The organism is Chromobacterium sp. LK1 (assembly GCF_001043555.1).
In the GTDB taxonomy this organism is placed as follows: Bacteria; Pseudomonadota; Gammaproteobacteria; order Burkholderiales; family Chromobacteriaceae; genus Chromobacterium; species Chromobacterium aquaticum.
The window spans coordinates 1-56,978 of sequence record NZ_LDUI01000040.1 but is presented as its reverse complement, the minus strand read 5'-3'; the positions used below and the strand labels follow the sequence as shown (position 1 = coordinate 56,978).

Sequence of the window (56,978 nt, the reverse complement as noted above, 5' to 3'; positions counted from 1 at the left end):
CGCAGCCGTTCCACCGCCAGTTGTTTTTGGCGCGCGTCCGGCAGCGGGCCGGAGCAGGCTGTGAAGTAGAGGCTGCTGCCGGCGGCAACGGTCGGAGCGGGAAGGGTTTGATCAACCATGGTGCGACATCCTTGCAAGAGGCCAAGGCCGGCGCTGAGCGCGCCCATCTGGAGTAATTGACGACGAGAATATTGAATGCGGGCAGTCATTGAATCCGGGGCCGGAAAGGCCGGTGCAAACGGGGTTCGACAGCGCGGGGCTGCGTGAGTTGCGCCAGTATACGGCAAACGCGGCGGCGACGCCGAGCGCCGCCGCCGCGGAGGGCTTGGAGCAGGTTCTTTAGGCGAGCAGATTGGCCAGGCTGGAAGTCGACTGCTGCATGGCGGACAACTCGCTGTTCAACGTGGTGTACTGGTTGAGCAGCGAACTCTTCTCATTGGCCAGCTGGTTGTTGAGCTGGGACTGGAGATTGGTTTCGTCGCTGATCTTGGTGTTGATGTCGCCTTGGTCGGTGGTGATCATGCCATTGGGTCCCAGCAGGTTGTTGATGGCGGTATTGAAGGTGTTGGCGTAGCCATTGTTCTGCGCGTTGCCGAACAGATTGGCGACGGCGCTGGGATTGGCGGTCAGCGCGGTGGTGAAGGCGGTGGAATCCAGTTTCAGCGTGCCGTCCGCCTGTTGGGTGATGCCGACCTGGGCCAGGTAGGCGTAAGAACTGGTGGCGTTGACGCCGGGCACCGGCGTGCTGAGCAGGCCGGCCAGCTGTTCTTGCAGGCCGATCACATCGCTATTGTTCTTCATGCTGCCGCCAAGCGCGGAGTTGCTGGAGCTGATCACTTGGTTGTAGGCGCTGACGAAGCTTTGCAGCGTCGAGGTGACGTTGGCGGTGTTCTGGCTCATGTTCAGCGTCGCCTGGCCCAGCTTGTTGAGATTGACGGTGGCGCCGTTGATCACATTGCTCAGGGTGTTGCTGCTGGAGGAGACGTTAACGCCATTGACGGTGAGGTGGGCATCTTGGGCCGCCGCCGACTCGCTGACGGCGGAGCTGCTCTGGCCCAGGCCGGCCAGGGTGTTGCCGGAGGTGGTGCCGCTATCGCTGCCGCCGGCGGTGATGCTGAAGGCGTTGGCGGGGCCGGATTGCGATGAGGCCAGCACCAGCGAGTAGTTGTTGTTGTACTGCACCACCGAGGCGTTGACGCCGATGCCGGCGCTATTGATGCTGTCGGCGATGGAGGACAGCGAGATGGTGGAGCCGTTCTGGCCCAGTTGCACGGTGCTGGTGGTGCCGTTGATGTTGAAACTCAGCGCGCTGGGCGCACCGGCCAGCGCCGCGTTCTGGTCGGTGATGGCCTGGCCGCCGGAGGTTTGGTCGAACACCAATTGCCGCGGCTGCGCCAACTGGGTGACGTTGAGCGCGTAATTGCCGGCCACGCCGCCGGAGGTGGTGCTGGCGGTGGCGATGGTGTTGTCGGTGGAGGTGACCTGGAACTGCTGCAGGAAACTGCCCGAGGCCATGGCGGTGACCGAGGTCTGCAGGCCGGACAGCGCCGAGCTGATCTGGCCGATGGAACTGAGCTGGGACTGGTAGTTGCTGACCCGGTTCTGGCTTTCCGTCAGCGGCTGAGATTCGACCGACATCAGCTGGCTGACGATGCTTTGAACGTCCAGCGGTCCAACGCTGGTGGTAATGGATGCCATGACGACTTCTCCCCGCGCGATCCGCTGCCATGGGCGCGCTGCAATGCTAGAGATTCAAGAATCTTGTTGTCGTAATGCGTCCATCACGTTGCTGCTTCCGGCTGCCAGGCCGGCGCGGGCTGACGCCGCAGCTTCCATTGTAGAAGGCGGCGCGCGGCGCGCGGATGAATACTTATCGACCATTCCAGTCAGGACTTTAGCGCGGCGCGCGAGATCACCGACGGTGTGGTTTCCGTCATAACGCGGGCCGCGGTCATGGGTTGACGCCGCCGCGGCCCAGGCTTTCCTTCGATGCTAGGAGCCGTGCTTGGCCTCGGCGGCATCGCCGGCTTCGCCGCCGTTCTCCGGCGGCGGGCTCTTGGGCGGCAGGAAGAAGGACAGCGGCGCGCCGAGGAAGCGTTTGAACAGCATAGGCACCAGCGGCCACAGCAGGCTGCCGGACAGCTTGCGCGAACGCAGCGCCACCCACAGCGCCAGCGAGAAGCTGACCGCCAGGTTGGTCAGGCCGATCAGCGCCACGCCGGCGCAGCCCAGCAGCACCGTGGCCAGAGGCAGCTGGAAGTCCTGCGCCACGGTGGCGAAGGCCAGGTTGGCGGCGGAGAAGGTGATGTGGCGGATGTCGATGGGCAGGCCGAGGATGAAGCCTATGGTGCCGGTCAGGCCCAGGAACATGCCGAAGTAGAAGTTGCCGGCCAGCGCGCCCAGATTGTGTTCGATATAGCTGCCCAGTTTCCAGGCGCGGTGCTCGCCCAGCAGGCGCTTGAGGCCGGGGTGGGAGGAAATGCGTTCCGGGATGCGGCGGTAGATCGCCTTATTGTCGTAATAGCCGGCGATCAGGCCGGACAGGAACAGGAACACCCCGGCGATGGCGGCGTGCGGCAGCGCCAGGCTGTGAATGGGATCGATATCGTGCATCAGGCGCTGCGCCTTGGCCACATCCACCACCGGCGCGCCGAAGGCTGCCTGCCAGGCGAAGGCGATCAGGCCGGCGGTGGGAATGGCCAGCAGCACATTGCCGAGGATGGCGACGAATTGGGTGCGCATCACCTTGACCACCAGATCGGCCAGGTCTTCCAGCTGTTTCTTGTGGCCGTGGTTCTCGTGCAGCACCGCGGCGATGCGCGCGGCGGTCATCGCCGGCTGCTTGGTGGCTATGGTCAGGTGCAGGATCTGCACGATGATGAAGCCCAGCGCGTAGTTGAGACCGAAGGAGATGCCTTCCCACAGCGGCGGCAGGTGGCCGCGGCTGAGCATCAGCTTGATCAATGCCATGAAGCCGACGATCAGGCCGGCGCCCATCGCCGCCTTGGCCATGCCGGTCCATTCCTGGCGGCTCTCGGCGATATAGTGTTCGCCGTGGCGGCCGGCGTGCTCGGTGACTTGCAGCGCCAGCAGTTCCACATTGGATTTGAACAGATCGCGCAGGCTGTATTTGCGGTTTTCCGCGCGCGCGAAGGTGACGATGAGCTGGAACAAATGGGGCTGGGTGGCCGGATCGTGTTCCGGGTCAAGTATCGCCAGCAGTGCGCGGATGCGGGCAATGCTTTGCGCCAGCCGCAGGCCGTGATAGGTGAGGTTGACCGAGATGCCGAAGCGGCGCGCGTTCTTGCGCACCTTGTTGAGTATGTTCTCGCACTGGTCCAGCAGCACCTGCACATGCTTGTCGTCTTCCGCGCGCTCCAGACCCTCGATCAGGTCGCGGCGGTAGCCGTCGACATAGCGCTGCACCTCGGCGTTCAGATTGAGAAACGGCGATTCGAAGCGCTCGATGTCCGGGTTGATGCGCACCAGCTCCGGCTCCAGGCCGATGGCGGTGATCTGGGCGGACAGCACTTGCACCGATTCCAGCAATTGCAGCCGAGTCTGCTGCCAGCCATCGGCATTGTCGTTCTCCTGCCAGGCCATCGCCCGCCACAAGGCGTGCCAGGTGGCGTCGGGTATCGTCGCCAGCCACACATAATCCTGTTTCCAGCTGAACAGCCGGCTGAAGCGGTCCTGCAGCGAGTCCGCCTTGTAGGGCATGGGCAGGATGCGTTCGCCGACGCGGCGCAGCAAGGTGGAGCCGAAGCCTTCGTTGGCCAGGATGCCGCATTCGGTGTACAGCGGGATCTGCCGGGTTTCGGTCAGCAGCTGCAGCAAGGCCTTGCGCAGGGCCGCGCGGTCGTCGGCGCTGTGCTCCAGCAGATAGGACAGCGCCTGCAGATTGACCACCGCCTGCTGCGGCTTGTCGGCGTCGTCGGGACGCAGGCATTGCAATAGCGCGGACAGCGCGTCCAGCGGGGAAGGGGATTGGCCGATCTGGCGCAGCGCCTGTTCCAGGCTGGGGGAATCAATGTTTTCGCTCATCTAGGTGTGGCTTAGGGTGCAGTGGGTGGTGGGGCGGGATTGGGGCCCATGACCTAATGGTAGGCGCAAGCGGGCGGATTTTCCGGGCGCGGCGCCGGCGGCGCTCGCCCAAGGGCGTCTTGGATAGGCATCGGGGTTTAGAGATGGGGACGATTGATTCAGTTTCCAGCTTTACTTGTAAAATCGTGCAATTGACACCTTACTGACCAGTAAGTAGAGTGCTTCGCATGACTCAAGGCTCCGATCCCAAGACCGACACCCGCAAGCGCATTCTGGACATCGCCGAGCAGTTGCTGCTCAGCCGTGGCTTCAATGCCTTCAGCTATCAGCACATCAGCAGTGAACTGGGAGTGCGCAACGCCGCCATCCATTATCACTTTCCCAAGAAGAGCGATCTGGGCGTGGCGCTGATCCAGCGCTATCGTCGCCGCTTCCGGCGTTTCATCGAGCAGCAGGCGGAATTGGATCCCGGCGCGCAGCTGGAGGCGTATTTCGGCCTCAGCGACAGCTATTACCGGCAGCATAGGCAGATCTGTCCCAGCGGCATCCTCAGCACCGAGTTCCTGACCCTGCCCGAGGATATGCAGCGGGAAGCGGCCGCCTTCATCGACGAAATGCGGCAATGGGCGGTGGACATCACCAGGCGCGGCGCGGCCAGCGGCCAGATGTGTTACGCCGGCACGCCGGAGGCCATCGGCATGATGCTGTTCTCTGCCTTGCAGGGCGCGCTGCAACTGGCGCGCATAGACGACTGCGCGCTGGACACCATCAAGCGGCAGGTGCGCGCGGTGCTGGGCTTGCTCGGACATTGAGTGCGGTAATCACGATAACAAGTAGAGGGGCGCTATATGGAATACAAGAAAAACAGCATGAGCCGCATTGCCGACAAGGTGGGCAAGCTGCCCGCCGGCCTGCGCAGCACGGTGCTCAGCATGATGTTCGGCAAGATCGTGCCGTTTCTGTCCACCGCCGGCCTGCGTTTCGAGGACGTTGGCCATCAGCGGCTGACGGTGTCCATCCGCAACCGCAAGAAGGTGCAGAACCATATCCGCGGCGTGCACGCCGCGGCGATGGCGCTGTTGGCGGAGACTTCGACCGGCTTCGTCGTCGGCATGAATATGCCGGACGACAAGCTGATGTTGCTCAAGTCGATGAAGGTCAACTATGTGCGCCGCTCGCAGGGCGATATGCGCGCGGTGGCCAGCCTGAGCCTGGAGCAGATCCAACTGATGCACGATACGGAAAAGGGCGAGGTGCTGGTGCCGGTGCAGGTCACCGACGAATCCGGCGAGGCGCCGATCGAGTGTGAAATGCTGTGGGCGTGGATTCCCAAGAAGCGCCCGGAACAAGGAGCGGCGGCATGATCAATCTGGAAACGGTGGGCATAGAGCTGAACGATCGGGTGGCGCTGATCCGCTTCAAACGCGCGGACAAGGCCAATGCGCTGAATCGTCAGATGTGGCAGGACTTGCGCGCGGCCTTCGAATGGCTGGATCAGACGCCGGAGGCGCGCGTGGGCGTGCTGGCCGGTGAGGGCCGGCATTTCTGTTCCGGCATCGACCTGGCCATGCTGATGGGCGTGCAGGCGGCGATAGCCGACGACTGCGAGGCGCGCAAGCGCGAGAAGCTGCGCCGGCTGATCCTGGATTTGCAGGATTGCGTCAACAGCCTGGAGCGCTGCGCCAAGCCGGTGATCGCCGCGGTGCACGGCGCCTGCGTCGGCGGCGGCCTGGATATCGCGCTGGCGGCGGATTTCCGTTTCGCCGCCGCGAACGCGGTGTTCTCGGTGCGCGAGATCGATGTCGGCATGGTGGCCGATGTGGGTTCGCTGCAGCGTCTGCCGCGGGTGGTGGGCGAAGGCCTGGCGCGCGAGTTGGCCTTGACCGGCCGCGACGTGGCGGCGGAAGAGGCGCTGGCCATGCGCCTGGTCAACCGGGTGCTGCCGGATGCCGACGCGGTGCTGGCGGCGGCGTTGGAATCGGCGCGACTGATCGCCGCCAAGTCGCCGCTGGCGATGCGCGGCTGCAAGGAAGTGCTCAATTACAGCCGCGACCATACCGTGGCGGACGGTCTCAACTACGTGGCGGCCTGGAACGCGGCGATGCTGATTTCCGAGGATATCCAGAAGGCCGGCATGGCGATGATGAGCGGCCAGGCGCCGCAGTTCCGCGACTGAGCGCGACGGGGGTGTTTGTCGATGGCGCCCGCGGGCGCCATTTTTGTTGGCGGCGCGCAAAGAAAAAGAGGCGCATGGCGCCTCTTCTGGGTTTTGCTGCGTGCGGAGCTTATTGGGCGGCGCTGGCGGCCGGCGCGGCGGCGGCTTCGCCGCCGACGGTGGACACCACTTCCCACTTGCCGCCCTTGACCTGATACACGGTGACCGCGCCATTCTTGATGTCGCCCTTGTCGTCAAAGGCGATCTTGCCGGTCACGCCGGTGTAGCTGGTCTTGCCCACTTCGGCCAGATAGGTTTTCGGGTCGGTGGACTTGGCGCGCTTCATCGCGTCCACCAGCACCATCACCGCGTCGTACTCGTACGGCGCGTAGATCTGCACCTCGGTGTTGAACTGCTTCTTGAACTTGTCGTTGAAGGCGGCAAAGCCCGGCATCTTGTCGCGCGGCACGCCGCAGCTGGACGCGTACTGACCGTCGGAAGCCTCGCCGGCCAGCTTGATGAACTCCGGCGTTTGCCAACCGTCGCCGCCCATCAGCTTGGCCTTGAGGCCCAGGCGCTGCATCTGCTTGGCCAGCGGGCCGGCTTGCGCGTCCATGCCGCCGTAGAAGATCAGGTCCGGCTTGGCGGACTTGATCGAGGTCAGGATGGCGTTGAAGTCGGTGGCGGTGTTGGTGGTGAACTCGCGCTTCACCACATCGGCGCCCTTGCCCTTGACCGCGGCTTCAAACTGATCGGCCAGGCCCTGGCCGTAGGCGGTGCGGTCGTCGATGATGGCGATCTTCTTGGCCTTCAGGCCGGTGGCGGCGAACTCGCCCAACGCGCGGCCTTGTTGCACGTCGTTGGCGATCACGCGGAAGGTGGTCTTGAAGCCTTGCTTGGTGTAATCCGGATTGGTGGCGGACGGGGAAATCTGCGGAATCCCGGCGTCGGAGTAGATCTTGGACGCGGGAATGGTGGTGCCCGAATTCAGGTGGCCGACCACGCCGGCGACGCCGGCGTCCACCAGGCGCTGCGCAACCTGGGTGCCGATTTTCGGATCGCCCTGGTCGTCTTCCGACACCAGTTCGAACTTGAGTTTCTTGCCGCCGATTTCGACGCCGGCGGCGTTCAGATCGGCGATCGCCAGCTTGGCGCCGTATTCATTGTCCTTGCCCAGATGGGAAATCGGACCGGACATCGGCGATACCTGGCCGATCTTGACGACGGCGCCGTCGCCCGCGGTTTGAGCCGGGGCCGACGCAGCCTGGTTGGCGGCCGGTTGCTCTTGCTTGCCGCAAGCGGCCAGGGTCATGGCGGCAGCGGCAATGACGCTGAGGCGGACATATTTGTTCATGTGATGTATCCCCTGATTCTCTATTCTGTAGACTCTAGTCATCTCTTTGTGGCCAGCGGAAATGTGAAAATGACCGCTGGTTGCGTTTGATTATGGGTAGCTGTTTACGCGAGTGTCAATGTCGAAACCGGGGAGTAGCACAACTATCGTTAAACTTTTCTGCTAATGGTGTGTCTAAAGCGCAAACGCCACCTGGAAAAATGACCAGGTGGCGTTGGTTTTTACTTAGTGCATTGTATTTAAATGCTAATTTGATTTGTTTTTGTCGGGCGCATGTTTAATTTTCGGCGCCAAGCGCCTTGGCGCGCTGCTGCCTCAGTGGGGCGTTTTCCGCCTGGGCTTCGCACCATCCGGCCAGATTCTGTTTGATCATAGTCGATATCGCGAGAATCCATTGCGGGTTTTCATTCAAACAAGAAATGTAGCGATATTCGCCACCGCCGTGGCTGAGGAAGGTTTCCTTGCCCTCCATCGCGATTTCTTCCAGTGTCTCCAGACAATCGGCGACAAAGCCCGGACAGAGAATGTCCAGCTTGCCGGTCTTATCCTTGCCCAGTTTGCTCAGCACTTCGCTGGTATAGGGTTGCAGCCATTCGGCGCGGCCGAAACGGCTCTGGAAGCATATCTGGTATTCCTGCTCGCTCAGGCCCAGCGCTTCCGCCAATAAGCGTCCCGTTTTCTGGCATTCGCAGTGATAGGGGTCGCCCTTGTCGCGGGTGAAGCGCGGCACGCCGTGAAAACTCATCACCAGCTTGTCGCCGCGGCCGTGGGCCAGCCAATGGGCGCGCACCTGCGCCGCCAGCGCGGCGATATAGCCGGGGTCATCGTGGAAATGGCGGATGGTGCGCAGTTCCGGCATATTGCGCAGCTTCATCAGCGCGCGGAACACCTGGTCCAGCGCGGTGGCGCTGGAGGAGGCCGCGTACTGCGGATACAAGGGCAGCACCAGCAGCCGTTCCACCCCCTGTTCGCGCATGCGCGCGATCACGCTTTCCACCGAGGGCTCACCGTAGCGCATGGCGAAATCCACCACCAGGTCGCGCAAGCCCATCTCGCCCAACTGGCCCTTGATCAGCGCCGCCTGTTTGCGGGTGTGGGTGTAGAGCGGCGAGCCGTCCTTGTCCCAGATCGCCGCGTATTTCTTGGCGGATTGGGCGGGGCGGGTGTTCAGGATCACGCCATTGAGAATCAGCCACCAGATGGCGCGCGGGATCTCGATCACGCGGCGGTCGGACAGGAATTCCTTCAGATAAGGGCGCAGCGCCTTGGCGGTGGGCGCTTGCGGGGTGCCCAGATTGAGCAGCAGCACGCCGGTCTTGGGCGTGTAGTCGTGGCGAAACGGGGGTTCGGGCTTGAAATCCGCCATGCGGGACCTCTTGGTTGAGGCCGGGCGGCATGACGCCCGGCCGGGTTTGGGGGCGAATGGCTTAGTCTTAGTCTTCGCGGGACGGCGCCAGCACCGCGCGGTTGCCGTTGCTTTCCATCGCCGACACCAGGCCGGCGGATTCCATCTGCTCGATCAGCCGCGCGGCGCGGTTATAGCCTATGCGCAGATGGCGCTGCACCGAGGAGATCGACGCCTTGCGGGTTTTCAGCACGATGGCCACCGCTTCGTCGTACAGAGGATCGGCTTCGCCGCCGGCCTCGCCATCGCCGCCGGCCGCGACGCCGTCATCGCCGTCGCTCTGGCCGCTGAGGATGCCTTCCACATAGTCCGGCCCGCCGGTGCTCTTCAGGAACTCCACCACGTGATGGACTTCCTCGTCGGCGACGAAGGCGCCGTGCACCCGCACCGGGTAGCCGGTGCCTGGCGGCAGATAGAGCATGTCGCCCTGGCCGAGCAGGGTTTCCGCGCCCATCTGGTCCAGAATGGTGCGGCTGTCTATCTTGCTGGACACCTGGAAGGCGATGCGAGTCGGGATATTGGCCTTGATCAGGCCGGTGATCACGTCCACCGACGGCCGCTGCGTGGCCAGGATCAAATGGATGCCGGCGGCGCGCGCCTTCTGCGCCAGCCGCGCGATCAGTTCTTCTATCTTCTTGCCGGCCACCATCATCAGGTCGGCCAGCTCATCTATCACCACCACGATCAGCGGCAGGGTGTCCAGCGGCTCGGGCATCTCCGGCGTCTGGCTGAACGGATTGGGTATCTTTTCGCCGCTCTTGTCGGCGTCCTTGATCTTCTGGTTGAAGCCGGCCAGATTGCGCACGCCCAGCTTGGACATCAGCTTGTAGCGCCGTTCCATCTCCGCCACGCACCAGTTCAGCGCGTTGGCGGCCTGCTTCATATCGGTGACCACCGGCGCCAGCAAATGGGGAATGCCTTCGTAGATCGACAGTTCCAGCATCTTGGGGTCGACCATGATCAGCCGCACTTCCTTGGGCGTGGACTTGTACAGCAGCGACAAGATCATCGCGTTGATCGCCACCGATTTGCCGGAGCCGGTGGTGCCTGCCACCAGCACATGCGGCATCTTGGCGAGGTCGGCCGACACCGGCTGGCCGGCGATATCCTTGCCCAGCGCCATGGTCAGCCGCGATCCCATATTCTGGTAGCCGTCGGAGCCGACGATTTCCGACAGCCGCACGATCTGGCGTTTGGGGTTGGGCAGCTCCAGGCCCATATAGGTCTTGCCCGGAATGGTTTCCACCACGCGGATGGACACCAGGGAGAGGGCGCGCGCCAGGTCCTTCATCAGGTTGACGATCTGCGCGCCCTTGACGCCCACCGCTGGCTCCACTTCGTAGCGGGTGATCACCGGGCCGGGATAGGCGGCCACCACCTTGACGTCGACGCCGAAGTCGGCCAGCTTGCGCTCGATCAGGCGCGAGGTGTATTCCACGGTGTCCTGCGACACCGGCTCCTGCTGTTCCTTGGGCGCTTCCAGCAGCGTCAGCCCGGGCAGCGCGCCATCCTTAGGATCGGCGAACAAGGATTGCTGCACCGGCTTCTGCGCCTTGGTGGACAGCGGCACGTCCAGCACCGGCGGCTCGATGCGCAGCGGCGTTTTTTCCTCGTTCTTCTTTTTCGCGGTGGTGATCTTTTCCTCGCGCTTCTGCGCGATTTCCTTGCCGATCTCGCGGTCGCGGCGCGCCTGCCATTGCTGCCACAGCTTGAGCGCGCCGTCTTCCAGCGCGCCACCCAGCCGTTCCATGATGTCCAGCCAGGACAGGCCGGTGAATAGCGAGAAACCGATGGCGGCGAGCACGCTGAGCAAGAGATAGGCGCCGGACAGGCCCAGGCCGCGGGCGATGCCGAGGCCGATGAAATGGCCGAACATGCCGCCGGCGGACAGCGGCAGGTTCAGCGCCTTCTCCGCCAGGATGATGGCTTCTATGCTGGCGCTGGAAAACAGCAGCAGCAGGAAGCCGCCGATGGCGGCGACGGTGATGGGATTGAGCTTGAAGCCCAGGGTTTCCATGCGCTGATAGCCCCAGGCGATGGCCACCAGGCAGAACACCACCAGCCACCAGGCGGACAGGCCGAACACATAGAGCAGCATGTCGGACAGCCAGGCGCCGAAAGCGCCACCGTAATTGCGCACCGTGGGATCGGACGAACTGTGCGACCAAGAGGGATCGAGCGAGGAGTAGCTGGCCAGCACCAAGACCAGGTAGACGGCCAATACGGCCATCAATAGCCACCACGCCTCGCGCAGCAGCGAGGCCAGCTGCGGCGGCAAGGGCGTTTGATTGTTCTTGACTACGGCTTTGCGCTTGAAAAGTCGCATTTTTCTCTTGTTCGGCTATGACTGTCGCTGATTATAGCCTGACACGCCTGCTTTAAGCGTGTCGGAATGTATTCAACTTTGCTGACAAGACTTGATGGCGTTCCCTGTTGAAACGCTTAGCGGGGATACAGCGCGCCGAGCACGCGTTCGCCGGCGGCGCCGGTCACCTCCGGCAGATTGCCGGGCTGGCGGCGCAGAAAGCGCCAGCCCAGCCAGGCGAAGGCGGCGGCCTCGACCTGATGTTCGGGCAGGCCCAGTTCCGCGGTGCCGGTGATGCGCTGTTGCGGCAGCAAGGCGGCCAGGCGGCGCATCAGCGCGCCGTTGCGCGCGCCGCCGCCGCAGACGTACACCGCCTGGTTGCTCGGGCAGTGCAGGGTGATGGCCTGGGCGATGCTGAGCGCGCTCAATTCCAGCAGCGTGGCCTGCACATCGACCGCCGGCACATGGCGGCCCAGCAGTTTCTGCTCCAGCCAGGGCAGGTCGAACAGATCGCGGCCGGTGCTCTTGGGCGGCGGCTGCAGGAAGAAGGACTCGGCCAGCAATGTCTGCAGCAGCGAGGCGTCCACCTGGCCCTGGGCGGCCCATTGACCGTCGGCGTCGTAGGGACTGCCCTGATGGCGCAGGCACCAGGCGTCCATCAGCATATTGCCCGGACCGCAGTCGAAGCCGATGATGGGCAGATCCGGGTGCAGCCGGGTCAGATTGCTGATGCCGCCGATGTTCAAGATCACGCGGCCTTGCCGCGGCGCGCCGAATACCGCCTGGTGAAAGGCCGGCACCAAGGGCGCGCCCTGGCCGCCGGCGGCCAGGTCGCGACTGCGGAAGTCGGCGATCACGTCGATGCCGGTCAATTCGGCGAGGCGGGCCATATTGCCGGCCTGCCAGGTGTAGCCGGCGTCCGGCGCGTGGCGTATGGTCTGGCCATGGCAGGCGACGGCGGCGATGTCCGCCGGCGCGAGCGCTTGCGCGGCCAGCAAGCCGTTGACCGCCTGGGCGTACAGCTCGGCCAGTTCATTGGCCAGCCTGGCGGCGCGGTCCAGCTCGTTGTCGCCGCGGGCTTGCAGCGCCAGCGCCTGTTCGCGCAGCCGCGGCGGATAGGCGAGGAAGTGGTCGGCCTCGACGCGGGGCGCGCCCTGTTCGTCGAAGCGCACCAGCACGGCGTCGACGCCGTCCAGGCTGGTGCCGGACATCAGTCCGATCAAGCGTTCATTCATCAGTCTAGCAGTGCGATATTGGTGGGCAGCTCGCGCAGCAATTGCAGGTGAGCGGTCAACTGCCGGTTGCCGGATTTGAATTCAGCCAGCTGAGTGCTGCTCAGTCCCGGCGTCGGCAGCGCGTTGGTGGCCGGGTCCACCGCCTGGCCGTTGATCCGCACTTCGAAGTGCAGGTGCGGGCCGGTGGAGCGGCCGGTGCTGCCGACATAACCTATCACTTCGCCGGCCTTGACGCTCTTGCCGGCGCGGGCGCCCTTGGCGAACTGGCTCATGTGCGCGTACAGCGTGGTCATTTTCTGATTGTGGCGGATTTCCACCATATTGCCATAGCCGTTCTGGCGCTCCACCTTGACCAGGGTGCCGTCGGCGGGGGCGATGATGGGGGTGCCGGAGGCGGCGGCGTAGTCCACGCCGGAATGCAGGCGCAGCGAGCGCAAGATCGGGTGCTTGCGGAAGCCGAAGCCGGAGCTGATGCGGGCATTGGCCACCGGCTGCTGGCTGAAGCCTTGCTTGATCGGCTTGCCCTGCGCGTCATAGTAGGCGCCGGATTCGCTGTCGTGGGCGAAGTAGAACGCCTGGTGCAGCTTGCCGGCGCGCTTGATTTCCACCGCCAGCAGATTGCCGGCCGCGATGGGCGCGCCGTTGTAGAGCAGGGTTTCGTACACCAGATTGATGCGGTCGCCCTTGCCCAGGGAGTTGATGTTGAACTGGTCGGCGAAGATTTCCGTCAGCTGGGCGCGGATGTCGCGCGGCACCTGGGCCTTGGCCAGCGCGGCGCTGACTGAGCGGGTGATGGGCAGCGAGCGCACCGTCTGCACCGCCTCGGTGGCGATGGGGTCGGCGCTGGCCTGCCATTCGCCGTTGACCTTCTCGATGGCCACCAGCACCTGTTCGCCGTTTTCATCGTCGTTGAGGAAGCGCAGGCCGAACAATTCGCCCAGATCGTTGGTTTGCACCGACACCGTGGCGCCGGTCTTCAGCTTGAGCAAATCCTTGGACAGCGGGCTGGAATGCAGGAAGCGGTTGGCCTCGCTGTCGCGGATGCCTAGGCGGTTCAGCACGCGGGCGATGGTGTCGCCGCGCTGGATCGCCTCGTCACGCCAGTAACGGGTGGCGCTTTCGCTGAAGGAAAAGGCCGGCAGGCTCAGCTGCTCGGTCACTTCTTTTTGCAAGACTTCCGGCTTGGCGGGCTGGGCGCCGTTCTGGGCCACGGCAAAAGCGGTGGCCATGCCGAACAGCGGCAGCGAAGCGGCTATGCCCAGCAGGCTCAGGTGATTGTTCACCAGCTTGTGGAAGCAGTTTTGCGGGATATGTAGCAGTTTGCGATAATCCATCGTTCACTTAAAAAAGCTGGCATCGCCAACCTTTGTCGTTCCGTATGTGCGCCAATCACAGGCCTTGCGGCCGCGTCTGGATGTTTGGAGCGCTGACGCGACATAAGTTCCTGTACAAACTGTAAATTATAGCCGCGATTCCGGATGCTATCGGCCTGATTGCGCCTGGCTGCGATGCCATGGCATTTTTGCAAGGCTTTGATATTACTTCGATCTCGCCATCCTTGTGTAGCGATAAATGAAATTGACATTGCAGTTGCCGGGTTTGCTCTGGCTGGACGGTCACGACGGCGCCGATGTGTGCAAGGGCTTGGAAATGCCGGCCCTGCAGCGTTTGCTGGGCCAGGGCGCGCGCCTTGAACGGCCGGCGGCCTTGAGCGAAATGCTGGCCGTACCGTGGCGCGGTTCGACCGAGGGCCTGGCGCGCTTGCTGGCGCGGCAGGCCGGTTTGCCGGCGGAGCAGGGGGATTGGCTGCTGGCCGATCCGGTGCATCTGCGCGTGGACCGCGACCGCGCCTTGCTGGCCGATATCGGCGTGATGAGCTTGAGCCAGGCGGAGGCGGACGAATTGGCCGCCGCGCTGAACCGCCATTTCGCCGAGGACGGCTGGCGCATCCATCCGCTGGAACCGGGGCGCTGGCTGCTGCAGTTGGAGGCCGCCGCAGCCGCCAGCTTCACGCCCTTGCCGGACGCGGTGGGCGAGGACGTCAACGCCCACCTGCCGCGGGGCGAGCGCGGCCTGGACTGGAGCCGGCTGCTGAATGAAGCGCAGATGCTGTTGTACACCCATCCGCTGAACGACGCGCGCGAGGCGCGCGGCGAACTCAGCGTCAACAGCCTGTGGCTGTGGGGCGGCGGAGCCGAGCCGGACTGGCGCGCGCCGGCCGAGCAGGTGTTCGCCGACGAGGACTGGCTGGGCCTGATCGCCGCCGAGGCCGGCGCGCCTTGTCTGCCGGCGCCTTACGACTTCGCCGGCTTCATCGACCAGGCCGGCGGCCGCGACAGCCTGCTAGTGCTGGACGCGTTGCAGGCGGCGGCGCAATACCGCGACGCCTGGGGCTGGCGCGACGCGCTGCTGCGGCTGGAGCGCGACTGGTTCGCGCCGCTGTTGCAGGCGCTGCGCCAAGGCCGCATCGACAGCCTGACGCTGCGCGCGCACGGCCCCAAGGGTCTGGAATTGAACATCCGCCGCAATGATCTATGGAAATTCTGGAAGCGGCCGCTGCCGTTGTCCGCCTTGTACTGAGAAAACATGTCCCGAATCGTCCCCCGCGCCATACCGGCCGACACCCAGGAACAATTGCTGCGCCAGGGCTTGAGCCCGCTGATGGCGCGGCTGTACGCCGCGCGCGGCATCTGCGACTGCGCCGAGCTGGATTACGGCCTCAAGGCCTTGCTGCCCTATCAGGATCTGAAAAATATCCAGCCGATGGCCAGCCGGCTGGCCGACGCCGTCGCCGCCGGTCAGCGCCTGCTGGTGGTGGCCGACTACGACGCCGACGGCGCCACCGCCTGCGCGGTGGCGGTCAAGGGCCTGTCCATGCTGGGCGCGCGCGTGGATTTCATCGTGCCCAATCGCTTTGAATACGGTTATGGCCTGACGCCGGAAATCGTTGAACTGGCCGCGCGTCAGAGCCCGGACATCATCGTCACCGTCGACAACGGCATCGCCAGCGTCGACGGCGTGCTTGCCGCCAAGGCGCGCGGCATCGAGGTGTTGGTCACCGATCACCACCTGCCCGGCGATGTGCTGCCGGAGGCGTTGATCGTCAACCCGAATCAGCCCGGCTGCGAATTCCCGTCCAAGAACCTGGCCGGCGTCGGCGTGATGTTCTACGTGCTGCTGGCCTTGCGCGCCGAAATGCGCCGGCGCGGCGTGTTCGACGAGCGCGGCCAGCCCAATCTGGGCGAGTTGCTGGACTATGTGGCGCTGGGCACGGTGGCCGACGTGGTGCGGCTGGATCAGAACAACCGCACCCTGGTGGAAAACGGCCTCAAGCGCATGCGCGCCGGCCGCATGACGCCGGGCATCGCCGCGCTGTTCCGCGTCGCCGGCCGCGCCCATTACAAGGCGAATACCTTCGACCTCGGCTTCACGCTGGGCCCGCGCCTGAACGCCGCCGGCCGCCTGGACGACATGAGCCTGGGCATCGCCTGCCTGCTGGCCGCCAACGAGGAGCAGGCGATGCGGCTGGCGCAGCAGCTGGACCAGCTCAACCGCGAGCGGCGCAGCATAGAGCACGGCATGCAGGACGAGGCGCTGGCGGCGCTGTCCGGCATCGACGCCGACAACCGCTATACGCTGAGCCTGTTCCGCGACGATTGGCATCAGGGCGTGGTCGGCATCGTCGCCTCGCGGCTGAAAGAGCGTTTCCACCGCCCGGCCATTGTGTTCGCGCCCGGTGACGACGGCGAAATCAAGGGCTCGGGCCGCTCGATTCCCGGTTTCCATCTGCGCGACGCGCTGGATCTGGTGTTCAAGCGCCATCCCGGCCTGATCCTCAAGTTCGGCGGCCACGCGATGGCGGCCGGCCTGAGCCTGCGGCAAGCGCGTTTCGACGAATTCCAGCGCGCCTTCGAGGCGGTTGCGCGCGAACTGCTGGAAGAGCGCCATCTGACCCGTACCATAGAAACCGATGGCAGCCTGGCGCCGCGCGAACTGAACCTGGTCTTCGCCGAACAATTGGCGGCCGAGGTCTGGGGCCAGGGCTTCCCGGTGCCGTATTTCCACGACCGCTTCGCGGTGATGAGCCAGCGCGTGGTCGGCGACAAGCATCTGAAGCTGCGGCTGGCGCGCGACGGCGAGGAGTACGACGCCATGCTGTTCAACCAGGTGGAGTGGCTGCCGGACAATGTCGACGCGGTCTACCAACTGATCGCCAATGAGTGGCAGGGCCGCAAGGAGCTGCAAGTGTATTTGCAGCATTGGACTGCGGTGTGAACTCGCGCTTCTTGGTGTTGACCGGCGGTCCGGGCGCCGGCAAGAGTGCCTTGCTGGAAGCCTTGCGCGCAGCCGGACATTCGGTGATGGACGAGGCCGGCCGCGCCATCATCCAGGATCAGGCGTTGATAGGCGGGCGCGCCTTGCCCTGGGTGGATCCTCGCGCTTTTGCCGAGGCGATGCTGGGCTGGGAACTGCGCAGCCTGCGGCTGGCGGCGGGCTTGCCCGGTCCGGTGTTCTTCGATCGCGGCCTGCCCGATGTGTTGGGCTATCTCGACTTGCTCGGCCTGCCGATTCCCGCTCATATGCAAGCCGCCGCCGAGCGTTTTCCCTATCATCGCCATGTGTTCTTGTTGCCGCCGTGGCGCGAGATATTCGTGCAGGACCCGGAGCGCAAGCAGAGTTTCGCCGAGGCTGAGCGCACTTGCGCCGTGATGGAGCGCACCTATCGGCGTCTGGGTTATCACATCATCGAAGTGCCGCCGGCACCCTTGGCGCAACGGCTTAGCTTCATCATCGAACAGTCGTTGCCGGACCGCGGGATGCGGGCCGGCCAATTAGAGGTCACGTAATGGAAATGTTGGTGATCGGCTTGTTGCTGGGGCTGCTGGCCGCCGGCGCGGCCGCGACCGTGCTGCGCGGTCGTCTCGCGCGGCAGGCGGCTGACCTGCAGGCGCAGCAGGAAATGACGCGCCTGCAATTGGATGAATGCCGGCAGCGGGAACGGGTCGCGCTGGCTCAGGCGCAGCAACAAGGGCAGCAGTTGGGCGACATCCAGACCCAGTTGGGTGCTTATGTGGCGCGCGCTCAGCGCGTGCCGGAACTGGAGCGGCAGGCGCAGGAGCGGGATAAGCAGTTGGACCAGTTGCAAGCGGAGCTGCGCCGTGTCGGCGCGCTGCTCGCCGCCAGCGAAGAGCAGGGCAAGATGTTGACCGCGCTGCAGGGGCGGGCGCAGACGCAGGGCGAGGAAATCACCCGGCTCACCGCGCGCGAGCAGGAATTGACGACCTTGCTGGAGCAGGAGCGCGGCCAGAATGCTGAAAAACTGGAGCTGCTGCGCGAGGCGCGCGAAAGCATGGCGGCGCAGTTCAAGGCGCTGGCCGGCGACATCCTGGAGGAGAAGGCCAAGCGCTTCACCGAGCAAAACCAGCAGAACCTGGATCATCTGCTCAGCCCCTTGCAGCAGCGCTTGCAGGATTTCGGCAAGCTGGTGCAGGACAGTTATGAAAAAGACAGCCAGGGGCGCTTGTCGCTGGAGGCGGAGCTCAAGCGCCTGCAGGAGCTCAATAGCCGGCTGGGCGACGACGCGGCGGCGCTGACCAATGCCTTGACCGGCGCCAGCAGCAAGGCGCAGGGCACCTGGGGCGAGATGGTGCTGGAACGGGTGCTGGAGACTTCCGGCCTGCACAAGGACCGCGAATACCGGGTGCAGGTGTCCGATGTGGTGGCCGGCGAGGACGGCGTCCGCCGCTATCAGCCCGACGTGGTGATAGACCTGCCGGAAGGCAAGCAGCTGGTGGTGGATTCCAAGGTGTCGCTGAACGCCTATGTGCGCTATACCGCCGCCGAGGACGAGGCCGAGCGCGCGGCGGAAATGAAAGCCCATGTCGCGGCCATTCGTGCCCATATCCGCACCTTGTCGGAAAAGCGTTACCAGGACCTGTACCGCTTGAACACCCTGGACTTCGTGTTCATGTTCATCCCGGTGGAACCGGCCTATCTGCTGGCGGTGCAGCAGGACATGAGCCTGTTCAGCGAGGCTTTCGAGCGCCGCATCATGATAGTCGGTCCCAGCACCCTGCTGGCGACGCTGCGCACGGTGGCCAGCATCTGGCGCTATGAATACCAGAACCAGAACGCGCAGGAGATCGCGCGCCAGGGCGGCGCCTTGTACGACAAATTCGTCGGCTTCGCCGCCAATCTGGAGAAACTGGGCAAGCAGCTGGACAGTGCGCGCGACAGCTTCGGCGACGCGATGAAACAGCTGTCCAGCGGCCGCGGCAACCTGGTGGCCAGCGCCGAGCGCCTGCGCAAACTGGGGGTGCGCAATAACAAGCAATTGCAGCAGCATCTTAAACTGGGCGCCGAGGAAGAGCCGGGCGAAGACGAGGTCGGCGAACCGCTTCCGGACTGACGGAAGTCAGTTGGAGATGACCGTTTCGTGATAGAATACAGGCTGTCATTACTTAATGCTGGCCGCCCTGCGGCGGGCGCGTGAATGCACCCGCAATCGCAGGGCGGCCTGTTCATCCTTACGAATCAAGAAACTATGACCGATAACCTGTTCGCCAAGGAAACCATCCCCATCAGCCTCGAAGAGGAGATGCGCCGCTCTTATCTGGATTACGCGATGAGCGTGATCGTGGGCCGCGCCTTGCCTGATGTGCGCGATGGCCTGAAGCCGGTGCACCGTCGGGTGCTGTACGCCATGCACGAGCTGTCCAACGACTGGAACCGCGCGTACAAGAAATCGGCGCGTATCGTTGGCGATGTGATCGGTAAATACCACCCGCACGGCGACACCGCGGTGTACGACACCATCGTGCGCATGGCGCAGGATTTCTCGCTGCGCTACCCCTTGGTGGACGGTCAGGGCAACTTCGGTTCGGTGGACGGCGACAACGCCGCCGCGATGCGTTACACCGAAATCCGCATGGCGCGCATCGCCCATGAACTGCTGGCCGACATCGAGAAGGAAACCGTGGACTTCGGTCCCAACTATGACGGCTCCGAACACGAACCGCTGATCCTGCCGGCCAAGATCCCCAATCTGCTGATCAACGGCTCCTCTGGCATCGCCGTGGGCATGGCCACCAATATTCCGCCGCACAATCTGAACGAGGTGGTGGACGCCTGCCTGGCCTTGCTGGCCAATAGCGATCTGACCATAGACGAGCTGATCGACATCATTCCGGCGCCTGATTTCCCCACCGCCGGCATCATCTACGGCACCGCCGGCGTCAAGGAAGGCTACCGCACCGGCCGCGGCCGCGTGATCATGCGCGCGCGCGTCCATTTCGAAGACATCGGCAAGGGCGACCGCCAGGCCATCATCGTCGACGAGATCCCGTACCAGGTGAACAAGGCGCGGCTGCTGGAACGCATCGGCGAGCTGGTGCGCGACAAGCAGATCGAGGGCATCTCCGACCTGCGCGACGAGTCCGACAAGTCCGGCATGCGCGTGGTGATCGAGCTCAAGCGCGGCGAAATGCCGGAAGTGGTGCTCAACCACCTGTACAAGCTGACCCAGCTGCAGGACAGCTTTGGCATCAATATGGTGGCGCTGGTCGACGGCCAGCCGCGCTTGTTGAACCTGAAGCAGATCCTGGTGGAATTCCTGCGTCACCGCCGCGAAGTGGTGACCCGCCGCACCATCTTCGAACTGCGCAAGGCGCGCGAGCGTGGCCACATCCTGGAAGGCCTGGCCGTCGCGCTGTCCAACGTCGACGAAATCATCGCGCTGATCAAGGCGTCGGAAACCCCGCCGCAGGCCAAGATCGCGCTGATGGAGCGCGAATGGCGTTCGCCGCTGGTCGAGGAAATGCTGTCGCGCGTGGATCAGGACAAGGCGCGTCCGGACGGCCTGGCCGAAGAATTCGGCCTCAAGGCCAATGGCTACCGCCTGTCCGACGCCCAGGCCCAGGCCATCCTGGAAATGCGCCTGCAGCGCCTGACCGGCCTGGAGCAGGACAAGATCGTCGCCGAATACCGCGACATCATGGCGGTGATTCTGGACTTGCTGGACATCCTGGCCAAGCCGGAACGCATCAACCAGATCATCAGCGACGAACTGTCCGCCATCCGCGCCCAGTTCGGCGACGCGCGCCGCTCCGAGATCGAGCCCTTCGGCGGCGACATCAATATCGAGGACTTGATCACCCCGCAAGACATGGTGGTGACCATCTCCCATACCGGCTACATCAAGGCCCAGCCGATCGACGACTACAGCGCCCAGCGCCGTGGCGGCCGCGGCAAGCAGGCGGCGGCCACCAAGGACGACGATTTCATCGACACCTTGTTCGTGGCCAATACCCACGATTTCGTGCTGTGCTTCTCCAGCCGCGGCCGCTGCTACTGGCGCAAGGTCTACGACCTGCCGCAGGGTGGTCGTCAGAGCCGCGGCAAGCCCATGGTCAACGTGCTGCCGCTGGAAGAGGGCGAGAAGATCAACGCGCTGCTGCCGGTCAAGGAATTCCGCGACGACCAGTACGTGTTCATGGCCACCGCTGACGGCACCGTGAAGAAGACGCCGTTGCGCGCCTTCTCCAAGCCGCGCGCGGCCGGCATCATCGCCATCAACCTGGACGAAGGCAATTACCTGATCGGCGTGGCGCTGACCTGCGGCAAGAGCGTGGCTGGCCAGGGCGACGAGGATGACGAGGCCATCGTGGAGGAAGACATCGCGGTTGAAGGCGAACTGATCGAGGACGGCCTGCCGGTCGAGGGCGATCAGGTGATGCTGTTCTCCGACGCCGGCAAATCGGTGCGCTTCAGCGAAAGCCAGGTGCGGCCGATGGGACGCACTTCCAGAGGCGTGCGCGGCATGAAGCTGGGCGAGGGCCAGAAGCTGATCTCCCTGCTGGTGACCAACTCCGAAGACCAGATGGTGCTGACCGCCAGCAACGGCGGCTACGGCAAGCGTACCCGCACCGGCGACTTCCGCCTGACCAGCCGCGGCACCCAGGGCGTGATCGCGATGGACCTGACCGACAAGACTGGCTTCAAGCTGGTGGCGGCCAGCCTGGTGGAAGAAACCGACGACGTGATGCTGATCACCACCGGCGGCGTGCTGATCCGCACCAAGGTGGCGGAAGTGCGCGAAACCGGCCGCTCCGCCCAGGGCGTGCGCCTGATCAATCTGGACGAAGGCGAGCAGCTGATCGGCCTGGAAAAAGTGGCGGAAGGCGATAGCGACGACGAGGCGGAAGCCTTGGACGGCGAAGGCGCGGATGCCGCGAACGAGGGCGGCGAGGCATGATTCCGACGCCGGCCAATCAGCAGGTGCTGGAGGCGATGAGCCAGCTCTTCGTCTCCTTCCCGCACTGCGTCACCCTCGGCATCGAGTATGTCGGCACCGAGGGCCGCAAGGTGACGCTGAAGGCGAACTGGCGCGAAGACCTGGTGGGCAATCCGGTCACCGGCATCCTGCACGGCGGCGTGATCACCTCCTTGGTGGACACCTGCAGCGCGGTGGCGGTGACCGCTCATCTGCCGGAGATGGAAACCATAGCCACGCTGGACTTGCGCATCGACTACCTGAAGGCGGCCACGCCGGGCAAGCCCATTTTCTGTCGGGCGGAATGCTATCGTCTGGCCAGCCAGATCGCCTTCACCCGCGCGGTGTGCTATCACGAGTCGCCCAGCGATCCGATCGCCCACGGCGTCGCCACCTTCATGCGCGAATCCAGCCGTACCCCGATGTTGCCGGAGACCGCCGCATGAGCCAGTTCATGGAGCGTTTCAACGCGCTGCGCGATCAGAAAGCCTATGCGCAAATCGTCGACGAGCTGCCCTATATCAAGCTGATGGGGGTGGAGTTGAGCGAGGACGAGGCCGGCGAACTGCTGTTCCAGCTGCCCTTTGCCGAGCGCAATGTCGGCAATACCGCCTTGCCGGCGCTGCATGGCGGGCTGATCGGCGGCTTTCTGGAAAGCGCGGCGATGCTGCACCTGATGTGGAGCCGGGAATCGCTGGAGACGCCGAAGATCGTCGATTTTTCGCTGGACTACCTGCGGCCGGGTCGACCGCAAACCCTGTACGCCAAGTGCGAGATCACCAAGCAGGGCAAGCGGGTGGCCAATGTGCTGATCGAAGCCTGGCAAGAAGACCGGCGAAAGCCGGTCGCGGTGGCGAGAGCCCACTTCCTGCTTAGTCAATAAGCTATAACAAAGGCCCGGCGCTTCGCGATCGGGCCTTGTCGCATCTCAAGGCCCGAATCTCCGCCGGCGCGGGTGCCGAGGGCCGTCAACGCAAATAGAGGATGAACATGGCCAAAGTGTACAACTTCTCCGCCGGCCCCGCCGTGCTGCCGCACCAGGTGCTGGCCGAAGCGCAAAGCGAAATGCTGGACTGGCACGGCTCCGGCATGTGCGTGATGGAAATGAGCCATCGCGGCAAGGAGTTCATGGAAATCATCCACGACGCCGAGCACGATCTGCGCGAGCTGATGCAAATCCCCGCCAACTACAAGGTGCTATTCCTGCAAGGCGGCGCCTCGCTGCAGTTTTCCCAGGTGCCGCTGAACCTGCTGGGCGAGCGCGACAGCATAGACATCGTCAACACCGGCCACTGGTCCAAGCTGGCGATCAAGGAAGCGCGCCGCTATGCCAAGGTGAACGTGGCGGCCAGCAGCGAGGACCGCAACTTCGCCTACGTGCCGGACGAAGCCGGCTGGCAGCGCGACCCCAAGGCGGCCTATCTGCACTACACCTCCAACGAGACCATAGGCGGCCTGCAATTCCCCTTCGTGCCGCAAAGCCTGCCGGAGGTGCCGCTGGTTTGCGACATGTCCTCGGACTTCCTGTCGCGTGAAGTGGACGTCAGCCAGTTCGGCCTGATCTACGCCGGCGCGCAGAAGAATATCGGCCCGTCCGGCCTGGTGGTGCTGATCGTGCGCGAAGACTTGCTGGGCAAGGCGCGCGCCGACCTGCCCACCATGCTCAACTACCAGGTCCACGCCGACGCCGACTCGATGTACAACACGCCGCCGACCTTCCCGATCTATATCTCCGGCCTGGTGTTCAAATGGCTGAAGGAGCAGGGCGGAGTCAAGGCCATCGCCACCCGCAACGAGGAAAAGGCCGGTCTGCTCAACCATGTGATCGAATCCAGCGGCGGTTTCTATCACACCCATATCGACGCGCCGTTCCGCTCGCGCATGAACGTGGTGTTCCGGCTCAAGGAAGAGGGGCTGGAAGAAACCTTCCTGCTGGAGGCGCGCAAGAACGGCCTGATCCAGCTGAAAGGACACCGCGCGGTCGGCGGCATCCGCGCGTCCATTTACAACGCGATGCCTATCGAGGGCGTCAAGTCCTTGGCCAACTTCATGCAGGACTTCGCGCGCATGCACGGTTGAGCCGTCGCCGCGCCGTTCCAGCCCGCCTGCCGGCGGGCTTTTTCATGGCGTTGGCGAACGAAGCCGCCGCGCCGGGGTCTACCCCCTTCGCCGCCGGCCGGATGCCGGCGGCGTTGAAAACGGGAGTTTGCACAATGAAATCGCTATTGTTCGCCGCGCTGGCCTTGAGCGGCGCGGCCGCCATCGCCAAACCGCTGAGCTTGCCGGAGATTCCGGCTGGCCAGCGCCAGGTCGTCAACTATGTCTGCGCCGACGGCGCCAAGCTTAAGGTCAAGTATTACAACGCCAAGAACGGTCAGAGCTTCGCGGTGTTGCCTATCGCCGGCAAGGCCCTGTTGTTGAGCAATGTGGTGTCCGGCTCCGGCGCCAAATACGCGGCCGAGCAATACAGCTGGTGGACCAAGGGGCCGGAAGGCACGCTGCGCGATGAGATCGCCGATAAGGTGTTGCTGGGCGATTGCAAGGAAAGCCGACGTTAAATGTCGGACGCCGCCGCGCGCACGGCGTCCAGCTCCGGCCGCTGCAGAAACTCCTGCAGCGGCATGGGCTTGGCAAACAGATAACCTTGCAACCAGCCCACGCCCAGCCGGCTCAAATAGGCGCGTTGCGCCTCGGTCTCCACGCCCTCCGCCACGATTTGCAATTCCAGCTTGTGCGCCAGTTCCGCCACGCTGTCCACGATGTGACTGGATGGCGCGTCCGCGCCTATGCTGGCGGTGAAGCTCTTGTCTATCTTGATGCCGTCCAGCGGCAGCTGCTGCAGATACACCAGGCTGGAATGCCCGGTGCCGAAATCGTCTATCGCTATCATCACGCCCAGCTCCCGCAAGCGCTGCAGCCGCGCGCAGGCTTCCGGCGTCGGCTCCACCATCTCTCTCTCGGTCAGCTCCAGCACCAGATTCAGGCCGCAAGGCGGGAAATGGGCGAGGAACTGCCGGCAGTCGTCCAATAGCGCGTCGTCGCGCAAATGGGCGGCGGTGATATTGATGCCCAAATGGAACCGCGGCGGCAAGCCGGCCCGGCCCAGGGCGCGCGCCAGCTGATGCATCATCCGCCGCGTCATCGGCACGATCATGCCGCAGTCCTCGGCGCGCGGAATGAACAGATCCGGCCGGATCAGCCCATCGCGCGGGTGGCGCCAGCGCATCAGCGCCTCGGCTCCATGCCAGGCCAGTCCGTCGGCGCGCACCACCGGCTGCAGAAAGGCCTCGAATTCGCCATTGTCCAGCGCGCGCTGCAGCTCAACGGTGGGGGAGGCCGGCCGGTTCAACTGCCATTGCAGCGCCGCGGCCAGCACCAGGCCCAGCGCCGCCATGCTGAAAAACACCAGCTCATAGCTGCTGCCGAGCTGGCGATACAGATCGCGGCGGCTAAAGCCGGTGATCACGCTATAGGGATAGTGGGCGGACTGCTGTTCTATCGTCACCAGGTCGAAACGGGGGCTGGGGCCGGCGTGGACCGCGTGATCGGGGCCGATCCAGTTCCGGCCCACCTGCATATAGACCGGGCCATGATCGCTGGCCATGTCCAGGCTGAACTGCAAATGAATGCCGTCGATGGCGATGAGCACGGCGATTTCTTTGGGGCGTTTGCGGTAGATGATCAGCGGCCGTCCCGGCGTCAGCGCGTTGCCGGGCAGCAGCAGCAGGTTCTGGCCCGGCCGCGCCGGCTCCGGCGGCGAGGTTTGCTGATGGTAGACGCCGAACAGCGAAGAACAATAGAGGACGCCATTGCGCTCCAGCGTCACGCTGCGGATGAAGGGCACCACAGTCACCTGGCGGCGCAGCTCTTGCTCGATCGCTCCGCAGGTCCGGCCGGTGAGCGGGAGCACCTTGTCAGCGGCCTGTTCGGCATAGGCCAGCATCATGTCCAGCATGTTTTCCGCCTGGTCCGCCTGGATGATGGCTTGCTGGCGCAAGCGCTGGCTTTCCTGCCAATAGACGATGGGGGTGATTACCAGCAGGGGCAGCACGGCGGTGGCGAAAACCAGCAGCCCGCGGCTGATGCGGGCGGGCAAGGGGCGGCGGCGGGCAATCATGGCGCGGGCGAGGGAGTCGGCATGGTTCATGATATACGAGGGGACGCCCGCTTGCCCGCGAGCTTAGTCCGCCGCCGCTTCCGGCTGCGACAGATAGACCAGGCTGAGCAGGATGAAGCCGATGAAGGCGTAGGCCTTCATTTGACCGTTCCATTGATTGGCCCACATCGCGAAATATTCACCGCCTATCACCGCGAAGCCGGTATACCAGACCAGCAGCGCCGGAATGCAGCCCAGCGTGAACCAGGTCTTGCCGCGCAGATAGGCGTCCTCGCGGCCGCATAGCGCGCCGCGCAGCATCTGGCCGCCGCCCCAGGCGCACAGCAGGCCGAACAGCAGCTCGCCGGCGATGATGGCCAGGTAGGCGGCTTGCTGCCAGCCGGGATCGGTGATGGCGCGGCTCTTCAGCGCCTGGCCGCCGAACCAGGCTTCCATGCTGTCCATCGCCAGCACGTGGCGGACGAACTGCCAATTGCTGTCGTAGTCCAGCATATTGCCGCTGGCCGCCAGCAGGCCGAACAGGGCGATGGAGAGCGCGAGCAGGCTTTTCAGGCCTTGCTGGGCGCGGCGCAAAGAGGGCAGATGCATGGGATTTCCTTATCGTGAGGGATGGGGCGATTGTGCCAGCGCGGCAAGACGCTGGGAATGGCCGGCGCCGGCGTAAAAAAACCCCGCGCAAGCGGGGTTGGGACGGTTTTGGAGCACTGGCTTAGAACCAGCGGCCGTAGCGTTTGATGTAAAGGGTTTTGACGATCTGGGTCAGCGTCATATAGCCCAGCATGGTCGCCAGCAGCCACCAGAAGTAGCTGGGGTCCAGCTTGACGAAGCCTATGCTGTCCGCCAGCGGCGAGAACGGCAGGTAGCAGCCGATGGCGATGGCCACCGAGGTGGACAGCAGGACCGGCAACGAGGCGGTGCTTTGCAGGAAGGGGATCTTGCGTGTGCGCAGCATGTGCACCACCAGGGTCTGCGACACCAGGCCTTCGATGAACCAGCCGGAGTGCATGATGCTGGCGCCGCCGTCGCTGACGCCGTGGGCCAGGCCGGCGTAGTAGGCGGCTCCGGCGCCGAACACCGTCCACATCAGCGTGTAGGTGGTGATGTCGAACACCGAGGAGGTGGGGCCCAGCCACAGCATGAAGCGCTTGATGTTGTTGGCTTCCCACTTGCGCGGCTTCTTCAGGAACTCCGGATCCATCTTGTCCCAGGGCAGCACCATCTGCGATACGTCGTAGACCAGGTTCTGGATCAAGAGGTGCATCGCCAGCATCGGCTCCCACGGCAGCCAGGCCGAGGCCACTAGCACCGAGAACACATTGCCGAAATTGGAGCTGGCGGTCATGTTCAGGTACTTGAGGATGTTGCCGAAGGTTTCCCGGCCCTTGATCACGCCTTCTTCCAGCACCATCAGGCTCTTTTCCAGCAGGATGATGTCGGCGGTTTCCTTGGCGATGTCCGCGCCGCTGTCCACCGAGATGCCGACGTCGGCGTCGCGCAGCGCCGGCGCGTCGTTGATGCCGTCGCCCAGGAAGCCGACGGTGTGGCCGTTGGTCTGCAGGGCCTTGACCACGCGCGATTTCTGCAGCGGAGTCAGCTTGGCGAAGATGGTGGTGTGCTTGACCGCGCTGCACAGCGCCACATCGTCCATCTGGTCGATGTCCTTGCCCACCAGCGGCACGCCGGGGCTGAGGCCCACTTCGCGGCATACCTTGGCGGTGATGATGGGGTTGTCGCCGGTCAGTACCTTGACCGCCACGCCGTATTCCTTCAGCGCGCGGATGGCCGGCGCCGCGGAGTCCTTGGGCGGGTCGAGGAAGGTCAGGAAGCCGCGCACCACCAGTTGGGCCTCGTCATTGGTCTTGTAGTTGCGCTTGGCTTCTTCGGCGGGGATGTCGCGGGTAGCGACCAGTAGCACGCGGTAGCCTTCGGCGTTGTAGTCCTGGCTGCGCTTGAGCAGGGCGGCCCGATCTTCCTCGCTCAGCGGCTTTACTTGCTCGCCGTCCTGCACATGGCTGGAGACGGCCAGCATTTCCTCCACCGCGCCTTTGGAGATCAGCAACTGGCGGCCGCGCTGGTTTTCCACGATCACCGACAGCCGGCGGCGCACGAAATCGAACGGCATTTCGTCCACCTTGCTGTAGCCGCTGGGCTTGACGCGGCTGCCCAGCTCATCGGCGTGCTCCACCACGGCAATATCCATCAGGTTCTTCATGCCGCTCTGGTGGAAGCTGTTCAGCCAAGCCAGTTGCAGCACGCCTTCGTCCTTGAGCCCATGGATATTGTAATGGTGTTCCAGGATGATCTTGTCCTGGGTCAGGGTGCCGGTCTTGTCGGTGCACAGCACGTCCATCGCGCCGAAGTTCTGCACCGAGTTCAGACGCTTGACCACCACCTTGCGCCGCGCCATCGCCACCGCGCCCTTGGCCAGGTTGGCGGACACGATCATCGGCAGCATTTCCGGGGTCAGGCCCACGGCCACCGCCAGCGCGAAGGTGAGGGCTGACATCCAGTCGCCCTTGGTCAGGCCGTTGATCATGAACACCACCGGCACCATCACCAGCATGAAGCGGATCAGCAGCCAGGATACGCTGTTGACGCCGCGGTCGAAGCTGGTTTCCACCCGCTTGTGGCTGACCACATTGCGCGCCAGCGAACCGAAATAGGTGTCGGTGCCGGTGGCCACCACGATGGCGGACGCCTTGCCGCTGACCACATTGGTGCCCATGAAGCAGACATTGGGCAGGTCCAGCAGATCGGCGTCGCCCTTGGCCTGGCCGTTGGCGGATTTCTCGGCCACCGCGCCCAGGGTGTCGTACTTCTCCACCGGCAAGGCCTCGCCGGTCAGCACCGCCTGGCTGATGAACAGATCGCGGGATTCGATCAGCTTGATGTCGGCCGGAATCATGTCGCCGGCCTGCAGGTGGACGATGTCGCCCACCACCAGCTCGCTCATCGCGATTTCCTGGCGGATCGGGCTGCTGCCGTTGGCCGGGCGCCGCTGCACGGTGGCGGTGTTGCGCACCAGCGATTTCAGCTTTTCCGCCGCCTTGGCGGAGCGGAATTCCTGCCAGAAACGCAGCAGGCCGCTGATGCCGACCATGGTCAGCAGAATGATGATGCCGGTCCATTCCTCGTCGCCGGGGCTGGCGAAATAGACATCGGTGAAATAGCTGATGGCGGCCAGCACCATCAGCACGATGACAAAGGGGTTGTTGAAGGCCTGCGCCAGCTGGATCAGCGGGTGCGGAGCCTTGTCGTGGGCCACCTCGTTGGGTCCGAACTGGGCGTAGCGCTGATGCGCTTCCGCCATGGTCAGGCCGTCGAGATGGCCGCGCACATGTTGCAGGGTTTCTTCCACGGAGCTTTCGGCTTCCTGTACCGCGCGGATGGCCGGTTTTTCCTGTTTTGCGCCAGGGGTGGCGACATAGCCTTTCAGCTTGTGCCGGCTGGTGGTGTGTTTCGTCATTTCATGTCTCCTGCGCGGGGCCCGGCGCAGCATCGGTCTTCGCCGGGTCAGGCGGGGCGGATGTCTGGCGGGCGCAGCGCAGCGGGTGTCGCGGATATTCTGGTTTGGAAGTGGGCGCCCGCCTGCCTTGTTGTCGGTGTGTGCAGGGCGGGCGGTAGCGGGTAACTGTCGTCGGTCATGTGGTGTTTCCTTTGCAAATGAGATGGTGAGAGGGGATTGAATCGGCGGCCGCCCGCAGCTCAGCCCAGGGCCAGCGGCCGCACGGTGTTGGACCACTCCGGGCGGCTGTGCCCGGGCAGGATGTCCAGCCGCACTCGGGTCAGCGGCAGATTGCCCAGCCGCTGCATGACGGCTTCCAGAAAGTGCATGGAAGCATCGCCGCGGGAGCGGAATTCGGTGGCCAGCATCCAGTTGGCCGGCGCGCCGGAGGCGTGGCATTCGCCGGCGAGCAGGGTTTCGTTCCAGCTGGACACTTTCAAGCCGTGTCCCTGCGCGGCGCTGCGGATTTCCCTGCGCACGGATTTGACCGCCTGCGTGGGGCAGATGACCGACAGCTGGTAGCGCTGCGGCCGGATGTTGTGGCGGATGATGTCGTTCATGGCGATCTCCTGGCGATGGCCGTCCGCGGCGTGCGGACGTGCCGCCCCCTGCCTTGCGGCATGCAATAACAGGGCTTGGTTTGACGGAGGCGAGGCGCGCGCGCCGCTCACGCCGCCGTCAGGCGGCGGAGATCAGGCGGGGCGGGCGGCCTCGGGTCTGCAAGATCGAGGTTCCGGTTCTTCAGACATGGCTGGCCTTTATTGGAGGATGGATTCGAATGCTTCAGGCGCTGATGGCCCAGCGTCGGGCCGGCGAGCGGGGTTCCGACTTGCGGCGCCCCCAACGCACGCGATGGATTTCCGGCATCTTGCTCAGGCGCAAGGCCATTTCATTGAAGGCTTTGCGCAGAGCGGGCGGGCATTCCAGCTTTACGCTCAGGCAGGCTTGCCCGGCACTGGCCGCGGGCGTGATGGTGACTTGGGTCGCCGCCAGGCCCAGCATGTGCATTTCCCAGAACAATTGCTTGCGCAGCGCGGTAATCACCGGGATGTCGCATGTTACGTTCAGGTGGCAGCTGGTTTCGTTTTGGCGTTTGGCTGGGGTGCGGACAAGGTAATTAAATAACCAAGCCAGTTTATTTGGGCGCATATTTCACTCCCTCATTTTCTATTTGAAAATGCGACAGGCAGCATTATTCTCTTCTGTGTTTTATAGACGCAGAAATGAAAATAAATCCAATGGTCGTTTGCGATGGTCGGCGGCGGCTAATTGGCCAGTCCCGCTGTCGCAATAAGGGAGAGGCTCAGATCAGCAATTCGCCATGGGCCGGCACGGTCGCGGTTCAGGGTCTTCAATCAACATCAGAACCTCCTGCTGGCGGGCAGCGTTTGCGATTTAAAGTGGCGCCGGGGCACCCCGGGCGGCGGTTATCAGGCGGCCGGTGGCCGCCAAGTGAGGGTTCAGTGCGCCAGATTGGCCCGCTGGGCCAATAGAAAGGCGCGGTTGGGCACGCGCGGGCGTTGCGCATGGCGCGCCCAGTGTACCCGATTGACCTGCGGCAGTTGACAGAAATGAGCCGCCAGCTGGTTCAGGCTGCGGCTGGCCGCGTCAGGGCAGGTGAACAGCACGCTCAGACAGGCCAGCTCATTGTCGCCGGCGGTCAAGGCGATGCGTTCCACCTCCAAGCCGTGTGCATGCAGCTGCTTGGCGGCTTGCACGCGCAGCATGGTCAGATCGGCGTGCACGCAGAAAATATTCAATTGGTAAACGGCGGCTGGCGCGGCGATTTTGCCTGGGCGCAGCAGGTTTGCCAGTTTGGTGATCAAGCGCATGGTATTCCCCCCGTTGCGATGCAAGGAGGACGCGACGAAATCCGAAGGCAAACGCCGTAAAGGGGCGGTCAAGCGCGATCAGGCGGATAAGGCGCCCGCGTGGCGCGAGTCTGGCGATGTCTGGGGTTGGCCCTTGGGCCTGGGGTCCGGATGCTGCCAGCGGCTTGATCAGGCGTGCCGCTGTTGAGTCTTACTCCGGATGTTTAGACACCACACCCTGTCATTGCAGGATGTGGCAGAGATGAGAGTCTGCTAAATCCTGCAAGACGGCGTTGCGATACAAGATCGACTACTTCCGTCGTTGTCCACGATGAACCTTTGCAGTATTTAAGATGCTCGGATTATAGGGGGCTTTTTGGCGCTAGGCAATCCTGAATCAAACTTTTTTGTGCTTTTGTGTGCGCCGCAACACTAAATAAGCGACGAGCATGAGGAATCAAAATGGGCGGGCCTTATTTCATGCTGGCGTGGCGCGATTTTATTGACGTGGTTTGATATAGGCGGCAATTGCCAGAGGTTCAATCCGCGCCATAAGCGTAAGGTCCGCCTTGTTCCAGCGCGGCCCGGTAGGCCGGGCGCGCGTGGATGCGGCAGAGGAAGTCCAGCGCGCGAGGGTGCTCGGCGTTCAAGACGCCGCGCGCGCGCGCCGCTTCCAGCGGAAAGCTCATCTGGATGTCGGCGGCGCTGAAGGCGGCGCCGGCGAACCAGCCGGTGCGCGCCAGCTGCCGGTCGGCATGAGCCAGCAGCTGTGTCAGCAGCGGTTGCAGATAAGCTCCGCGGACGCCGGCGGCCAGCTTGCGCGCCAGCGGGCGCAGCCACCAGGGCACCGGCGGCTGTTCCAGCCGTGACAGCACCAGGCTCATCACCAGCGGCGGCATCAGCGAGCCTTCCGCATGGTGCAGCCAGAAGCGGTAGTCGTGGCTTTCCGGCGTGCCGGCCGCGGGCTTGAGCCGGCCGGAGCCATAGCTGTCCACCAGGTATTCGATGATGGCGCCGGATTCCGCCAGCGTCAGCTCGCCGTCGCAGATTACCGGGGATTTGCCGAGTGGATGCACCGCCTTCAGTTCGGGCGGCGCGAGCAGGGTGACCGGGTCGCGCTGGTAGTGCTGCACCCGGTAATGCAGGTTCAGTTCTTCCAATAACCACAGCACGCGCTGCGAGCGCGAATTATTCAGATGATGGACGATGATCATGGGCGGGTTTCCAGGGCTAGATGGGCAAGCGGCTGCCGGCCTTGATCTCGCGCAGCGCCAGGCTGGAATGAATGGCGTGCAGGCCGGGCGTCTTGCGCAGCACGGTTTCGATGAAGTCGCTGTAGGCGTCCAGGCTGGGCGCGACCACTTGCAGCAGGTAGTCGGCGTCGCCGGTGATCTTGTGACAGGACAGCACCTCCGGACGTTCCTGCATCTGCAGCTCGAAGCGGTTGGGCGCATCGTCGGCGTGCTCACCGAAGCTGAGCCGCACGAAGGCCAGCACATCGTAGCCCAGCTTGCGGCGGTCCAGATTGGCTTGATAGTCCTTGATATAGCCGGCTTCCTCCAGGCGCTTCAGCCGCCGCCAGCACGGCGTGACGCTGAGGGATAGCCGCTCCGCCAGCTTGGGGTTGGAGAGGGTGCCATCTTGCTGCAGCAAGCGCAGCAGCGTTTTATCGGTATCATCCAGCGGGGTTTTGAGTCTATTCATGCTCAATCATCGCTTTTTAAGAGTCTATTTTTGCTCAAGATTAGCGCTATGGGAGGCGTAAAAGCAAAACTATTGCCATGGCCTGGGCGCATACTTTCGCTATCGCGATTAAAGGGAGGGTGGAGAATGCTGACGATTTACAGCGATGCGCATCATTTGCATCACGGTTGCGAACTGAAGGACGGCGTGTTGATGCCCTGTTTCGAGCAACCGGGGCGCGCGGACACCATTCTGGCGCGGGTGCGGGCGATGGGATTGGGGCCGGTGGCGGCGCCGGGAGAGTATGACAGCGCGCGCTATGCGCGGGTGCACAGCGCGCGCTATGTGCGTTTTCTTGAGCAAGCCTGGGACGAGTGGGCGGCCACCGGCCGCAGTCACGACGCCTTGCCGCTGATCTGGCCGGTGCGCGACCTGCGCAGCGATATCGAGCCGGAGTTCATTGACGGCAAGCTGGGTTTCTACGCGATGGACGCCGGCGTGGCGATCACCGCCGGCACTTGGCGCGCGGTCAGCGCCAGCGCCAACCTGGCATTGACCGGCATGGACGCCTTGCTGGCCGGAGAGAGCAGCGCTTTCGCGTTGTGCCGGCCGCCCGGCCATCATGCGGCGGCCGAGTATATGGGCGGCTATTGCTATCTGAACAATGCCGCGATCGCGGTGCAGTCCTGCCTGGACGGCGGCGCGCGCCGGGTGGCGCTGCTGGACGTGGATTACCACCATGGCAATGGCGGGCAGAGCATCTTTTACCAGCGCGACGATGTGATGTTCCTGTCCCTGCACGGCGATCCCAAATCTTCCTATCCATATTTTTCCGGCCATCGCGACGAGGTGGGCGCCGGCGCCGGTCTGGGCTTCAATCATAATTACCCGCTGCCGCATGGCACTGGCTGGCCGGCCTATGGCGAGGCCTTGCGCCACGCCTGCGGGAGAGTAGCCGCCTATGCGCCGGACGCGCTGGTGGTGTCATTGGGGGTGGACACCTTCAAGGAAGACCCGATCAGCCAGTTCCGCCTGGAGAGCGAGGACTTCCTGCGCCTGGGCGAAACCCTGGGTGGCCTGGGCTTGCCCACGCTATTCGTGATGGAGGGTGGTTATATGGTGGACGATATCGGCGTCAATGCCGTCAATGTGCTGATGGGTTTTGAAGGGAGAGCCGGCGGAATTTGATCTGGATCAGTCCGGGCGCGGAAAATCGCCGTGCCCAACGGTCAGCTCACCGCGCTTGTATAAAAAATGTAAAAAGCATAGAGTGGCGGGTGTAAAATTGCTTACACCCGACAACTTCAGAGTTATTTCTCATGAAAAGCGGCCATCCTGATTCCGCAGATCGAAGTCACAGCGCTGTTTACCAGCATTTTTCTCCTCAGTTGCCGCTGGCTGACGCCAAGCGCCACTTCAAATGGCGGCCCAGCGCGCGCCAGGAGGAGGCTTTGCTGCATGCGGCGCTGATTGCCTGTATCGCCTTGGTGGCCTTGTTCGCCTTTTTGCGCCACTGAGCGCCGCCGTGCGCCAATCGATATTCCTCATCCGCCGAGTTGAAAGCCCGAGCATAAGCAGGATGGCGCGCGCCGCTCTCGCGGCGGAGCGACGGATCTCAAACCTTTTCTAAGAGCCTGTTCAAAGTCTGCTGCGCTTCGTGAGACGTCGCAGGGTGAGTACGGCTTCGAAATGCTCATTTCTCAGCCGTTTTCGCCTTGTTTCGCTCTTGCTTGCTGGAACGTAAACAGGTTCTAAGCCGGCTGGGTCTGCTCCGCCAGATGGATCTCTCGGCGCAGCTGTTTCAGCGTCGGCGTCACGATGGCGATGAAGCTGGCCTCGCGCAAGCGGCGCTGCGCCGGGTGCGACAGCAAATAGCCAGCGGCGCCGGCGTGCAGCTGGGCCGACATCGCCGCGCGCAGGCACAGCTCGCTGACCTCGGCGCGCAGCCGCAGCACGCGCGGCGCAGCCAGCTGGCCGGCCTCGGCCAGCGGCGCCAGCGTCTTGGCCTCGCGCCACAGCACGGCCAGTTCCGCCGCCAACTCATCATAGGAATGGTCCAGCCAGCGGTTCTGCTCGCCGTCGCGGCGGTTGGCGGCGAGGATATCGTCCAGGCAGCCCTGCACAATGCCCAAGCCCACCGCCGCCTGCGCCAGCACGAAACCGGGGCGCACCCGCCGGATGAAGCCGGCGAAGGCGGCCGGTTCGGCCAATACCCGCTCCGGCGTGATCAGGACCTGATCCAGCTTCACACACAATGTGCGGGTGCCGCCCATGCCGGCGATGGGCGGGCCGGCGTTCAGTTGTACGCCCGGCGTGTCGCAGTCGACGAGGAAGGCCAGCTTGTCCCCGTCGGCGCAGGCCGCGGCGGCGGCGAACAGGTGGCCGGGACCAAGATTGGACACCCAGGGCAGCTCACCGCTGATCCGATAGCCCTGCGGGCAGGCTTCGGCGCGCAAGCGCATCGGCTCCAACCCGGCCAGATGCTTGATGGCATTGGACAAGCCGGGACCGCCCAGGCGGCGGCCGGCGGCCAGTTCGGCCAGGATGGTCTGCAACTCGGCGCGCGGCGCGGCGTGAAGCAGCAGGTAGACGCAGGCGCTTTGGCACCAGGCCAGGAAGGCGGTGCTGCCGCATGCCGCGCCCACTTCGGCGATGGCCGCCATCAGCGTGGCCAGGCCCAGGCCGCTGCCGCCGTGCTCGGCCGGCAGCAAGGCGGCGTAGGCGCCGTCGTCGCCCAGGCCGCGCAGCATGGCTTGCGGGTATAAGGCTTGTTGATCGATGGCGGTGGCTTGCGGCGCCAATTGCTGGCGCACGCGTTGATCGATGCGGCGCAACAGGGCTAGGGCTTCGGCTTGGTGCATGACGCTGGGCGAGGGTTGGTTGATTTCAGCGGCATTCTGGGCGCGATGGGCGGCGCTGTCCATGCGTGCAGCATGCCATCTGTTCATATCGGAGCGCCGGACAGCGGAACTTGGCCGTGCCATCCTGGCTCTATCCTGTTTTCATTGACACCGTTCCCTTCCCGCCGCGCCTAGGCGCGGGCAGTCCATACCGCGGAACGGAGAAAGGTTCCGATGAGCGCATCTCCCACTTTATCCCTTGGCCTGCTGTTGGCCGCGCTGGGCCTGGCAGGCCCCAGCCTGGCGCTGGACCTGGATCTCAAGCCGACGCCGCCCAAAACGGCGAGCCCCGCGGCCAAGCCGCCGCCGGGCTGGAGCCTGGGCTATGACAGCAAGCGCTTCAACTACCCGCCGTCCGAGCGCACCCGCCAGTTGGCGGACCAGGCGCTGCGCAGCAAGCAGGAGCCCAAGACGCCGGTGGACTGCCAAAGCCATCCCGGCTATGCCTATTGCCAGCCCAAGGGCGCCGAACGCGCCTACGCCCCCGCGCCGCCCCAGCCCATGGGTAGCGCCAAGCATTGCGATCAGGACCCGTATGCACCGCAATGCGCGGACAGCGCCTTGCAGTTGAGCACCCGCAACAGCAATTGCGCGCCGGACGACAGCAACTGCCAGGGACTGGGCCTCAGCCTGAAGTGGGGCGACTGAGCCGGCGTCCGGGGCTGGACGGGACGCGGCAAGCCGGTAAACTGCCGGGCATCGATTCCACAAAGCGGCCGGCATGCGCATTCTTCACACCTCGGACTGGCACCTGGGCCAGCATTTCATAAGCAAGACCCGGCAGGCGGAACACCAGGCCTTCATTCACTGGCTGTTGGAACAGGCGGAATGCCGGCAGGCCGACGTGGTGCTGGTGGCCGGCGACATTTTCGACACTGGCGCGCCGCCCAGCTACGCGCGCGAGCTCTACAACGGCCTGATCGCCGCCGCCCACCGCGCCGGCGTGCAGCTGGTGTTGCTGGGCGGCAATCACGACTCCGTGGCCACGCTGGCGGAAAGCCGCGCCTTGCTGTCCTATCTGTCCGCCAGCGTGGTGCCGGCGCTGAGTGCCGACCCGGCCGAGCAAGTGCTGATTCTCCGGCGCCGCGACGGCGAGCCGGGCGCCTTACTGTGCGCGTTGCCCTATATCCGCCCGCGCGACGTGCTGCGCAGCCAGGCCGGCCAAAGCGCCGAACACAAGCAGCAGTCGCTGCAGGATGCGATCCGCGAACGCTACCAACAGGTGTATCAGCAAGCGCAGCGCCGCCGCGATGAGCTGGGCCTGGCGCTGCCCATCATCGCCAGCGGCCATCTGACCACGGTGGGCGCCAGCGCCAGCGAGTCCGTGCGCGAAATCTACGTCGGCGCGCTGGAAGCCTTTCCCAGCAACGCCTTCCCGCCGGCCGACTATATCGCCCTCGGCCATATTCACCGGCCGCAGCAAGTGGGCGGCCATCAGCACATCCGTTACAGCGGCTCACCCATCCCGCTCAGCTTCGACGAAGCCGGACAGCGCAAGGAAGTGCTGCTGGTGGAACTGGACGAGAATGGCCTTCGCCAGGTCCAGCCGCTGCCGGTGCCTTGTTTCCAGCCCTTGTGCTCGGTGCGCGGCAGCCTGGCGCAACTGCCGGCGCTGCTGGCGCGGGCGGCCGAGGCCGGCAGCGCCGAGCGCCCGGTATGGCTGGAAGTGGTGGTCGGCGTCGACGATTATTTGAGCGATCTCGCCGCGCGCGTGCAGACCTTGTGCGACGGCCTGCCGCTGGAGCTGCTGCGCGTGCGGCGCGAGCGTGGCCAGGCCGCCGCCGGCATGGCCGCGGTTGCAGGCGAAACCCTGGCCGAACTGACGCCGCTGGACGTGTTCGAGCGCCGGCTGGCGCTGGAAACGCTGGACGCGCCGCTGCAGGAGCAATTGCGGCTGCGCTATCGCGAAACCCTGGCCGCGCTGCAGGAGGAGCGGACATGAAGATACTGACGCTGCGCCTGAAAAACCTTAATTCGCTGCAAGGCGAGTGGAAGCTGGACTTCAGCGCCGAACCCTTAGCCGGCAGCGGCCTGTTCGCCATCACCGGCCCCACCGGCGCCGGCAAATCCACCTTGCTGGACGCGATCTGCCTGGCGCTCTATCACAAAACCCCGCGGCTGGACGCCATCACCCAGGGCAGCAATGAAATCATGAGCCGCCACGCGGCCGACTGCCTGGCGGAAGTGGAGTTCGAGGTCAAGGGCCGGCGCTACCGGGCGTTCTGGAGCCAGCGCCGCGCCCGCGACAAGGCCGACGGCGCGCTGCAAGCGCCCAAGGTGGAACTGGCCGACGCCGATGGCGAAATCCTCAGCAGCCAGGTGGCGGACAAGCTCAAACGCATCGAAGACATCACCGGCCTGGATTACGCGCGTTTCACCAAATCCATGCTGCTGGCGCAAGGCGGTTTCGCCGCCTTTCTCAACGCCGATGCCAACGCGCGCGCCGAACTGCTGGAAGAACTGACCGGCAGCGAAATCTACGGCCTGATCTCGCAGCGGGTGTTCGAGCGCGCGCGCGACGCGCGCTTGGAGCTGGAGCAATGGCAGGCGCGCGCAGACGGGGTGGAGTTGCTGGACGCCGCGCAACGCGAGGAGATGACGGCGCGGCTGACGGAGCGGGGCGCGGCCGCGACGCGGGCGCAGCAGGCCTGGGAACAGGCGCGGCAACGCTGGCAGCTTGGCGAGGAAGCGGAACAGGCGCGGCGGCACAGCGCCAGCGCCGAGGAGGCCTGGCGGCAGGCCTGCGAGCGCGAAGCGCAGGCGGAGCCGGAGCTGGAACGCTTGCGCCGCGACGAACCGGCGCAGCGGCTGCAACCGCCGTGGCGTGAAGCCGGCCTGGCGCGCGAGGAACAACAGCGGCTGGCGCAAGCAATACTGGCGCAGCAACAACGGCGGCGGGAACTGGAGCGGGAATGGCAGGCTGGTCACTGGCTGGCGCTGAGCCATGCGCGCCGGCTGGAGCAGACCCTGCGCCAGCGCTTGGACGCGCAACAGGCCGAACTGGACGCGCAGGAGGCTGCCGCCGAACGGCTGCGCCACCATGCGCGGCTGGGCGAATTGCTGGAGCGCTGGAGCGCCGGCTTCGCGCAAGCGCGCGGCCTGGAGCAGCAACGCGAGGGCTGCGCCGCGCAGCTGGCGGCGGCGGACGAACAGATCCGGCGCGACGCGCAAGCGCTGGCCGAGCATACCGCGGACAGCGAGCGCGCGGAGCGGCTGCAGGCTGAAGCCGACGCTGCCTTGCAGCAGGCGCAAGCGGCGGCGCAAGCGGCGCTGGATGGCCGCGGCCTGGCCGATTGGCGCGAACAATGGCGGCAGGCGGTGCAACAGCGCGAAACCCTGCACCGGCTGACGACGCTGGCGGTGGGTCTGCAAGCGCTGGAACAAGAACAGACGGCGCGGCAGACGCAAGGCGCGGCGCTGGAGACGGAGCGCGGGCAGGCGGACGCCGCGCTGCGGGGCTTGCGCGCCGATTACCGGCTGGCGCAGGAACAAGTGATGGACAAGCGCCGGCTGTTGGAGCAGGAACAGCGCATCCGCAGCCTGGAACAGCACCGCGCCGCTCTGCGGCCGGGCGAGGCCTGCCCATTGTGCGGCGCGCTCGAACACCCGGCGCTGGCGGCCTACCAGGCGCTGGATGTCGACGCCAGCGCGGCGGCGTTGCGGCTCAAGGAAGCCGCGCTGGAAACGCTGCGCGAGCAGGGACAGCAGGCGGCGGCGACACTGGCGGGCCTGGAAGCGCGGCTGCGCCAGCTGGATGAACAGCGGCAACGGCAGCAGGCGCGTGGCGCCGAGCTGAGCGGACAATGGCAGGACCTGGCCGCGTCGTGGGGCTTGGCCGCCGGGGATTGGAAGGGCGGGAAGCTGGAAGCCGTGTGCCAGGACGCGGCGCGGCAGCAACAAGGGCTGGAAGGCGGCTTGCGCGCCGCCGAACTGGCCGAAGCCGCGCGAGAGCAGGCGCGCCAGCTGGCGCAGCGCCAGGGCGAGGCGGCCCAGGCCGCGCGCCAGCGCCTGGCCTTGCAGCGGCAAAGCCTGGACGCGGCGGAGCAGACACGGCAGACGCTGCGGGAAGCGCTGCGGCGCCGCGAGGCGGAACAGCAAGAACAGGCCGGCCGCCTCGCCGCGGATATCGTCGCCGCCGGGTTTTCCGCGCCGCCTCCGGCGCAAGGGGAGGAGTGGCTGCGTCAACGCGGCGCGGACTGGCAAGCCTGGCAGGCATTGGAACAGCAGCGGCGTTCAGGCGCGGCCGCGGCGCAGACCCAGGCGGAAGCATGGCGTCAGGCCGGCCTCGCCGTCGCGGACTGGGACGCGCGCTGGCGGCTGCTGGGCCTGCCGGACGACGCGCCGCCACCCCTTGCCGACGATGACGCCGCGGCCTGGCGCGCGGCCGTCGCCGTCTGCGAGGAGCTGGCCGGCGCGCGGGCGCAAAACCAGGGCGGCTTGGAACACTTGAGCCAGCTCGCGGAGCGCCAAGGCCTGCAAGCGGAGTCGGCGGCGCAAGCCTGGCAACAAGCCTTGGCCGCCAGTCCCTTCGCGGACGAAGCCGCCTTCCTGGCGGCGGCGTTGCCGGAGGCGGAGCGCGAGCGTCTGCGCGCGCTGGCGCGGGAGCTGGAGCAGGAACGGCTGCGCGCCGCCGCGTTGCGGCAGCAGGCGACGGCGCGCCTGGAGACCTTGCCGAGCCAGGCAGAAACGCCGCAGGAAACCTTGCGCGAGCAAATGCAGGCACTGGACGCGGAGCGGCAGCGGCTGGCCGAAGAGCAGGGCGCTTTGCGCGCCTTGCTGGACGACGACGCCCAGCGCCGCGAGGGCCAGCGCGCGCTGTTCGCCCGCATTGACGGCCTGCGCGCCGACGCCGATGTCTGGCAGCGGCTCAGCGGCCTGATCGGCTCCGCCGGCGGCGACAAATACCGTCGCTTCGCCCAGGGCCTGACGCTGGACCACCTGGTGGCGCTGGCCAACCGCCATCTGCAGCGCTTGCATGGCCGCTACTGGCTGCGCCGCCGCGCCGGCGGCGAACTGGAGCTGGAAATCGTCGATGGCTGGCAGGGCGACGCCGCGCGCGACACCCGCACCCTGTCCGGCGGCGAAAGCTTCCTGGTCAGCCTGGCGCTGGCGCTGGCCTTGTCCGACCTGGCCAGTCACAAAACCTCGATCGATTCGCTGTTCCTGGACGAAGGCTTCGGCACCCTGGACGGCGAAACGCTGGAACTGGCGCTGGACGCGCTGGACGCGCTCAACGCCGGCGGCAAGACCATAGGCGTGATCAGTCATGTGGAGGCGTTGAAGGAACGCATCCCGGTGCAGATCCGCGTGAGCAAGACCGGCGGCGTGGGCTGGTCCACGCTGACGGTCGGCGCTTGAGCAAGGGCCTGTTCAAGGCGGCGCTAGATCGCGACAGCGTGAACAGGCCCTTCAAGTCAGGGATGAACGCCTTCTCAGAACCTGTTTACGATCTCGCGAGCTAAGGCGAGACAAGGCGAAAACGAGCGAAAAAGCGGAATGTACAGGTGGTGCATGAGCATTTTGAGCTCGGTTTCAACGCCCATTTCTATCCATCCCGCCGACGCGCAGCAGATCGTAAACAGGTTCTCAGCCGGCGGCGAAGTCGCTGAGCGCGGCGCCTTCCATGCGGTAGCGCACCCATTCCGCCTGCGGTTTGGCGCCTATGGACAGGTAGAAGTCGATGGCGGGCTGGTTCCAGTCCAGCACGCTCCATTCAAAGCGGCCGCAGCCCTGTTCCACCGCCAGCCGCGCCAGGTGGCGCAGCAGCTGCTTGCCGGCGCCGCAGCCGCGCTGCCGCGGCGAGATGTACAGATCCTCCAGATACAGGCCCTTCTTGGCCAGCCAGGTGGAGTAACTGTAGAAGTACACGGCGTAGCCGGCCGGCTCGCCGTCCACCTCGCAGATCAGCGCCTGCCCCGAGCTGTCCGCGCCAAACAGGCTGGCGACGATGTCATCCTCGGTGGCGGCGACTTGATCGCCGGCGCGTTCGTAAACGGCCAGCTCCTTGATGAAATGCAGGATCAGCGCGGCGTCTTGCGCCTGGGCGGGGCGGATATGGATGGACATGGTGATGACTCGTCGGTTTGAAATGGAATAAAACCGTATACTACGGTCAACACAAACTGCACGCGCTGCATTGTTTTCAAGTCATGATGAATATTCTGCATTCAGATCTGCGCCGGCTGGATCTCAACCTGCTGCTGGTTTTCGACGCGCTGCTGCGGCGGCGCTCGGTCAGCGCCGCCGCCGACGAACTGGCGATGAGCCCGTCCGCGCTCAGCCATGCGCTGGCGCGGCTGCGCGCCGCGCTGGGCGACGACCTGTTCGTGCGCATCGGCCACGCGATGCAGCCCACCGCCTATGCCGAGCGCCTGGCCAGCGCGGTGAGCGCCGCGCTGGAGACGCTGTCGCAAGGCCTGGCCGAGGCCGGCGGCTTTCAGCCGGAGCGCAGCGAGCGAGCCTTCGTGATCGCGGTCACCGACTACACCGCCTTCGCGGTGATGCCGCGCTTGCTGGCGCGCCTGCAACTGGCCGCGCCGTCTGTGCGTTTCAAGCTGGTGCATTCGCGCGGGCGCGAATCCGCCGAGGACCTGGCCGCCGGCCGCATCGACTTCGCGCTGGGCTATGTGGAGGATATCGCCGAGCCGGCGGCCGGCATTGAAAGCTTCGACTGGCTGGAAGACCGCTATGTGGCCATCGCCAGCCGCGGCCATCCCGGCATTCGCGACCGCCTCAGCCTGGCGCAATATCTGGCGGCGCGCCACGTGGTGGTGACGCCATGGGACGAAACCCGCGGCGGCATAGACCGCGCGCTGGAGCGGCAGGGCCTGCGCCGCGACGTGGCGCTGCAATTGCCGTCGGTGCTGGCCGCGCCCTTCATCATCGCGGAAACCGAATGGATCATGACGCTGCCGCGCCTGGCGGCGCGGACCTTGAGCCAGGCCGCGGCCATCGTCCTCCACGACGCGCCGTTCGACATCCCGTGCTACACCCTCAAGGTGTACAGCCATGCGCGCCATGGCCGCAGCGCCGCCCACGATTGGCTGCGCGCGCAATTGCGCGCCTGCGCCCCCTTGCTCCAGGCTTAGCCAGCCGATCTGCGCGGTCTTGATGTCCGTCATGGTCTTCCCCATGAGCGAAGCGCCCCTGGGCGCAAGGACGGGCTGGGCGGCAGCGGAACTGGAAATGCGCTTATCATGTGGCTTCAATCATGCGCGGCCAAGCCGGGCCATCGTCCGGGGCGGTTGCGCCAAGAGAAGCCGATGCAAGCAGAATGGAGCGACCTGGACCGCTATTACACCACCGCGCTGCAAGTGGAGGACCGCGCCTTGAATGGCGCATTGGCCGCGAATGCCGCCGCCGGCCTGCCGGCGCAAGACGTATCGCCTTTGCAAGGGCGCTTTCTGCATATTCTGGCGCGGCTGATGCGGGCGCGGCGGGTGCTGGAGATCGGCACCCTGGGCGGCTACAGCACCATCTGGTTGGCGCGGGCGCTGCCGGCAGACGGCCGGGTGGTGACCTTGGAAGCCAACCCTGCGCACGCGGACACGGCGCGGGCCAATCTGGCCGCCGCCGGCGTGGCGGACAAGGTGGAACTGCGGGAAGGGCCGGCGCTGGACAGCTTGCCGCTGCTGGCCGGGGGCGAGCCCTTCGACCTGATCTTCATCGACGCCGACAAACCCAACAACCCGGCCTATCTGGAATGGGCGCTGCAACTGGCGCGCCCCGGCGCCGCCATCGTCGGCGACAATGTGGCGCGCGGCGGCGCGGTGGCCAATGTGGTCAGCCAGGACCCCAGCGTGCACGGGGTGCGCCGCTTCCTGGAGGACATGGGCGCCGAGCCGAGGCTGACCGCCACCGCGCTGCAAACCGTGGGCGTCAAGGGCTGGGATGGTTTTTCCATCGCCATCGTCAACGCCACGGATTGAGGCCGCGCCTGTAGTCGTGAACCGGTGCTCAGCCGCCGCTGGATTCCAGCGCCGGGTCCGCCGCCGCCGTCTCCTCCGCGTGTTCTTGTCCAACGCCGCGCAGGAACAGCGCCACCACCAGCGCGCTGGCCACGGTCAGGCCGGATAGCACCGTCAGCAGGCGTTGGAAGGCGGAAGCATAAGCCTGGCTCAGCGCCTCCGGCGCGAGGCCGGACAGCAGCTCGCCAACGGCGGCCAGCTTGCCCAGCGCGCCCTGACTGGCGGCCGTGGCCAGCGCCTGGGGCGCCGCGGCGGAGATCAGGGCCAGACGCTGTTGCAGCAGCGCCGCCAGCAACGCGCCCACCAAGGCCAGCGCAATGCCTTCGCCGGCTACCCGCGTGGTGCTGAAAATGCCGGCGGCCATGCCGGCGCGCTCCTTGGGCACCACGCTGACCGCCAGGCCGTCCATCAGGCCCCAGGGCAGGCTGATGCCCACGCCTATCAACAGCAGCGGCCACAAGGTCTGCTGCAGAGCGGACACTTGCGGATAGCGGCTGAGCCACCACAGGCCGGCCGCGCACAGCAGCAGGCCGCCGGCGGACAACGTCGCGGCGGACAGCCAGCGCGTCAGCCAGGCCGCGCACAGCGGCAGCGCCAGCATGGGCGCGGACAAGGCCAGCATCACCCGGCCCGCCTCCGCCTCGCTGACGCCTTCCGCGCCCACCAGGCGCAGCGGCAGCAGCACCAGCAGCACCACGAAGGCGTAAGCCGGCGCGGCGGCCAGGCATTGCACGCCGACGAAGCGCGGATAGCGGAACAGGCTCAGGTCCAGCATCGGCCGCGCCGCGCGCCGCTCCAGCGCCACGAACAGCCAGAACGCGGCTACGGAGCCCAAGAGCAGGGCAATCACCCGCGGGCTGCTCCAGCCCAGCTCCGGCGCCGCCAGCGCGCCGTAAGTCAGCAGGCTCAGCGCCAGCGTGAAGCTGAGCGCGCCCGGCCAATCCAGGCCGGCGGCCTGCGGGTCGCGCGATTCGCGCATGCAATAGGCGGCCAGGCCCAAGGCGAGCAGGCCTACCGCGCCGGCCAGCACGAAGATGGAGCGCCAGCCCAGCGCCTGGATCAGATAGCCGCATAGCAAGGGGCCAAAAGCCAGGCCGATGCCGAAGGTGGTGCCGATCAGGCTGAAGGCGCGCGTGCGTGCCGCGCCGGCGAAGCTTTGCGCCAGCGCCGCCAGGCCGCTGGCGAAGGACAGCGCCGCGCCCAGACCCTGGGCCGCGCGCAGCAAATCCAGCCACAGCAGGCTGCCGGCCAGGCTCAAGCCCAGCGAGGACAGGAAGAACAGGCCGACGCCGAGCAGAAACACCCGCTTGCGGCCGTATTGATCGGCCAACGCGCCGGCGGCCATCAGGCTGCCACCGAAGGTGAGCATGAAAGCATTGGTGACCCAGGTCAGCGCCAGCGCGTCGCCGCCCAGCTCGCGGCCTATCGCGGTCAGCGCCAGCGCCGGGCCGGTGAAGCTGAGCGGCATGGCCAGGGCGGCCAGGCATACCGCGGCCAGGGTCAGCAGATTGGGGCCCTGGGAGGGCGCCGGTTTGGAAAGATGCATGAGTTCGCCTTTTCAAAGAGTGGGGCAAGCGCCCGCGCGGCGCGGAGCCGGCGGGCTGATGCGGATGGTCGTTGGGCGAACACATGATAATTTGGCGGCAATTGACGAAAAACAGGCGATGTGTCCAAATTAAGCGGACAAAAACTCCTCAATAAGGATGTGGGCATGGATAGTTTGAGTAGCCTAGCCGCCTTCGTGCGCGCCGCGGAGGCGCAAAGCTTCGTCGGCGCCGGCCGCGCGCTGGGGGTGTCCTCGTCCGCCGTGGGCAAGAGCGTGGCGCGGCTGGAAGAAAAACTGGGGGTGCGGCTGTTCCAGCGCAGCACCCGCCATGTGCGGCTGACGGCGGAGGGCGAGCTGTTCTACGAACGCTGCCGCCGCATCCTGGACGATATCGACGACGCCGAGGCCGAACTGGCGCAGAGCCGCGCCGCGCCGCGCGGCAAACTGCGGGTCAGCCTGCCGGTGGTGGGTTATCGTATGCTGCTGCCCATCTTGCCGGACTTCATGCAGCGCTACCCGGAAGTGGAACTGGACCTGGATTTCTCCGACCGCATGGTGGACGTGATAGAAGAGGGGCTGGACGCGGTGGTGCGCAGCGGGCCATTGGCGGATTCCCGGCTGATGGCGCGGCCCTTGGGGCCGTTCCGGCTGCTGGTGGTGGGTTCGCCGGGCTATCTGCGCGAGCGCGGCACGCCGCAAAGCCCGGAGGACCTGACCCATCACGCCTGCCTGCGCTACCGCTTCCCCAGCACCGGCAAGCTGCAGACCTGGGCATTGAACGGCGTGCCGGCGGGCCAGGACTGGCCGCCCAGCAGCGCCATGAGCTGCAACAATATCGAGGCGTTGATCTGCGCCGCCAGCCAGAACCAGGGCCTGGCGTACTTGCCGGACTTCATCGTGCGCGACGCGCTGGCCGCCGGCCGGCTGCAAATCGTGCTGGAGCCCTACCTGGGCCAGACCGGCATGTTCCATGTGCTGTGGCCGTCCAGCCGCCAGTTGTCGCCCAAGCTGCGCGTCTTCGTCGATTTTCTATGCCAGCGCTTGTTCGCGCCGGCGGGCGAGGCTGTGTGAGCGCCGCCTACACGCCGCGCTGACGGCGGAAAGCCCACCAGCCAGCCAACAGGCTGAAGCTGGCCACCAGCAGCACCAGCACCCAGAAGCCGTGCGGATGATTGGCCAGCGGCACGCCGCCCACATTCATGCCGAAGAAGCCGGCGACGATATTGATGGGCAGCGCCAGCACCGTCACCAGCGTCAGCGTGAACAGGGTGCGGTTGCTCTGCTCGTTCAGGCGCGCCGCCAGCTCCTCCTGCAAGAGCTTGATCCGTTCCACCAGCGCGGCCAAATCGTTCAGCGTCAGCGCAAACTCCTCGGACGATTGGCGCAGCGCTTGCGCGTCGGCCGCGTCCAGCCAGGCGGGCGGCCGGTTCAGCAGGCGGAACAGCGCGCTGGGCTCGGGCGCCAGCAGGCGTTGCAAGCGCACCAGGGAACGCCGCATCGCCGCCAACTGAGCGCGCTGATCGTCCAGCCTTTGCGCCAGCAGCCTGTCCTCCAGCACATCCACCTGCGCGCCGCTGGCGCGCACAATGCCGGCCAGTGCGTCCGCCTGGTTCTGCAGCAAATGCACCAGCAAGGCCGCCGGCGAGCGGAAGGCCGCGCCGCCGCGCACCGCCGCGCGCAGCCGGTCTACCGAATGCAGCGGCTTGACGCGGGCGGTGATCAGCACCCGTGGACGCGCATGCGCCCACAAGGTGGCGATATCCGACGAGGCCAGGCCAAAGCTGAAAGCCACATCGTTGATCACCGCCAGCAAGGCCTGATCCAGCAACTCGATGCGGGTTGAGTTGGAGCCGCCGCGCAAGGCCTCGAAAAAATCCTCCTGCAAGGGCAGGGCCGCGCGCAGCCAGCGCTCGCTGGCGGCATTGGCCAGATTGAAATGCAGCCATAGAAAGGCGTCGCCGTCCGGCGGCGCGCACAGCCAGGCTTGCGCCTGGGCGGAATCGATTTCCTCGCCGGCGCCACCCGGATGAAAACAAAAGCCGCAGATCAAGCCGGCCTGGTCCGAGCCGTATTGCTGCTGGGTAATGGGGTGGTTCATGGCGCGCGGCCGGGATGATGGCATACCGCTCAGCTTAGGCGCGGCGGATGACGGGCGGGTGACAATAAGATGACGGGCGGCCTTGGCGCCCGTTCAAGACCTCGTCTTGAAGTGAGCCAACGCCGCGTTTTTGAGTAGCTGTTTTTCTTGTTTGGGGGAATGAAAAAGTGGGGGTATGCGGCAGGTGAGCTTATGCTGAGCGGAGATGAAAACGCCGCAGTAAAACAAGGCGGCGAATAAGCCTTCCGTGATCAGGGCGGAGACAAATGACATTCCTAATGCAACAAGATGGGAGGAAGCGGCAGGGTGATAGTTCCTTAATAAAAACCCGGACAATATCGAGACAAAAAATATAAGTTGCAGCGCGATGCTTTGCCCGCTCTGGCCTAGCTTATTGATAAAAAAGGCTTTGCGATCCGTAATGGTGTTGACAATGAGAAAAATGGAAACGCCACCCTTTTTCGAAAACTCGCATATGGTCAGTGCGACGGCTTCGTCAAATCCTTTAATATGGATTTTAAGGCTATTAATGGGAATGAGAAAAAACAAAAACCAGCAAGCCATTGCGGGCATGGCGGGCTTGCCAATGTAGTAGGCGGCGGTAATGAAAATGCTGGGAAAAAGCAGCGCCGACAGTGCGAGTGTGGCGAAGGAAATGGCTCTGGCGACAATGGTTTTTTTCTGAACCGCCATGACCCAGAGATTGATTCCGGTGAGAAGAATGGCGATGGCGAGATAGACTGAGGCCATGGCCAATGAGGTTTTTACATTTGAATGGCTCGCCTTATACGTCATGGCAAGAGCAGAGGGAACCATCAGCCATGAAAAAAATATGGTCGCCACGGACGGCGCGTTTGGCGATGGCGTTATGTTTTTGGGTTTAGCCATGGGGGTTTAAAAATTGTATGGGCTCATGGGTTCATTGAGGCATCGCGATAATAGGGATCTCCAGGGGCGACTGGGCATTGCTTTTCCACATTCTCGGGCCAGACAGGGATGCTACTTGTCCGCATGGCAAGCCATCTGCCAGGATAGGTGGCTATATAGATCAATAAAAACGCCAGCCTCACCGACAAGGGCGTGGAGTTTACATAAAAATCATTGCGCTGCACTCCAAAGCAAAAGGCTTCTCTTTGGTTGGCAATCGGCAGGCAAGCCTTGACTTCCTGGATGACGCTGGCCGGGCCTTCTTCCATATAGCGGCGGATGAACTCCCAATGCTGTTTCAGCAGCTCCCGGTCTTTCGCCCCCACCGCCAACTCTGAGAAGGCGAAAGTGGCGGACACCTTGCCTTCCACATCCAGCTTGTGGCCTTGAATCTCCCAGGTGTTGCTTTTGCCCAGGCCCAGGCAAAAAAAGCTGTGGTCCCAGTCAAACTCCACGATCTTTCCACCAGGCTGAAACGCGAATATTTTCCTGGATTTCCTGTTCAGCCGAATCGGGTAGTGGGTCAGCGCGAAGGCCTCTTTTCTTAACAGCCAGATCAAGGCGCTGCCTATCAAGCCGGGGCCGAACAGCAGCAGCAACACGGCCTGGGTCCAGGCCTGCTGCGGGGAATAGTAGGGGCTGGGACTGGCGCCGCTGGCAATCAGGATGAAATCCAGCGCGATAGAAGCGCAGCCGATGGGAATGATGTAGAAGCAGGCCAGCAGCACGCTGCTCATCACGCCCTTCCAGCGGAAATACTTGTCCACCAGCTCTAGATAAGTGTTGTTGATCCTGATCACGGCCAACTGATAAGCCAGCGGCAAATCCAGTTTCTGGTGGATGTTCAGGGCGTGCTCAAGCTCCAATCGGGTCAAGGGGCGATTGATGGCGTATTTTTGATATAAGCCGGTATATTCCATGGTGGTGAGGGCGTAATGGACGGCATGCCGTCCAGATTGGGTTCAGTAGTTGAAGTACATCACGCCGAACGCACCGGGGTCGCCGGGTTTGCGCTTGGTTTTTTTGGGAAGGTCGATGTTGTCAGGGCCAGGCAATCCCATGGTTTTGAATACTTGTGTGGCCGCATTGACAAACATCATGAATCTTTTTCCGGTTACGAAAGAATATAGTCCAAATAAGGTGTAGAAAAATATGCAGGTGTATATGTGGTCAAAGCCAAAGAATAGTTTAATCAAATCGTAACTGGTGAAAGTATTTACGATAAAGATAAATGCGGGAAATAATAAAAACAACATGAAAGATACGGAAAGTGCCCACCATTTTATAATGTTTTTTATATGCGCATTTTTTCCTCTGGAGCAATGGGGGTAGAGCGCAATGATTCTATCTTTAGGTCGTAGTATTGCCACAATTTCAAAATAATCATCTCGTTGTGTTCCAATGACTTCTACTTCATCGCCTGCTTGAAAGGGGCTAAACCAGACCCAGCCTTTCGCTAGCTGGCCATTGACCTTCATCTCCACATAGTCGGCCTCTTCGCGTAGGTTTGCCGCATCTCTTGCCGTACTTGCGGCGATGCCGGCTGCACCTGCTAGTGCACCGGCTATAGCGGCTAAGCCCATGATGCAGCGATCATGGTCGGTAAAAAAGAAATTGGCCATCTTCCGCGATTTTTTGTAGTGCGATATTTTTCCGCTGATTTTGCTTAGCTCCATCGTTGATGGAGTCGGTGCTAAGCTGCTAGGTGGTGACATCGCCATGTCGGGAAGCTCAATAGTTGAAATACATCACGCCAAATGCACCTGGATCGCCAGGCTTGCGTTTTGTGCGTTTGGGTAGATCGATATTGTCGGGGTCTGGCAACCCTAATGCTTTAAAAACCTGTGTGGTCGCGTGCACATACATCATGAATTTTCTTCCAGTGACGAGCGAGTAGGCTCCAAATAGTAAGTACGAAAATATGGATGCGTAAAAATATTCTACACCTAAAAAACCAAGCATTTTTTCTTTCCCACGGATAACTTCAAATATAGTTAGTAATGCGGGAGTAAATATGGCCACCAAAAAAGTTGTTGCTATGAGCCACCATTTTATGACAGTGGTGATGTGGGCATTTTTGCCTCGGGAACAGTGAGGGTATAGGGCGATGGTGCGATCTTGAGGTCTCGCAATGGCAATGATTTCAAAATGGTCTCTTTGAAATGTGCCGATTAGTTCTACGTCGTCATCATTTTTAAATGGGCTGAACCAAACCCAGCCTTTGGCGGGTTGCCCGTTAACTTCCATTTCAATATAGTCGGCTTGCTCGCGCAAATTGCTTGCATCCCTAGCGGTGCTGGCTGCCATGCCGGCTGCGCCGGCTAGTGCTCCTGCTATGGCGGCCAAGCCCATGATGTTGCGGTCGCGGTCGGTAAAGAAGAAGTTGGCCATCTCCCGCGATTTTTTGTAGTGCGATATTTTTCCGCTGATTTTGCTTAGTGTGATGCTGGGTGTGATAGGAGCTAAGCTGCTTGAGCGAGATATGGCCATGATAGAGTAGGATCTAGTAATTGAAGTACATCACACCGAATGCTCCAGGGTCGCCTGGCTTACGCTTAGTTTGTTTTGGAAGGTCTATTTTGTCAGGCTCGCTTAGGTTTAGAGCTGTAAAAATTTGTGTGGCTGCATGGGCATACATCATGAATTTCCTGCCATAAATAAATGCATATGCTCCTAATAGAATGTACATCGTTAGTGCCACATATAGATAGCTGCTATCGGCGAGCGTGGAGAAAACATGTTTTCCATTGATCAAATCCACTACCGCAAAGACAAATGGAACAAGTATGCCAACTAAAAAGGATATTGATATCAATGACCATTTAACAACGGCATTGACGTGAGCCTTTTTTCCCCTAGAACAATGCGGGTAAAGTGCAATGATTCTATCTTTTGGGCGGGCAATGGCAACAATTTCAAAATGATTTTTACGCGGTGTGCCAATTACATCGACGATGTCTCCATCTTGGAATGGGCTATACCAAACCCAGCCTTTGGCGGGTAGCCCATTAATTTCCATCTCAATATAGTCGGCTTGCTCGCGTAAATTGCTTGCATCCCTAGCGGTGCTAGCGGCTATGCCGGCAGCTCCAGCCAGGGCTCCTGCAATAGCTGACAGGCCCATGATGTTGCGGTCGCGGTCAGTAAAAAAGAAGTTGGCCATTTCTCGTGTTTTTTTATAACGAGAAATTTTGCCACTGATTTTGCTTGGCTGCATTGTTGGCGTAAGAGCAACTAAGTCGTTTGTTACAGACATGGTTATGCTTGGGCCAGGGTCAGTAGTTGAAATACATCACACCGAACACCCCTGGGTCGCCTGGTTTGCGTTTTGTTAATTTAGGTAGATTGACTTCGTCGGGATTTTGCAAGTCTAATGTTATAAAAACTTGAGTTGCCGCATGAACGAACATCATAAACTTCTTTCCGTTTATAAATGAAAAGGCCCCAGAGAGTATGTACATGCCCGCACAAATATAAAGGTAGTTGATGTCCAGGAAAAAATACGAATCCTTTTCGCCTGAAATTAAATAAAATAGCATAATTAACAATGGGAAGATAAGAAACATATAAATGGTCATGGAGCCAAGCCACCATTTTATAATATTCTTGATATGAGCTTTTTTACCTCGGGAGCAATGTGGATAAAGTGCAACAACCCTATCTTTGGGGCGAGCTATTGCAATAATTTCAAAATAACCATCTTGTTGGGTTCCAATTAGCTCAACTTCATCTCCATCTTGAAATGGACTAAACCAGACCCAGCCCTTGGCGGGTTGCCCATTAATCATCATTTCGACATAGTCGGCCTGCTCGCGTAGGTTGGTTGCATCTCTGGCAGTGCTAGCCGCCATGCCTGCTGCACCAGCCAGAGCCCCCGCGATGGCTGACAAGCCCATGATGTTACGGTCGCGATCTGTAAAGAAAAAGTTGGCCATCTCCCGTGTTCTCTTATAGTGAGATATTTTGCCACTTAATTTGCTTAACCCCGTCTTTGGGTTTAGGCTAACAGTACTATCTATGCGCATGGAACTATTCCTAGATTTGTTCGCTTGCTTTAGGTTTTGTGAATATTTTTTCTAGTGATTGGGTTAGGTCTTTTATGTTATTTGGGGCTTTGGGGTTTTCGCTATCTTTGCCAAATGGAGTTTGACTAATCCAGATTTGCAAATCGTCATCCTCCAAGGCCCAAATTACGCCCTGTAAAACAAAAATAGTTAATGTTACCCAACTGCCAATGGTCATAAAAACAAGACGCGTCGCTAGTATTGCTGCTGAGCGAGCCCCCAGCGCAGCAGCGGTTTCTGCAATAGCTACATTGCTGCTAACTCTTAATATGACAGGTGCGGCATAAGTGAATGTGGATAATCCTGCCATTCCCAAACCAATTCCTCCCGCCATCGCTTTTGCCGCATATAATCCAAAGATCAGTGTTTGGCCTTTCTTTGATGCTTGAAGCCCGCTGATGGTATCTTGGTAAACCCCAATCCCATTCGATGCCGCCATCAACAAACCGCCCATCAGTTTTAGCCGCTGTATGCTGCGGGCTTGCTCTCCAGCTTGCATGATCTTGCTTAAAGGCAGGCTTATCACGTCAATGGCTTGTGCGGTTAGTGCCATACCGGACGCGGCCAGGCTGGCGTATAGCGCGCCGTCCTTCTCGTTTTGCAGCAACAAACGTCCCAGGTAGACGCCTTCTATCATCATGACCAGCAAGGTCAGGCGGGCGTCCTTGACCACGGCCAGATGGTCTTTGGGTTTGTCCACCCGCAGCTTATCGTAGGCCTTTTGCAGTTTGGCCCCCTGAGTCCGGCGGTATTCCGCCTCTTTGCGCAGTGCCTTCTGCAAGCGCTTGTATTTGGCTTGCGGGGTGGGTTCTTTTTTAAATTTTTTGCGTTGGACATTGTCCGCACACTCTGCCGCCACCAGCGCCTTGATGTCGGCGGTGCTGACCAGGGAGCGGCAAGCCAATACCATTTGCAGCAGCTTTTCGCCCAGATAGATTTCCGCCTTGTCCAGTTTTAGGGCGGCGCCGGCGCGGCCGGCGGCCGGCGCGAAGGCCTTGATGATGGCGTTGCCGGCGGTAACGATCACATGGTCTATCTGCCCGGTGCGCGCGGTTTTGAGGCTGACGCCGAAAACGGTGTCCCCCTGAGGGCTGGCCGCGGCGATGTTGGCCTGGTACAAGGCGGAGTTTTCCTTGTACATGTCCAGCAGCTTCTGGAAATAGTTCTTGGTGGTTTCTATGGTGCGCACCGCCGCGTCGCTATACGGCGTGTTCTGGTTCTGCTTGGCGTCCTTCAATGCGGCCTTGAGTTCGGCTTCTATTTTCTTCTGATTGAGCGCCAGCGCACGGTAAAGCATATTGCTGCGCGCTATCGACACATCGTTGGCCCAGGCCTCCAGCTTGGTCTGGCCGATGATGGTGACGTTGATGCCGCTGATGGCGTGGCCGACGACGGCTTCGAACTCGATGCCGTCCTTGGGGTCTGCGTCGTGGTAGTCCTCCAAGGTGTCCAGGAACAAGGGCGCTTGCAGCCAGCGTAGCAGGGAGGCCACGGTTTTGTTCTGGCGCTCGCGGATGGCGGTGTCCAGCTCGTTTTGGAATTTCTGGAAGTTGGACAGGCGGTCCGGGTCGATTTTCTTGCGGTATTTGGGCCAACTGCGGTCGCCGGCCTGTTCGATATTGCTGTCGTAGTATTCGCCGCGCTTGTTTCGGAAGGCGGCCACCTTGGCCTTGAGCGCGGCGATCTGCTGGCTGCGTTGCGGCTCCGGGACGCGGCGCAGGTCGATGGCGTCCAGTTCATTGGGCGCGATAGAGGCCGGGATTTGCCAGCCAGCCCATTGGTCCAGTAGGTCGCATACCTCCAGGCGCTGCCGTTTCAACACCGGGTCTTGCAGCTTGGCGATGGCGGCGCGGCGCTGGGCCATGATGGCAGGGTTGTACCAACTGGCGGTATCGCGCCGCATCATATCGTCCTGGAACTTCTCCTGTCCTTCCTGGGCCTGGGCGCTCAGTGATTTCCGGATGTTTTCCAATGCCTGGATCGCGTGCAGCTGGAAGCTACGCTCCTCGGCGAACAGCAATGCCAGGCCGGCGCTGTCGTTGACATAGCCATTCAGCTCCTGGGCTGTGCCGATGGCGTCCCACAGCGCCAGGATGTGCGGGGTATTGCTGCCGCTGCTTTTCTTGGCGCGCGCCTGCATGAATTGCAGGCTTTCCTCCGCCTTGCCGCGACGCGCGTGGATGGGGTAGCGCGTATAGTTTTTGTCCACCCGGGCCTTGTCGTAGCTGCCGTCTTCCTTGCTGAAGGTATCGGTCTTGGGGTCGTAGGCCAGTTGGGCGGGCTGGTAGCCGGGGTGGTATTCCATCACCGCTTCGATCGCGGCCTTGCTGGCGGTGGTGCCGTGGGCGTTGGAACTGCCGGCGGCCATGGCCTTGGGGTCTATGGCCTGCATGCGGGCGGCGCGCAGCTTGGCGTCCTGAGCATAGCGCTGCAGTGTCAGGTCGCCCCATTTGTATTCGCTGAAGGCGATCCAGGCCGGGCCGCATTTTTCCGGCTGTTCGATGATCAGGTGGTGCAGCCGGCTATTGCTGTGGCCGGCGGTGTTGCAAACCACGCTTTCCCCGGCCACTTTCGCCGCCTTGGGCGAGGGCTGCTTCAGCAGGATGCCGTCTTCGGTGACGCTATAGCATTCCCATAGATTGGAGCCGCGCGCGTGCTTGGAATAAAACAGGTAAACGAAGCCGGCGCGCAGGGTGCGCAGCGCGTAATGGAAGTCCGCGTCCAGCACGATGTCTTTGACTTTATCGGCACAGGCCCAGGCGGGCAGGGTGGCTTTCACCGTTTTGGGCACCGGCGCGTAGCGTACCGGCATGATGGGCAGGCCGCTGGCCTGACAGGCTTTACACAGTTGGCTCATGATTGGCTGTGGTCCGAGATATGGGGTGCGTGAAGTCGGCTGCGCTCAGGCGCTGGCGGCGATGGCCGCCCAGTCGGCTTCGCTGAGCGAATCCGTCAGCCCGCTGTAGAAGTCGTCCGCTTCGCGTTCCGCCAGCAGCGCTTGCACGCGGGGGTGCAGATAGAAACGGGGGTGCACGGTGATGGCGTGCAGGGCGAAGCGGGACAAGTCCTCCTCGTCGTCAAAGCCCAGCGCGCCGGCATGGCGCAAGGCGGAGAACGCGTGCAGGCGCGCGGTTTCCAGCTTGCCGCCGTCACACTCCGGCGCTAGCTCACGCCAGGCCAGCAGCGCGCGGTTGAGCGGGCCGATGCGGGCGAGGTCTTCCCACAAGGCTGGCTCCCAGCGCGAGAGCGGGCGCGGCGCGCCCGCGACGGTTTGCGCCGGCTGCAGGCAGATGAGTTCGCCGGCCGGGTCCAACAGCCACCAGCGCTTGATCGAGCCCAAGAGGCCGTGCTGCTGCGCGGTGTTCAGCAGCGGCCACAGCGCCCAGCTCACCGCCGGGTCGTGCAGGCGCAGCAGGTGGGTCTCGCCATTGGAGTTGCGGCGTATCATCTGGCGGCCGATATGGGCGGCGGCCAGTTTGGCGGAGCCGGCGATTTCCAGCCAGCCGGCCACGCGCCGGCCTTGCCCCAGCGCCAGCGCGTCCGGCTCGGCTTCCGCCAGCGCCTGGGCGATGCTGTCGGCCAGCGCTGGCGCGCCGGCGTTCAGTGGCAGCCAGGCCGGCTGGCGCGCCGGGTCCAGTTGCGGATGTTTCAGCGGCAGCAGCAGGCCTTGCTGCCGGGCTTGCTCGTTCAGTTCGGCTTCGGCGCCCGCCAGCGGGCGGCTGGGCGCGTCCAGGGCCAGCAGCAGTTGTGCGCCGGTGTGCAGGCGGTCTTGCAGCTGCTGCAGAATGGCGGCGTGTTTGGCGGATGCTTGCATGGCTCAGCCCAGGCGCACGGTGGCGGATTGGGTTGCGGCGGCGCTGTCCAGCGCTTGCTCGCAGCCTTTGTTGAATTTGGGCAAGGGCGCATTCAGGCTGGTGGGGCCGCTGAGGTTATGGCTGGCGCCTTTCACCGTCACGGTGCCGGGGCAATGCACTTCGATGTCGCCGCCCTTGAGCCGGATATAGCCGCCGCCGGCGGTGACCAGGATTTCCTCCTTGGCGGTGACGACGATGCGTTCCTTGCAGGAGGTGATGGTGACGTCCTTGTCCGCGGTGACTTCTATGCTGTCGCTCTGCGCCTGCAGCTGCACCTTGCCCTTGGCGGCGATCAGCTTCAGCGCGATCTTGTCTTGCAGGCCGGTGACGAACAGGCTGATCTTGTCGCCGACATTGTGAATCCAGCGCCGGCCGCTGGTTTGATTGGTGTCGCGCTGCGCCACCAGGTCCAGATTGGTTTCCGCTGCCAGGGTATGGCTCTGTTGGCTTAGGCTGGCGATGCAGGCCGGCGCGGACAGAACCAGCAAGGGCTGGCGGCCGGAGATGTCCTGGCCGGTTTTGCCTGCCTTGTCGGTATTGGTTTCCGCCTCCCAGGCTTTCAGCGCCGCTTGCTGGTGCTGCAGGTGGCCGATCAACTGCTTGCCTTCCCGCTTATTGTCGTCGCCTATGCCTTCCGGCCCGGTTTCCATGGTGTCGGCCTGCTGGCCGCTGGCGGTGTCGCCCAGGCTTTGGCTCAGGGCCAGGGCCGCATCGAACTGGCTTTGCGCCTGTTCGCG

The 56,978-nt window shown here is 63.5% G+C and carries 49 protein-coding genes (1 of these 49 running past the window's edge); 20 read left to right on the top strand and 29 right to left on the bottom strand.

From position 1 onward, the window contains the following. From VI26_RS17355 to VI26_RS17345, 3 genes are all read right to left on the bottom strand, one after another. A protein-coding gene (locus VI26_RS17355) for an LD-carboxypeptidase (protein ID WP_231581043.1) crosses the window boundary here: on the bottom strand, nt 1-119 show its 5' end (the start). The gene continues 880 nt to the left of window position 1, outside the view; the window shows 119 of its 999 coding nt (coding positions 1-119); its start codon is at nt 117-119; the stop codon falls past the left edge of the window. Between the two features lie 220 nt (nt 120-339). Beyond that, nucleotides 340-1,698, bottom strand: a complete 1,359-nt coding sequence (gene fliD / locus VI26_RS17350) for a flagellar filament capping protein FliD (protein ID WP_048411014.1) — start codon at nt 1,696-1,698, stop codon at nt 340-342. 294 nt (nt 1,699-1,992) lie between these two features. Next, a complete protein-coding gene (locus VI26_RS17345) occupies nt 1,993-4,044 on the bottom strand; it encodes a site-specific recombinase (protein ID WP_231464225.1) in 2,052 nt (683 codons plus the stop codon). A gap of 227 nt (nt 4,045-4,271) precedes the next feature. On the opposite strand from VI26_RS17345, the gene VI26_RS17340 reads away from it, so the two are divergent. Genes VI26_RS17340 through VI26_RS17330 form a run of 3 tightly spaced genes read left to right on the top strand, consistent with a single transcriptional unit; the run spans nt 4,272 to nt 6,220 of the window. Then, nucleotides 4,272-4,856 carry a TetR/AcrR family transcriptional regulator gene (locus VI26_RS17340; protein ID WP_048411013.1) on the top strand — a complete coding sequence of 195 codons (585 nt, stop codon included), beginning with the start codon at nt 4,272-4,274 and terminating at the stop codon, nt 4,854-4,856. Nucleotides 4,857-4,892: 36 nt separating this feature from the next. Next, entirely contained in the window at nt 4,893-5,408 is a 516-nt protein-coding gene (locus VI26_RS17335) for a DUF4442 domain-containing protein (RefSeq protein WP_048411012.1), read from the top strand. Continuing rightward, nucleotides 5,405-6,220 carry a crotonase/enoyl-CoA hydratase family protein gene (locus VI26_RS17330; RefSeq protein WP_048411011.1) on the top strand — a complete coding sequence of 272 codons (816 nt, stop codon included), beginning with the start codon at nt 5,405-5,407 and terminating at the stop codon, nt 6,218-6,220. The genes VI26_RS17335 and VI26_RS17330 overlap by 4 nt, the downstream gene beginning before the upstream one ends. A gap of 109 nt (nt 6,221-6,329) precedes the next feature. Here the strand turns inward: VI26_RS17330 and VI26_RS17325 are convergent, their stop codons facing one another. From VI26_RS17325 to VI26_RS17305, 5 genes are all read right to left on the bottom strand, one after another. Next, on the bottom strand, nt 6,330-7,553 hold the full coding sequence (locus VI26_RS17325) for a branched-chain amino acid ABC transporter substrate-binding protein (RefSeq protein WP_048411010.1): 1,224 nt from the start codon (nt 7,551-7,553) through the stop codon (nt 6,330-6,332). A 277-nt stretch (nt 7,554-7,830) separates the two neighbouring features. Further along, complete coding sequence (gene hemH / locus VI26_RS17320) at nt 7,831-8,919, bottom strand: ferrochelatase (protein ID WP_048411009.1); 1,089 nt, start codon at nt 8,917-8,919, stop codon at nt 7,831-7,833. Between the two features lie 67 nt (nt 8,920-8,986). Beyond that, the gene (locus VI26_RS17315; protein ID WP_048411008.1) at nt 8,987-11,284 is read right to left on the bottom strand and encodes a DNA translocase FtsK; all 2,298 of its coding nucleotides are present in this window, start codon (nt 11,282-11,284) and stop codon (nt 8,987-8,989) included. Nucleotides 11,285-11,400: 116 nt separating this feature from the next. Further along, on the bottom strand, nt 11,401-12,498 hold the full coding sequence (locus VI26_RS17310) for an anhydro-N-acetylmuramic acid kinase (RefSeq protein WP_048411007.1): 1,098 nt from the start codon (nt 12,496-12,498) through the stop codon (nt 11,401-11,403). Continuing rightward, complete coding sequence (locus tag VI26_RS17305; protein ID WP_048411006.1) at nt 12,498-13,832, bottom strand: M23 family metallopeptidase; 1,335 nt, start codon at nt 13,830-13,832, stop codon at nt 12,498-12,500. Before VI26_RS17305 ends, VI26_RS17310 begins: the two co-directional genes overlap by 1 nt. 238 nt (nt 13,833-14,070) lie before the next feature. On the opposite strand from VI26_RS17305, the gene VI26_RS17300 reads away from it, so the two are divergent. The 9 genes from VI26_RS17300 to VI26_RS17260 all read left to right on the top strand — a co-directional run bounded on the left by VI26_RS17300 (nt 14,071) and on the right by VI26_RS17260 (nt 24,327). Next, complete coding sequence (locus VI26_RS17300; RefSeq protein ID WP_048411005.1) at nt 14,071-15,078, top strand: hypothetical protein; 1,008 nt, start codon at nt 14,071-14,073, stop codon at nt 15,076-15,078. A gap of 6 nt (nt 15,079-15,084) precedes the next feature. Further along, nucleotides 15,085-16,773 carry a single-stranded-DNA-specific exonuclease RecJ gene (gene recJ, locus VI26_RS17295; RefSeq protein ID WP_048411004.1) on the top strand — a complete coding sequence of 563 codons (1,689 nt, stop codon included), beginning with the start codon at nt 15,085-15,087 and terminating at the stop codon, nt 16,771-16,773. Next, complete coding sequence (locus VI26_RS17290) at nt 16,770-17,345, top strand: AAA family ATPase (RefSeq protein ID WP_231581042.1); 576 nt, start codon at nt 16,770-16,772, stop codon at nt 17,343-17,345. The genes recJ and VI26_RS17290 overlap by 4 nt, the downstream gene beginning before the upstream one ends. After that, nucleotides 17,345-18,907, top strand: coding sequence for a DNA recombination protein RmuC (gene rmuC / locus VI26_RS17285; protein ID WP_048411002.1), 1,563 nt, complete (start codon nt 17,345-17,347; stop codon nt 18,905-18,907). Before VI26_RS17290 ends, rmuC begins: the two co-directional genes overlap by 1 nt. A 135-nt stretch (nt 18,908-19,042) precedes the next feature. Then, a complete protein-coding gene (gene gyrA / locus VI26_RS17280) occupies nt 19,043-21,751 on the top strand; it encodes a DNA gyrase subunit A (protein ID WP_048411001.1) in 2,709 nt (902 codons plus the stop codon). Continuing rightward, a complete protein-coding gene (locus tag VI26_RS17275) occupies nt 21,748-22,215 on the top strand; it encodes a PaaI family thioesterase (RefSeq protein WP_048411000.1) in 468 nt (155 codons plus the stop codon). Before gyrA ends, VI26_RS17275 begins: the two co-directional genes overlap by 4 nt. Next, the gene (locus VI26_RS17270; protein WP_048410999.1) at nt 22,212-22,652 is read left to right on the top strand and encodes a PaaI family thioesterase; all 441 of its coding nucleotides are present in this window, start codon (nt 22,212-22,214) and stop codon (nt 22,650-22,652) included. Before VI26_RS17275 ends, VI26_RS17270 begins: the two co-directional genes overlap by 4 nt. 107 nt (nt 22,653-22,759) lie before the next feature. After that, the gene (gene serC / locus VI26_RS17265) at nt 22,760-23,848 is read left to right on the top strand and encodes a 3-phosphoserine/phosphohydroxythreonine transaminase (RefSeq protein WP_048411115.1); all 1,089 of its coding nucleotides are present in this window, start codon (nt 22,760-22,762) and stop codon (nt 23,846-23,848) included. 134 nt (nt 23,849-23,982) lie between these two features. Beyond that, nucleotides 23,983-24,327, top strand: a complete 345-nt coding sequence (locus VI26_RS17260) for an MliC family protein (protein ID WP_048410998.1) — start codon at nt 23,983-23,985, stop codon at nt 24,325-24,327. Here VI26_RS17260 and VI26_RS17255 read toward each other — a convergent pair. The 8 genes from VI26_RS17255 to VI26_RS17220 form a co-directional block, all read right to left on the bottom strand. Beyond that, nucleotides 24,324-25,916 carry an EAL domain-containing protein gene (locus VI26_RS17255; RefSeq protein ID WP_082151132.1) on the bottom strand — a complete coding sequence of 531 codons (1,593 nt, stop codon included), beginning with the start codon at nt 25,914-25,916 and terminating at the stop codon, nt 24,324-24,326. The two genes, VI26_RS17260 and VI26_RS17255, sit on opposite strands and share 4 nt — an antisense overlap. 33 nt (nt 25,917-25,949) lie before the next feature. Then, the gene (locus VI26_RS17250; RefSeq protein ID WP_048410996.1) at nt 25,950-26,474 is read right to left on the bottom strand and encodes a DUF2165 family protein; all 525 of its coding nucleotides are present in this window, start codon (nt 26,472-26,474) and stop codon (nt 25,950-25,952) included. A 121-nt stretch (nt 26,475-26,595) separates the two neighbouring features. Next, nucleotides 26,596-29,352 carry a magnesium-translocating P-type ATPase gene (mgtA, locus tag VI26_RS17245; RefSeq protein ID WP_048410995.1) on the bottom strand — a complete coding sequence of 919 codons (2,757 nt, stop codon included), beginning with the start codon at nt 29,350-29,352 and terminating at the stop codon, nt 26,596-26,598. A gap of 239 nt (nt 29,353-29,591) precedes the next feature. Then, nucleotides 29,592-29,951 (bottom strand): hypothetical protein, encoded by a 360-nt coding sequence (locus tag VI26_RS17240; RefSeq protein ID WP_048410994.1) that lies wholly within the window; start codon nt 29,949-29,951, stop codon nt 29,592-29,594. 223 nt (nt 29,952-30,174) lie between these two features. Beyond that, nucleotides 30,175-30,435, bottom strand: coding sequence for a hypothetical protein (locus VI26_RS17235; RefSeq protein WP_053074483.1), 261 nt, complete (start codon nt 30,433-30,435; stop codon nt 30,175-30,177). A gap of 416 nt (nt 30,436-30,851) precedes the next feature. Continuing rightward, entirely contained in the window at nt 30,852-31,223 is a 372-nt protein-coding gene (locus VI26_RS17230) for a hypothetical protein (protein WP_048410993.1), read from the bottom strand. A 518-nt stretch (nt 31,224-31,741) separates the two neighbouring features. Next, entirely contained in the window at nt 31,742-32,416 is a 675-nt protein-coding gene (locus VI26_RS17225) for a glutathione S-transferase family protein (RefSeq protein WP_048410992.1), read from the bottom strand. 16 nt (nt 32,417-32,432) lie between these two features. Continuing rightward, nucleotides 32,433-32,906, bottom strand: a complete 474-nt coding sequence (locus VI26_RS17220; protein WP_197081518.1) for an Lrp/AsnC family transcriptional regulator — start codon at nt 32,904-32,906, stop codon at nt 32,433-32,435. A gap of 126 nt (nt 32,907-33,032) precedes the next feature. On the opposite strand from VI26_RS17220, the gene VI26_RS17215 reads away from it, so the two are divergent. Both VI26_RS17215 and VI26_RS25180 read left to right on the top strand, forming a co-directional pair. After that, complete coding sequence (locus VI26_RS17215) at nt 33,033-34,073, top strand: histone deacetylase family protein (protein WP_048410990.1); 1,041 nt, start codon at nt 33,033-33,035, stop codon at nt 34,071-34,073. A 200-nt stretch (nt 34,074-34,273) separates the two neighbouring features. Further along, nucleotides 34,274-34,402, top strand: a complete 129-nt coding sequence (locus tag VI26_RS25180; protein ID WP_255360819.1) for a hypothetical protein — start codon at nt 34,274-34,276, stop codon at nt 34,400-34,402. 234 nt (nt 34,403-34,636) lie between these two features. Here VI26_RS25180 and VI26_RS17210 read toward each other — a convergent pair whose 3' ends face one another. After that, nucleotides 34,637-35,833, bottom strand: coding sequence for an acyl-CoA dehydrogenase family protein (locus tag VI26_RS17210; RefSeq protein WP_197081517.1), 1,197 nt, complete (start codon nt 35,831-35,833; stop codon nt 34,637-34,639). A 126-nt stretch (nt 35,834-35,959) separates the two neighbouring features. On the opposite strand from VI26_RS17210, the gene VI26_RS17205 reads away from it, so the two are divergent. From VI26_RS17205 to VI26_RS17195, 3 genes are all read left to right on the top strand, one after another. Next, nucleotides 35,960-36,433 (top strand): hypothetical protein, encoded by a 474-nt coding sequence (locus tag VI26_RS17205; protein ID WP_156183931.1) that lies wholly within the window; start codon nt 35,960-35,962, stop codon nt 36,431-36,433. A gap of 73 nt (nt 36,434-36,506) precedes the next feature. Further along, nucleotides 36,507-37,727, top strand: coding sequence for an exonuclease subunit SbcD (gene sbcD, locus VI26_RS17200; protein ID WP_048410988.1), 1,221 nt, complete (start codon nt 36,507-36,509; stop codon nt 37,725-37,727). Next, the gene (locus tag VI26_RS17195; protein ID WP_048410987.1) at nt 37,724-41,143 is read left to right on the top strand and encodes an AAA family ATPase; all 3,420 of its coding nucleotides are present in this window, start codon (nt 37,724-37,726) and stop codon (nt 41,141-41,143) included. The genes sbcD and VI26_RS17195 overlap by 4 nt, the downstream gene beginning before the upstream one ends. Nucleotides 41,144-41,371: 228 nt before the next feature. On the opposite strand, the gene VI26_RS17190 is transcribed toward VI26_RS17195, so the two are convergent. Next, nucleotides 41,372-41,851 carry a GNAT family N-acetyltransferase gene (locus tag VI26_RS17190; protein ID WP_048410986.1) on the bottom strand — a complete coding sequence of 160 codons (480 nt, stop codon included), beginning with the start codon at nt 41,849-41,851 and terminating at the stop codon, nt 41,372-41,374. A gap of 83 nt (nt 41,852-41,934) precedes the next feature. Between VI26_RS17190 and VI26_RS17185 the strand changes: the two genes are divergently transcribed. Next, nucleotides 41,935-42,873: a LysR family transcriptional regulator gene (locus VI26_RS17185; RefSeq protein ID WP_231581041.1), complete on the top strand. Its 939-nt coding sequence runs from the start codon at nt 41,935-41,937 to the stop codon at nt 42,871-42,873. 174 nt (nt 42,874-43,047) lie between these two features. Further along, nucleotides 43,048-43,713, top strand: a complete 666-nt coding sequence (locus VI26_RS17180; RefSeq protein ID WP_048410985.1) for an O-methyltransferase — start codon at nt 43,048-43,050, stop codon at nt 43,711-43,713. A 28-nt stretch (nt 43,714-43,741) separates the two neighbouring features. Here the strand turns inward: VI26_RS17180 and VI26_RS17175 are convergent, their stop codons facing one another. Then, nucleotides 43,742-45,298 carry an MFS transporter gene (locus VI26_RS17175; protein ID WP_048410984.1) on the bottom strand — a complete coding sequence of 519 codons (1,557 nt, stop codon included), beginning with the start codon at nt 45,296-45,298 and terminating at the stop codon, nt 43,742-43,744. A 165-nt stretch (nt 45,299-45,463) separates the two neighbouring features. On the opposite strand from VI26_RS17175, the gene VI26_RS17170 reads away from it, so the two are divergent. Further along, complete coding sequence (locus VI26_RS17170; RefSeq protein ID WP_048410983.1) at nt 45,464-46,369, top strand: LysR family transcriptional regulator; 906 nt, start codon at nt 45,464-45,466, stop codon at nt 46,367-46,369. A 7-nt stretch (nt 46,370-46,376) separates the two neighbouring features. Here VI26_RS17170 and VI26_RS17165 read toward each other — a convergent pair whose 3' ends face one another. The 10 genes from VI26_RS17165 to VI26_RS17125 form a co-directional block, all read right to left on the bottom strand. Then, nucleotides 46,377-47,396, bottom strand: a complete 1,020-nt coding sequence (locus tag VI26_RS17165) for a transporter (RefSeq protein ID WP_048410982.1) — start codon at nt 47,394-47,396, stop codon at nt 46,377-46,379. A gap of 93 nt (nt 47,397-47,489) precedes the next feature. Then, complete coding sequence (locus tag VI26_RS17160; RefSeq protein ID WP_156183930.1) at nt 47,490-48,284, bottom strand: hypothetical protein; 795 nt, start codon at nt 48,282-48,284, stop codon at nt 47,490-47,492. A 23-nt stretch (nt 48,285-48,307) separates the two neighbouring features. Further along, nucleotides 48,308-49,243 carry a DUF6708 domain-containing protein gene (locus VI26_RS17155; protein WP_048410980.1) on the bottom strand — a complete coding sequence of 312 codons (936 nt, stop codon included), beginning with the start codon at nt 49,241-49,243 and terminating at the stop codon, nt 48,308-48,310. Nucleotides 49,244-49,285: 42 nt separating this feature from the next. Next, complete coding sequence (locus VI26_RS24660) at nt 49,286-50,044, bottom strand: putative type VI secretion system effector (protein ID WP_156183929.1); 759 nt, start codon at nt 50,042-50,044, stop codon at nt 49,286-49,288. 10 nt (nt 50,045-50,054) lie between these two features. Further along, nucleotides 50,055-50,813 (bottom strand): putative type VI secretion system effector, encoded by a 759-nt coding sequence (locus tag VI26_RS17145; RefSeq protein WP_156183928.1) that lies wholly within the window; start codon nt 50,811-50,813, stop codon nt 50,055-50,057. A gap of 13 nt (nt 50,814-50,826) precedes the next feature. Continuing rightward, nucleotides 50,827-51,579, bottom strand: a complete 753-nt coding sequence (locus VI26_RS24655; protein ID WP_156183927.1) for a putative type VI secretion system effector — start codon at nt 51,577-51,579, stop codon at nt 50,827-50,829. A gap of 19 nt (nt 51,580-51,598) precedes the next feature. Then, nucleotides 51,599-52,348, bottom strand: coding sequence for a putative type VI secretion system effector (locus VI26_RS17140; protein ID WP_048410977.1), 750 nt, complete (start codon nt 52,346-52,348; stop codon nt 51,599-51,601). A 10-nt stretch (nt 52,349-52,358) separates the two neighbouring features. Beyond that, entirely contained in the window at nt 52,359-55,244 is a 2,886-nt protein-coding gene (locus VI26_RS17135; protein WP_048410976.1) for a T6SS effector BTH_I2691 family protein, read from the bottom strand. A gap of 45 nt (nt 55,245-55,289) precedes the next feature. Next, nucleotides 55,290-56,201: a DUF4123 domain-containing protein gene (locus VI26_RS17130; RefSeq protein WP_048410975.1), complete on the bottom strand. Its 912-nt coding sequence runs from the start codon at nt 56,199-56,201 to the stop codon at nt 55,290-55,292. 3 nt (nt 56,202-56,204) lie between these two features. After that, the coding region (locus tag VI26_RS17125) for a DUF2345 domain-containing protein (RefSeq protein ID WP_048410974.1) at nt 56,205-56,978 on the bottom strand (774 nt) is incomplete at its 5' end.

What these genes read in the sequence shown, in the direction of transcription:
- fliD (WP_048411014.1), bottom strand. Translation starts at nt 1,698, where the DNA reads ATGGCATCCATTACCACCAGCGTTGGACCGCTGGACGTTCAAAGCATC.
- VI26_RS17345 (WP_231464225.1), bottom strand. Translation starts at nt 4,044, where the DNA reads ATGAGCGAAAACATTGATTCCCCCAGCCTGGAACAGGCGCTGCGCCAG.
- VI26_RS17340 (WP_048411013.1), top strand. Translation starts at nt 4,272, where the DNA reads ATGACTCAAGGCTCCGATCCCAAGACCGACACCCGCAAGCGCATTCTG.
- VI26_RS17335 (WP_048411012.1), top strand. Translation starts at nt 4,893, where the DNA reads ATGGAATACAAGAAAAACAGCATGAGCCGCATTGCCGACAAGGTGGGC.
- VI26_RS17330 (WP_048411011.1), top strand. Translation starts at nt 5,405, where the DNA reads ATGATCAATCTGGAAACGGTGGGCATAGAGCTGAACGATCGGGTGGCG.
- VI26_RS17325 (WP_048411010.1), bottom strand. Translation starts at nt 7,553, where the DNA reads ATGAACAAATATGTCCGCCTCAGCGTCATTGCCGCTGCCGCCATGACC.
- hemH (WP_048411009.1), bottom strand. Translation starts at nt 8,919, where the DNA reads ATGGCGGATTTCAAGCCCGAACCCCCGTTTCGCCACGACTACACGCCC.
- VI26_RS17315 (WP_048411008.1), bottom strand. Translation starts at nt 11,284, where the DNA reads ATGCGACTTTTCAAGCGCAAAGCCGTAGTCAAGAACAATCAAACGCCC.
- VI26_RS17310 (WP_048411007.1), bottom strand. Translation starts at nt 12,498, where the DNA reads ATGAATGAACGCTTGATCGGACTGATGTCCGGCACCAGCCTGGACGGC.
- VI26_RS17305 (WP_048411006.1), bottom strand. Translation starts at nt 13,832, where the DNA reads ATGGATTATCGCAAACTGCTACATATCCCGCAAAACTGCTTCCACAAG.
- VI26_RS17300 (WP_048411005.1), top strand. Translation starts at nt 14,071, where the DNA reads ATGAAATTGACATTGCAGTTGCCGGGTTTGCTCTGGCTGGACGGTCAC.
- recJ (WP_048411004.1), top strand. Translation starts at nt 15,085, where the DNA reads ATGTCCCGAATCGTCCCCCGCGCCATACCGGCCGACACCCAGGAACAA.
- rmuC (WP_048411002.1), top strand. Translation starts at nt 17,345, where the DNA reads ATGGAAATGTTGGTGATCGGCTTGTTGCTGGGGCTGCTGGCCGCCGGC.
- gyrA (WP_048411001.1), top strand. Translation starts at nt 19,043, where the DNA reads ATGACCGATAACCTGTTCGCCAAGGAAACCATCCCCATCAGCCTCGAA.
- VI26_RS17275 (WP_048411000.1), top strand. Translation starts at nt 21,748, where the DNA reads ATGATTCCGACGCCGGCCAATCAGCAGGTGCTGGAGGCGATGAGCCAG.
- VI26_RS17270 (WP_048410999.1), top strand. Translation starts at nt 22,212, where the DNA reads ATGAGCCAGTTCATGGAGCGTTTCAACGCGCTGCGCGATCAGAAAGCC.
- serC (WP_048411115.1), top strand. Translation starts at nt 22,760, where the DNA reads ATGGCCAAAGTGTACAACTTCTCCGCCGGCCCCGCCGTGCTGCCGCAC.
- VI26_RS17260 (WP_048410998.1), top strand. Translation starts at nt 23,983, where the DNA reads ATGAAATCGCTATTGTTCGCCGCGCTGGCCTTGAGCGGCGCGGCCGCC.
- VI26_RS17255 (WP_082151132.1), bottom strand. Translation starts at nt 25,916, where the DNA reads ATGAACCATGCCGACTCCCTCGCCCGCGCCATGATTGCCCGCCGCCGC.
- VI26_RS17250 (WP_048410996.1), bottom strand. Translation starts at nt 26,474, where the DNA reads ATGCATCTGCCCTCTTTGCGCCGCGCCCAGCAAGGCCTGAAAAGCCTG.
- mgtA (WP_048410995.1), bottom strand. Translation starts at nt 29,352, where the DNA reads ATGACGAAACACACCACCAGCCGGCACAAGCTGAAAGGCTATGTCGCC.
- VI26_RS17240 (WP_048410994.1), bottom strand. Translation starts at nt 29,951, where the DNA reads ATGAACGACATCATCCGCCACAACATCCGGCCGCAGCGCTACCAGCTG.
- VI26_RS17230 (WP_048410993.1), bottom strand. Translation starts at nt 31,223, where the DNA reads ATGCGCTTGATCACCAAACTGGCAAACCTGCTGCGCCCAGGCAAAATC.
- VI26_RS17225 (WP_048410992.1), bottom strand. Translation starts at nt 32,416, where the DNA reads ATGATCATCGTCCATCATCTGAATAATTCGCGCTCGCAGCGCGTGCTG.
- VI26_RS17220 (WP_197081518.1), bottom strand. Translation starts at nt 32,906, where the DNA reads ATGAATAGACTCAAAACCCCGCTGGATGATACCGATAAAACGCTGCTG.
- VI26_RS17215 (WP_048410990.1), top strand. Translation starts at nt 33,033, where the DNA reads ATGCTGACGATTTACAGCGATGCGCATCATTTGCATCACGGTTGCGAA.
- VI26_RS17210 (WP_197081517.1), bottom strand. Translation starts at nt 35,833, where the DNA reads ATGAACAGATGGCATGCTGCACGCATGGACAGCGCCGCCCATCGCGCC.
- VI26_RS17205 (WP_156183931.1), top strand. Translation starts at nt 35,960, where the DNA reads ATGAGCGCATCTCCCACTTTATCCCTTGGCCTGCTGTTGGCCGCGCTG.
- sbcD (WP_048410988.1), top strand. Translation starts at nt 36,507, where the DNA reads ATGCGCATTCTTCACACCTCGGACTGGCACCTGGGCCAGCATTTCATA.
- VI26_RS17195 (WP_048410987.1), top strand. Translation starts at nt 37,724, where the DNA reads ATGAAGATACTGACGCTGCGCCTGAAAAACCTTAATTCGCTGCAAGGC.
- VI26_RS17190 (WP_048410986.1), bottom strand. Translation starts at nt 41,851, where the DNA reads ATGTCCATCCATATCCGCCCCGCCCAGGCGCAAGACGCCGCGCTGATC.
- VI26_RS17185 (WP_231581041.1), top strand. Translation starts at nt 41,935, where the DNA reads ATGATGAATATTCTGCATTCAGATCTGCGCCGGCTGGATCTCAACCTG.
- VI26_RS17180 (WP_048410985.1), top strand. Translation starts at nt 43,048, where the DNA reads ATGCAAGCAGAATGGAGCGACCTGGACCGCTATTACACCACCGCGCTG.
- VI26_RS17175 (WP_048410984.1), bottom strand. Translation starts at nt 45,298, where the DNA reads ATGCATCTTTCCAAACCGGCGCCCTCCCAGGGCCCCAATCTGCTGACC.
- VI26_RS17170 (WP_048410983.1), top strand. Translation starts at nt 45,464, where the DNA reads ATGGATAGTTTGAGTAGCCTAGCCGCCTTCGTGCGCGCCGCGGAGGCG.
- VI26_RS17165 (WP_048410982.1), bottom strand. Translation starts at nt 47,396, where the DNA reads ATGAACCACCCCATTACCCAGCAGCAATACGGCTCGGACCAGGCCGGC.
- VI26_RS17160 (WP_156183930.1), bottom strand. Translation starts at nt 48,284, where the DNA reads ATGGCTAAACCCAAAAACATAACGCCATCGCCAAACGCGCCGTCCGTG.
- VI26_RS17155 (WP_048410980.1), bottom strand. Translation starts at nt 49,243, where the DNA reads ATGGAATATACCGGCTTATATCAAAAATACGCCATCAATCGCCCCTTG.
- VI26_RS24660 (WP_156183929.1), bottom strand. Translation starts at nt 50,044, where the DNA reads ATGGCGATGTCACCACCTAGCAGCTTAGCACCGACTCCATCAACGATG.
- VI26_RS17145 (WP_156183928.1), bottom strand. Translation starts at nt 50,813, where the DNA reads ATGGCCATATCTCGCTCAAGCAGCTTAGCTCCTATCACACCCAGCATC.
- VI26_RS24655 (WP_156183927.1), bottom strand. Translation starts at nt 51,579, where the DNA reads ATGTCTGTAACAAACGACTTAGTTGCTCTTACGCCAACAATGCAGCCA.
- VI26_RS17140 (WP_048410977.1), bottom strand. Translation starts at nt 52,348, where the DNA reads ATGCGCATAGATAGTACTGTTAGCCTAAACCCAAAGACGGGGTTAAGC.
- VI26_RS17135 (WP_048410976.1), bottom strand. Translation starts at nt 55,244, where the DNA reads ATGAGCCAACTGTGTAAAGCCTGTCAGGCCAGCGGCCTGCCCATCATG.
- VI26_RS17130 (WP_048410975.1), bottom strand. Translation starts at nt 56,201, where the DNA reads ATGCAAGCATCCGCCAAACACGCCGCCATTCTGCAGCAGCTGCAAGAC.